52 protein-coding genes and 1 tRNA gene (1 of these 53 cut by a window edge) are annotated in these 56,944 nt (G+C 68.9%); 23 read left to right on the top strand and 30 right to left on the bottom strand.

Annotated elements, in window-relative coordinates:
* The 4 genes from ABLI39_RS11140 to radA form a co-directional block, all read right to left on the bottom strand.
* Positions 1-1,957, bottom strand: the 5' portion of a protein-coding gene (locus tag ABLI39_RS11140; protein WP_349413482.1) for a heavy metal translocating P-type ATPase. 143 nt of this gene lie to the left of the window's left edge; the window shows 1,957 of its 2,100 coding nt (coding positions 1-1,957); the start codon lies at positions 1,955-1,957; its stop codon lies off the left edge, out of view.
* Between the two features lie 123 nt (positions 1,958-2,080).
* A complete protein-coding gene (locus ABLI39_RS11135) occupies positions 2,081-3,562 on the bottom strand; it encodes a multicopper oxidase family protein (protein ID WP_349413481.1) in 1,482 nt (493 codons plus the stop codon).
* Entirely contained in the window at positions 3,562-3,861 is a 300-nt protein-coding gene (locus ABLI39_RS11130; protein WP_349413480.1) for an SHOCT domain-containing protein, read from the bottom strand. Before ABLI39_RS11130 ends, ABLI39_RS11135 begins: the two co-directional genes overlap by 1 nt.
* Before the next feature lie 101 nt (positions 3,862-3,962).
* Positions 3,963-5,336 carry a DNA repair protein RadA gene (gene radA, locus ABLI39_RS11125; protein ID WP_349413479.1) on the bottom strand — a complete coding sequence of 458 codons (1,374 nt, stop codon included), beginning with the start codon at positions 5,334-5,336 and terminating at the stop codon, positions 3,963-3,965.
* Between the two features lie 191 nt (positions 5,337-5,527).
* Between radA and ABLI39_RS11120 the strand changes: the two genes are divergently transcribed.
* Positions 5,528-6,295, top strand: coding sequence for a glycoside hydrolase family 25 domain-containing protein (locus ABLI39_RS11120; protein ID WP_349413478.1), 768 nt, complete (start codon positions 5,528-5,530; stop codon positions 6,293-6,295).
* Positions 6,296-6,393: 98 nt separating this feature from the next.
* On the opposite strand, the gene ABLI39_RS11115 is transcribed toward ABLI39_RS11120, so the two are convergent.
* On the bottom strand, positions 6,394-7,521 hold the full coding sequence (locus ABLI39_RS11115) for an FUSC family protein (RefSeq protein ID WP_349413477.1): 1,128 nt from the start codon (positions 7,519-7,521) through the stop codon (positions 6,394-6,396).
* Positions 7,522-7,780: 259 nt separating this feature from the next.
* On the opposite strand from ABLI39_RS11115, the gene pstS reads away from it, so the two are divergent.
* The 4 genes from pstS (at position 7,781) to pstB (ending at position 11,965) form a co-directional block, all read left to right on the top strand.
* A complete protein-coding gene (gene pstS / locus ABLI39_RS11110; protein ID WP_349413476.1) occupies positions 7,781-8,902 on the top strand; it encodes a phosphate ABC transporter substrate-binding protein PstS in 1,122 nt (373 codons plus the stop codon).
* 193 nt (positions 8,903-9,095) lie between these two features.
* The gene (gene pstC, locus ABLI39_RS11105) at positions 9,096-10,028 is read left to right on the top strand and encodes a phosphate ABC transporter permease subunit PstC (protein ID WP_349413475.1); all 933 of its coding nucleotides are present in this window, start codon (positions 9,096-9,098) and stop codon (positions 10,026-10,028) included.
* Positions 10,029-11,138, top strand: a complete 1,110-nt coding sequence (pstA, locus tag ABLI39_RS11100) for a phosphate ABC transporter permease PstA (RefSeq protein WP_349413474.1) — start codon at positions 10,029-10,031, stop codon at positions 11,136-11,138.
* A gap of 47 nt (positions 11,139-11,185) precedes the next feature.
* Positions 11,186-11,965: a phosphate ABC transporter ATP-binding protein PstB gene (gene pstB, locus ABLI39_RS11095; RefSeq protein WP_138767760.1), complete on the top strand. Its 780-nt coding sequence runs from the start codon at positions 11,186-11,188 to the stop codon at positions 11,963-11,965.
* Positions 11,966-12,043: 78 nt separating this feature from the next.
* Here the strand turns inward: pstB and ABLI39_RS11090 are convergent, their stop codons facing one another.
* The 3 genes from ABLI39_RS11090 to ABLI39_RS11080 all read right to left on the bottom strand — a co-directional run bounded on the left by ABLI39_RS11090 (position 12,044) and on the right by ABLI39_RS11080 (position 14,686).
* Positions 12,044-13,060 carry an inorganic phosphate transporter gene (locus ABLI39_RS11090; RefSeq protein WP_349413473.1) on the bottom strand — a complete coding sequence of 339 codons (1,017 nt, stop codon included), beginning with the start codon at positions 13,058-13,060 and terminating at the stop codon, positions 12,044-12,046.
* 1 nt (position 13,061) lies between these two features.
* Entirely contained in the window at positions 13,062-13,679 is a 618-nt protein-coding gene (locus ABLI39_RS11085) for a DUF47 domain-containing protein (RefSeq protein WP_138767758.1), read from the bottom strand.
* 350 nt (positions 13,680-14,029) lie between these two features.
* Complete coding sequence (locus ABLI39_RS11080; protein WP_349413472.1) at positions 14,030-14,686, bottom strand: hypothetical protein; 657 nt, start codon at positions 14,684-14,686, stop codon at positions 14,030-14,032.
* Positions 14,687-14,888: 202 nt separating this feature from the next.
* Between ABLI39_RS11080 and ABLI39_RS11075 the strand changes: the two genes are divergently transcribed.
* A tRNA-Lys gene (locus tag ABLI39_RS11075) sits at positions 14,889-14,961 on the top strand.
* A 103-nt stretch (positions 14,962-15,064) separates the two neighbouring features.
* On the opposite strand, the gene ABLI39_RS11070 is transcribed toward ABLI39_RS11075, so the two are convergent.
* Genes ABLI39_RS11070 through ABLI39_RS11055 form a run of 4 tightly spaced genes read right to left on the bottom strand, consistent with a single transcriptional unit; the run spans position 15,065 to position 22,710 of the window.
* Positions 15,065-15,919 carry a hypothetical protein gene (locus ABLI39_RS11070; RefSeq protein WP_349413471.1) on the bottom strand — a complete coding sequence of 285 codons (855 nt, stop codon included), beginning with the start codon at positions 15,917-15,919 and terminating at the stop codon, positions 15,065-15,067.
* Between the two features lie 44 nt (positions 15,920-15,963).
* Positions 15,964-19,095, bottom strand: coding sequence for an efflux RND transporter permease subunit (locus ABLI39_RS11065; RefSeq protein ID WP_349413470.1), 3,132 nt, complete (start codon positions 19,093-19,095; stop codon positions 15,964-15,966).
* Between the two features lies 1 nt (position 19,096).
* Positions 19,097-19,552: a hypothetical protein gene (locus tag ABLI39_RS11060; RefSeq protein WP_349413469.1), complete on the bottom strand. Its 456-nt coding sequence runs from the start codon at positions 19,550-19,552 to the stop codon at positions 19,097-19,099.
* Positions 19,549-22,710: an efflux RND transporter permease subunit gene (locus tag ABLI39_RS11055; RefSeq protein WP_349413468.1), complete on the bottom strand. Its 3,162-nt coding sequence runs from the start codon at positions 22,708-22,710 to the stop codon at positions 19,549-19,551. The genes ABLI39_RS11060 and ABLI39_RS11055 overlap by 4 nt, the downstream gene beginning before the upstream one ends.
* Positions 22,711-22,969: 259 nt before the next feature.
* Here ABLI39_RS11055 and ABLI39_RS11050 point away from each other — a divergent pair, with 259 nt between their 5' ends.
* From ABLI39_RS11050 to ABLI39_RS11040, 3 genes are all read left to right on the top strand, one after another.
* Positions 22,970-23,473: a MarR family winged helix-turn-helix transcriptional regulator gene (locus ABLI39_RS11050; RefSeq protein WP_349413467.1), complete on the top strand. Its 504-nt coding sequence runs from the start codon at positions 22,970-22,972 to the stop codon at positions 23,471-23,473.
* A 109-nt stretch (positions 23,474-23,582) separates the two neighbouring features.
* A complete protein-coding gene (locus ABLI39_RS11045; protein WP_349413466.1) occupies positions 23,583-23,885 on the top strand; it encodes a hypothetical protein in 303 nt (100 codons plus the stop codon).
* Positions 23,882-24,796 carry a serine/threonine-protein kinase gene (locus ABLI39_RS11040; protein WP_349413465.1) on the top strand — a complete coding sequence of 305 codons (915 nt, stop codon included), beginning with the start codon at positions 23,882-23,884 and terminating at the stop codon, positions 24,794-24,796. The genes ABLI39_RS11045 and ABLI39_RS11040 overlap by 4 nt, the downstream gene beginning before the upstream one ends.
* 128 nt (positions 24,797-24,924) lie before the next feature.
* On the opposite strand, the gene ABLI39_RS11035 is transcribed toward ABLI39_RS11040, so the two are convergent.
* Complete coding sequence (locus ABLI39_RS11035) at positions 24,925-27,933, bottom strand: alpha-amylase family glycosyl hydrolase (RefSeq protein WP_349413543.1); 3,009 nt, start codon at positions 27,931-27,933, stop codon at positions 24,925-24,927.
* Between the two features lie 294 nt (positions 27,934-28,227).
* On the opposite strand from ABLI39_RS11035, the gene ABLI39_RS11030 reads away from it, so the two are divergent.
* Positions 28,228-29,052, top strand: coding sequence for a putative protein N(5)-glutamine methyltransferase (locus ABLI39_RS11030; protein ID WP_349413464.1), 825 nt, complete (start codon positions 28,228-28,230; stop codon positions 29,050-29,052).
* Positions 29,053-29,073: 21 nt separating this feature from the next.
* On the opposite strand, the gene ABLI39_RS11025 is transcribed toward ABLI39_RS11030, so the two are convergent.
* The 5 genes from ABLI39_RS11025 to ABLI39_RS11005 form a co-directional block, all read right to left on the bottom strand.
* Positions 29,074-29,451 carry a hypothetical protein gene (locus ABLI39_RS11025; protein ID WP_349413463.1) on the bottom strand — a complete coding sequence of 126 codons (378 nt, stop codon included), beginning with the start codon at positions 29,449-29,451 and terminating at the stop codon, positions 29,074-29,076.
* A gap of 110 nt (positions 29,452-29,561) precedes the next feature.
* Positions 29,562-29,825, bottom strand: coding sequence for a GlsB/YeaQ/YmgE family stress response membrane protein (locus tag ABLI39_RS11020; protein WP_349413462.1), 264 nt, complete (start codon positions 29,823-29,825; stop codon positions 29,562-29,564).
* 206 nt (positions 29,826-30,031) lie between these two features.
* On the bottom strand, positions 30,032-31,003 hold the full coding sequence (locus tag ABLI39_RS11015) for an aldo/keto reductase (RefSeq protein ID WP_349413461.1): 972 nt from the start codon (positions 31,001-31,003) through the stop codon (positions 30,032-30,034).
* A 19-nt stretch (positions 31,004-31,022) separates the two neighbouring features.
* Positions 31,023-31,232: a dodecin gene (locus ABLI39_RS11010; RefSeq protein WP_011690139.1), complete on the bottom strand. Its 210-nt coding sequence runs from the start codon at positions 31,230-31,232 to the stop codon at positions 31,023-31,025.
* 95 nt (positions 31,233-31,327) lie between these two features.
* Positions 31,328-32,179, bottom strand: a complete 852-nt coding sequence (locus ABLI39_RS11005; RefSeq protein ID WP_502935223.1) for an SGNH/GDSL hydrolase family protein — start codon at positions 32,177-32,179, stop codon at positions 31,328-31,330.
* 161 nt (positions 32,180-32,340) lie between these two features.
* Here ABLI39_RS11005 and ABLI39_RS11000 point away from each other — a divergent pair, with 161 nt between their 5' ends.
* Positions 32,341-32,598: a metal-sensitive transcriptional regulator gene (locus tag ABLI39_RS11000; RefSeq protein ID WP_056736480.1), complete on the top strand. Its 258-nt coding sequence runs from the start codon at positions 32,341-32,343 to the stop codon at positions 32,596-32,598.
* A 26-nt stretch (positions 32,599-32,624) separates the two neighbouring features.
* On the opposite strand, the gene ABLI39_RS10995 is transcribed toward ABLI39_RS11000, so the two are convergent.
* Positions 32,625-33,335, bottom strand: coding sequence for a FadR/GntR family transcriptional regulator (locus ABLI39_RS10995; protein ID WP_349413460.1), 711 nt, complete (start codon positions 33,333-33,335; stop codon positions 32,625-32,627).
* Positions 33,336-33,480: 145 nt separating this feature from the next.
* On the opposite strand from ABLI39_RS10995, the gene ABLI39_RS10990 reads away from it, so the two are divergent.
* The 9 genes from ABLI39_RS10990 (at position 33,481) to ABLI39_RS10950 (ending at position 42,412) form a co-directional block, all read left to right on the top strand.
* Positions 33,481-35,067, top strand: coding sequence for a four-carbon acid sugar kinase family protein (locus tag ABLI39_RS10990; RefSeq protein ID WP_349413459.1), 1,587 nt, complete (start codon positions 33,481-33,483; stop codon positions 35,065-35,067).
* Between the two features lie 19 nt (positions 35,068-35,086).
* The gene (locus tag ABLI39_RS10985; RefSeq protein WP_502935222.1) at positions 35,087-35,992 is read left to right on the top strand and encodes an NAD(P)-dependent oxidoreductase; all 906 of its coding nucleotides are present in this window, start codon (positions 35,087-35,089) and stop codon (positions 35,990-35,992) included.
* Positions 35,993-36,108: 116 nt separating this feature from the next.
* Entirely contained in the window at positions 36,109-37,575 is a 1,467-nt protein-coding gene (locus ABLI39_RS10980; protein ID WP_349413457.1) for a GntP family transporter, read from the top strand.
* Positions 37,575-38,453 carry a class II fructose-bisphosphate aldolase gene (locus ABLI39_RS10975; protein WP_349413456.1) on the top strand — a complete coding sequence of 293 codons (879 nt, stop codon included), beginning with the start codon at positions 37,575-37,577 and terminating at the stop codon, positions 38,451-38,453. Before ABLI39_RS10980 ends, ABLI39_RS10975 begins: the two co-directional genes overlap by 1 nt.
* Positions 38,454-38,496: 43 nt before the next feature.
* Complete coding sequence (locus ABLI39_RS10970; RefSeq protein ID WP_349413455.1) at positions 38,497-38,901, top strand: DUF1304 domain-containing protein; 405 nt, start codon at positions 38,497-38,499, stop codon at positions 38,899-38,901.
* Positions 38,902-39,043: 142 nt separating this feature from the next.
* A complete protein-coding gene (locus ABLI39_RS10965) occupies positions 39,044-40,378 on the top strand; it encodes an acyltransferase family protein (RefSeq protein ID WP_349413454.1) in 1,335 nt (444 codons plus the stop codon).
* The gene (locus ABLI39_RS10960; protein ID WP_349413453.1) at positions 40,375-40,719 is read left to right on the top strand and encodes a GNAT family N-acetyltransferase; all 345 of its coding nucleotides are present in this window, start codon (positions 40,375-40,377) and stop codon (positions 40,717-40,719) included. The genes ABLI39_RS10965 and ABLI39_RS10960 overlap by 4 nt, the downstream gene beginning before the upstream one ends.
* 83 nt (positions 40,720-40,802) lie before the next feature.
* The gene (locus ABLI39_RS10955) at positions 40,803-41,591 is read left to right on the top strand and encodes a hypothetical protein (protein ID WP_349413452.1); all 789 of its coding nucleotides are present in this window, start codon (positions 40,803-40,805) and stop codon (positions 41,589-41,591) included.
* Between the two features lie 32 nt (positions 41,592-41,623).
* Positions 41,624-42,412 (top strand): SDR family NAD(P)-dependent oxidoreductase, encoded by a 789-nt coding sequence (locus ABLI39_RS10950; RefSeq protein ID WP_349413451.1) that lies wholly within the window; start codon positions 41,624-41,626, stop codon positions 42,410-42,412.
* A 19-nt stretch (positions 42,413-42,431) separates the two neighbouring features.
* On the opposite strand, the gene ABLI39_RS10945 is transcribed toward ABLI39_RS10950, so the two are convergent.
* The 3 genes from ABLI39_RS10945 to ABLI39_RS10935 all read right to left on the bottom strand — a co-directional run bounded on the left by ABLI39_RS10945 (position 42,432) and on the right by ABLI39_RS10935 (position 46,014).
* Complete coding sequence (locus ABLI39_RS10945; RefSeq protein ID WP_349413450.1) at positions 42,432-43,499, bottom strand: FUSC family protein; 1,068 nt, start codon at positions 43,497-43,499, stop codon at positions 42,432-42,434.
* Positions 43,500-43,653: 154 nt separating this feature from the next.
* Positions 43,654-45,243 carry an MFS transporter gene (locus ABLI39_RS10940; RefSeq protein WP_349413449.1) on the bottom strand — a complete coding sequence of 530 codons (1,590 nt, stop codon included), beginning with the start codon at positions 45,241-45,243 and terminating at the stop codon, positions 43,654-43,656.
* A 267-nt stretch (positions 45,244-45,510) separates the two neighbouring features.
* Positions 45,511-46,014 carry a GNAT family N-acetyltransferase gene (locus tag ABLI39_RS10935; protein WP_349413448.1) on the bottom strand — a complete coding sequence of 168 codons (504 nt, stop codon included), beginning with the start codon at positions 46,012-46,014 and terminating at the stop codon, positions 45,511-45,513.
* Positions 46,015-46,140: 126 nt separating this feature from the next.
* On the opposite strand from ABLI39_RS10935, the gene ABLI39_RS10930 reads away from it, so the two are divergent.
* Together ABLI39_RS10930 and ABLI39_RS10925 are read left to right on the top strand one after the other, a co-directional pair.
* Complete coding sequence (locus ABLI39_RS10930) at positions 46,141-46,368, top strand: hypothetical protein (protein WP_349413447.1); 228 nt, start codon at positions 46,141-46,143, stop codon at positions 46,366-46,368.
* A 72-nt stretch (positions 46,369-46,440) separates the two neighbouring features.
* Positions 46,441-46,698, top strand: a complete 258-nt coding sequence (locus ABLI39_RS10925) for a hypothetical protein (protein ID WP_349413446.1) — start codon at positions 46,441-46,443, stop codon at positions 46,696-46,698.
* Positions 46,699-46,727: 29 nt separating this feature from the next.
* On the opposite strand, the gene ABLI39_RS10920 is transcribed toward ABLI39_RS10925, so the two are convergent.
* Entirely contained in the window at positions 46,728-49,268 is a 2,541-nt protein-coding gene (locus ABLI39_RS10920; RefSeq protein ID WP_349413445.1) for an ATP-dependent DNA ligase, read from the bottom strand.
* A gap of 40 nt (positions 49,269-49,308) precedes the next feature.
* Between ABLI39_RS10920 and ku the strand changes: the two genes are divergently transcribed.
* Positions 49,309-50,427 (top strand): non-homologous end joining protein Ku, encoded by a 1,119-nt coding sequence (ku, locus tag ABLI39_RS10915; RefSeq protein ID WP_349413444.1) that lies wholly within the window; start codon positions 49,309-49,311, stop codon positions 50,425-50,427.
* A gap of 40 nt (positions 50,428-50,467) precedes the next feature.
* Here the strand turns inward: ku and ABLI39_RS10910 are convergent, their stop codons facing one another.
* The 7 genes from ABLI39_RS10910 to ABLI39_RS10880 form a co-directional block, all read right to left on the bottom strand.
* The gene (locus ABLI39_RS10910) at positions 50,468-50,755 is read right to left on the bottom strand and encodes a DUF7218 family protein (RefSeq protein WP_349413443.1); all 288 of its coding nucleotides are present in this window, start codon (positions 50,753-50,755) and stop codon (positions 50,468-50,470) included.
* Positions 50,756-50,757: 2 nt separating this feature from the next.
* Positions 50,758-51,261, bottom strand: coding sequence for an SRPBCC family protein (locus ABLI39_RS10905; protein ID WP_349413442.1), 504 nt, complete (start codon positions 51,259-51,261; stop codon positions 50,758-50,760).
* A gap of 402 nt (positions 51,262-51,663) precedes the next feature.
* Positions 51,664-51,942, bottom strand: a complete 279-nt coding sequence (locus ABLI39_RS10900; protein ID WP_056736454.1) for an HPr family phosphocarrier protein — start codon at positions 51,940-51,942, stop codon at positions 51,664-51,666.
* 45 nt (positions 51,943-51,987) lie between these two features.
* The gene (locus ABLI39_RS10895; RefSeq protein WP_349413441.1) at positions 51,988-54,051 is read right to left on the bottom strand and encodes a PTS fructose transporter subunit IIABC; all 2,064 of its coding nucleotides are present in this window, start codon (positions 54,049-54,051) and stop codon (positions 51,988-51,990) included.
* 2 nt (positions 54,052-54,053) lie between these two features.
* Positions 54,054-55,040 (bottom strand): 1-phosphofructokinase family hexose kinase, encoded by a 987-nt coding sequence (locus tag ABLI39_RS10890; RefSeq protein ID WP_349413440.1) that lies wholly within the window; start codon positions 55,038-55,040, stop codon positions 54,054-54,056.
* A complete protein-coding gene (locus ABLI39_RS10885; RefSeq protein ID WP_349413439.1) occupies positions 55,037-55,897 on the bottom strand; it encodes a DeoR/GlpR family DNA-binding transcription regulator in 861 nt (286 codons plus the stop codon). Before ABLI39_RS10885 ends, ABLI39_RS10890 begins: the two co-directional genes overlap by 4 nt.
* Before the next feature lie 561 nt (positions 55,898-56,458).
* Positions 56,459-56,722: a DUF6458 family protein gene (locus ABLI39_RS10880; protein WP_146336037.1), complete on the bottom strand. Its 264-nt coding sequence runs from the start codon at positions 56,720-56,722 to the stop codon at positions 56,459-56,461.
* Positions 56,723-56,944 lie beyond the last annotated feature (222 nt).

Genomic DNA, 56,944 nt, shown 5'->3' with positions numbered 1-56,944 from the left:
GCGGAACGGCGATGACGTTGTAGCCGGTGGCCCAGACCAGGTTCTGCCACATCTTCCGGTAGCTGGCCCGGGAAAGGTCCACCATGGACAGCACCGCCCGGGGATCGTTGCCGGCCAGGACCACCCCGGCAGACTCGACCGCCACGTCCGTCCCCCCGCCGATCGCGATCCCCACCTCGGCCCGGGCCAGCGCGGGGGAGTCGTTCACGCCGTCGCCCACCATGGCCACCTTCAGTCCGCGGCCTTGCAGTTCGGCGACCTTCTTGTCCTTGTCCGCCGGCAGCACCTCGGCGAAGACCTCGTCGATGTTCAGCTCCGCGGCGACGGCGCGGGCCACCTGCGCGGCGTCGCCGGTGATCATGGCGACCTTGATGCCGCGGTGCTGCAGGGCCGCGACGGCCTGCCGGGATTCCGGGCGCACGGCGTCCTCCAGGCTGACCGCGCCCAGCACCCGTCCGCCCTCGATCAGGTGCAGCACCGCGGCGCCGCGCTCGATCCAGGCGGCGGTGACGGCGGCGAGCTCCGGGGGTTCCGCGGCCCCCAGTTCCCGCAGCAGGGCCGGCCCGCCCACGTGGAGCTGCCTGCTTCCGATGCCGGCGCGGACGCCGCGGCCGGTCAGGGCGGTGAAATCGGTGGCTGCCGGAACGTCCAGTCCGCGCTCGCGGGCGGCGCTGACAATCGCGCGGGCCACGGGGTGCTCGCTGTCCGACTCCACCGCGGCGGCCAGGGCCAGGACATCATCCTGGCCGGTGCCCTCCGCGGCGGCCACGGCGCGGACCGCCGGGGCGCCTTTGGTGAGGGTTCCGGTTTTGTCGAAGAGCACGACGTCGACGGTGCGCATCCGTTCCAGTGCCATCCGGTTCTTGATCAGCACACCGGCCCGGGCAGCCCGCTCGGTGGAAATGGCAATCACCAGCGGGATGGCAAGGCCCAGGGCGTGCGGGCAGGCGATGACGAGCACCGTGACGGTGCGTTCAACGGCGTCGGCCACGCTGCCCAGCAGGGTCCAGGCGATGAAGGTCACGACGCCGGCTCCGGCGGCGAAGTAGAACAGGAAGGCCGCAGCCCGGTCGGCCAGGGCCTGGGCGCGCGAGGAGGACGCCTGGGCCTCGGCGACGAGGCGCTGGATCCCGGCCAGGGCGGTGTCCTCCCCGATCGCCGAGACCCGCACGCGGACGCTGTTGTCCGTCGCGATGGTCCCGGCGACCACGGGATCGCCGGGGGAGCGGAGGACGGTTTTGGATTCGCCGGTGATCATCGATTCGTCGAACTCCGCCTGGCCCTCCGTGATGGTGCCGTCCGCCGGCATCCGGCCGCCCGGGCGGACCAGGATCGCATCTCCCGGCAGGAGATCGGCGACGCTCACTGTCTCCGTGCCGCCGTCGGTCAGGCGCTCCGCTTCGTCGGGCAGCAGTGCCGCCAGCGCGTCCAGTGCCCCCTGGGCCGAGCCGAGGGCCCGCATCTCGATCCAGTGCCCCAGCAGCATGATCGCCACCAGGAGGGCCAGTTCCCACCAGAAATCGAGGTCGAATCCGCCGATGCCCAGGCTGGTTGCCCAGGATGCGAGGAAAGCGACCGTGATGGCCATGGCGATCAGGAGCATCATTCCTGGCTGGCGCGACTTCAGCTCGGCGAGGCCGCCCTTCAGGAAGGGCTGGCCGCCGTAGAGGAACACCACCGTGCCCAGAACCGGCGGAATCCACGCGGAACCGGGAAACTCGGGAGGCTGGTAGCCGAGCAGGTTCCCGAACATGGGGCTGAACAGCACCACCGGAACCGCCAGCGCGAGCGTCAGCCAGAACCTGTTCTTGAACATCGCGACGCTGTGCCCGGCATGCTGGCCGTGGCTGTGCACCACATGCTCATCGTCCGGGACGGACGGCGGGCCGTGGTGGGTGTGTCCGGCGCTGCCTCCGGGCTGCAGTTGGCTTGTTCGTCCGCTGTGCTGGTGTTCCATGGGTCCTGCCTCCCGGGAGGTTCCTTGCGTCCGGCTTCCCTCCAAACATACCCCCGGGGGGTATACTTGGCAAGAGTTGGCGCACGGCCGGTGAGCCTCTGTCGGCTGTTGGTCTGCGCGGCGTCAGCGCACCTCGATCACGCCCATCATGCCGAGGTCCTCATGGTCCAGGATGTGGCAGTGGTAGACGGAGCGGCCGGTGAAATCCCGGAACGCGATCCGCACGGTGACCCGTCCGTTGGCCGGCACATTGACCACATCCAGCAGCCCGGGTTCCACGGGCCGGCCGTTTATTGCGATGAGCTGCATCGGCCACACATGCAGGTGGAACGGGTGGTCCATCGGGCTGCGGTTGACGAGCGTCCACTCCTCGACCGTGCCGGCGGCCGCGGTGGTGTCCGTCCTGGACTCATCGAAGACCCGGCCGTTGATGGTGAAGCCCATCGTGCCCATGCCCGCACCCATCCCCATGCCGGTGCCGAGGACCAGTTGCCGGCGGGCGGCGACGACGGCGGAGCCCAGCTCCGGCGGTGCGGGCCCGGCGGGGAGGGCGGCGGCTGAGGCTGCGGCGGGGTCCCCGGCGACCAGCAGCGTGGCCAGGGCGCTGCCGGCCGGGTCCGCCGCGCCCTCCCCGCCCTCCGGCCGGGCCGGGCCCATGCCGCGTCCGGCCATCCCGGCAAGGCTTCCCCGGTTATAGGGCAGCGCCCGCAGCACCGATTCCCCGGCGGCGGCCGTGACGAGCAGCTCCGCCCGGTTCCCCGGCGCCAGCAGCACCTCCCGCACGTCCGACGGCGCCGGGAACCGCCCGGAGTCCATCCCCAGCAGCTGCAACTTCTGCCCGTCCAGCCGCAGCCGCAGGTAGCGGGCCACGCAGCAGTTGACGATCCGCCAGTGCTCCCGGTCCCCGGGGCGCGCCGTGAAACGGGGATTGGCCTGCCCGTTGACCAGGAGCAACGCGCCCTCACGCCCGGCCATCCGCTCCGGCTCCGCGGGCTCGGCCACGTCCCCGGCGCCGTCCAGGCTGGTGTCGGAGACCAGCAGGATGCGTTCGGCGCTCGCCGGGACCGGCTCGGCGTCCTCGACAATGATGGCCCCGAAGAGTCCGGCGAAGATCTGGGCCGCGACCTTGCCGTGGTGGTGCGGGTGATACCAGTACAGGCCCGGCGGGTGCGCGGCCGGGAGCTGGTACTCGTAGTCGAAACTGCTGCCCGGCTCCACGGTCACGAACACGTTGTCGCTGTTGCCCTGCGGTGAGACGTGCAGCCCGTGCAGGTGCAGGTTGGTCGCTTCGGCGAGCCTGTTCACCAGCTGGAGCCGGAGCACCTCGCCGGCCCGGAGCCGCAGGGTGGGGCCAGGGATGCCCCCGTTGTAGCCCAGGGCCCCGGCCTGCCGACCAGCAAGTAGCAAGCGCCCCGGGGCTGCCTCAAGGGTGGCGGCGAGGATACCGCCCGAGCTGCGGAGCGCCGCCGGCTGGCTTAGGTCCAGCCCGGTGACCGGCGACGGCCGGGAGTTGAGCGAAGACCACAGTCCCGCCCCGCCGGCAATGGTCGCGGAGGCTCCGAGCCCGCCCAGCAGCAGGGCCTTCCGGCGGCTGATCGGCGGCACTACGGGCCCTCGCCGAGTTCCTTTACCTGCTCGCGGTACTGCTCCGCCGTCAGCTCGCCCCTCGCGAAGCGCTCATCGAGGATCAGCCGGGCCGCACTCCGGCCGCCGGGAGTTCCGGGACCCCGTCCGGGACCTTGCGGCGGGCCGTAGGCCCCGGGGTGCCCCTGCCCGGGCAGGGCTCCGCGGCCGGGTCCGCCGAAGACCCGGATCGCGAGCAGCACGAGGACTGCGATTCCGACCAGGAGCAGCATGCCCCAGAGCCACATCCACCACAGGTTCTGCCCGTACCCCCACATCATGACCGGTCCCTTCGCCGCTGGTAGCTTCCGGCCCAATCGTGCGCCTGCAGGAAGCGGAACGCTAGGGTCCTAAGTCGCGCCCGGGGCGCCGGAACCGGCCGTCAGCTGATCAGCAGGCCCAGGGCTTCGGCCAGATGGCCCACCTCCCGGACCGAGAAGCCCGCCGGGACCGGGCCGGGGCCGTTGGGGCTCGCCGGGACCACGGCATGGGTGAACCCCAGCCGGTGGGCCTCCTGGATGCGCTGGTTGATCCCGGGCACCGGGCGGACCTCGCCGGCCAGGCCCACTTCGCCGAAAGCGATGAGCCGCTGGGGGAGCGGCTTTTTGGCTTTTGCCGAGGCGACGGCCAGGGCCACGGCGAGGTCGGTGGCAGGCTCGCTGAGCTTCACCCCGCCGACGGTCGCCACGTAGGAGTCGTCCTTGTTCAGCAGGCAGCCGGCCCGCTGCTGCAACACGGCCAGCAGCATCGCCACCCGGGAGCTGTCCAGGCCGCTGGTGGCCCGGCGCGGCTGCGCGTTGGCGCTCTCGGCCAGCAGCGACTGGACCTCGGCGAGCAGCGGCCGGCGGCCCTCCAGCGTCACGGTGATGCAGGTGCCGGAGACGGGATCCTTGGTGCGGGACACAAAAAGGCCGCTGGGGTCGGCCAGGCCCACAATGCCGTCCTCGTTCAGGTCGAAGCAACCGACGTCGTCGGTGGGCCCGTAGCGGTTCTTAACGGCCCGCAGCAGCCGCAGCCGGGAGTGCCGCTCGCCTTCGAACTGGCAGACCACGTCCACCAAGTGCTCGAGCAGCCGGGGGCCGGCGATGGAGCCGTCCTTGGTCACGTGCCCCACCAGCAGGGTGGTCATGTTGCGGCGCTTGGCCGCGGCAATCAGGGAGGCTGCAACTTCGCGGACCTGGGAGACCCCGCCGGCGCTGCCCTCGACGTCGGCGCTGCTCAGGGTCTGGACCGAGTCCACCACCAGCAGCCTGGGTTCGAGCTTTTCCACCTGGCCCAGTGCCTGGCCGAGGTCCGTTTCGGCGGACAGGTACAGCGATTCGGCGACGGCGTCGATCCGGTCCGCGCGCAGCTTCACCTGGGCAGCGGACTCCTCACCGGTGACGTAGAGGACGTCCTGGGCGGTGCGGGCGAACTTGGCGGCGACGTCCAGCAGCAGCGTGGACTTGCCCACGCCGGGCTCGCCGGCCAGCAGGATCACGGCGCCGGGCACCAGCCCGCCGCCGAGTACCCGGTCCAGCTCGTCCACCCCGGTGGGGAGGAACGCTGCCGTTGTGGCGTCGACCTCGGCGATCCTGCGGGCGGGCTCCAGGACGGTGGCCGCCGCCGTCGTCCGCGCCACCGCGGCGCCGGTTTCCTCCACGGTTCCCCATGCCTGGCATTCGCCGCAACGGCCCACCCACTTGGCCGTGGTCCAGCCGCATTCCGCGCACTTATAGCCCGTCGCCTTGGCGGCGCGGGTTGTCTTGGTTGCCATTGCTCAACCCTAACCGGGGGCGCTGACAATCCTGCCGGAGGCCGGCTACAGCGTGGGCGGCCTCGGCCGCGGGAGAGCCTTGACCGCGCACGCCTCGTCCGCCCATGCTGGGGTCCTGCCCCTGTAAGGCCCAAAGCGGAAGGCCGACGATGTCTGCTCGTACCCCAGCTGTTTTCCCAAGGCGTTTCCGGGTGGCCCTGGCCGCGGCCGCCGTCGCCCTGCTGACCGTTGCCGCCGTTCCCGCCCAGGCAGCCACGGCACCCGGACCCGGCAACGACGTGTCATGGCCGCAGTGCGGCAAAGCCCTGCCAAAAGGCCAGACCTTCGGCATCGTCGGCGTCAACAATGGCCTGGCCAACACCACAAACCCCTGCCTCGGCACAGAGCTGACCTGGGCCGGCACCTCGAAGGGAGGAACCGGCCAGCCGTTGGTCGCGCTGTACGTCAACACCGCGAATCCCGGGGCGTCCGGGTCGTGGTGGCCTGCCAGCAACACCTACGGCGGGACCCCCGTGGCGAATCCTTACGGGGAATGCAGCGCGGGCTCCTACGGAGCTGCCTGCTCCTATATGTACGGTTACGCGAAGGCATACGACGACGCCACCATCCGCGGTGTGAGCAACCCGGCGTCGTACCTCTGGTGGCTCGATGTGGAGACCGGCAACAGCTGGTCAAGCGAGACCCTGGCGAACCGTGCGGACCTCGAGGGCATGGCAGCCTACTTCGCCAGCATCGGCGCCCGCGCGGGCCTCTACTCGACCCGCAGTCAGTGGGACCAAATCGTCGGTGCGGTGCCGTCCGCCAGCAACCTCTACACACTGCCGAGCTGGCTCGCCGGCGCCCGGTCCCTCGCCGACGCCAAGCGCAACTGCGCGGACGCCGCCCTTACCGGCGGCGGAAAGGTCACGCTCACCCAATATGTTTCCGGCGGGTTCGACTACGACCACTCCTGCATTTAGCGCGGCCGGGTAGCTCAGCCGTGCCCGCGCCCGCGCGGCCGGGTAGCTCAGCCGTGCCCGCGCCCGCGCGTCCGGGAAGCCGGCCCGGTGGCCCGGTCCTAGAGGGCGGGCAGGACGTCCCGGGCCTCGTCCGGATCCATGCCCGCGGCCTCGAGCAGGTCCACCATGAGCGGGCGGAAAAGCATCACCACGGTTTCGCCCTCAAGCCGCTGCACGTCCAGCAGCCGCGGGTGCAGCCGGCCGGCCGTCTCGCTCAGTTCCACCCGGGCGGTGCGCAGATGGGCGCGCCGGGCGCCGTCCTGCACCTCCGCCAGGCCCAGCCCCAGTTCGTCGATCGCGGCCGCGGTCTCCTGCAGGACCTCGGCGATGTTCTCGGTCGCCTCGTCCGAGAGGGCGGCGTGGTTGATGGCGCTGGTCAGCCGGCGCGCGAAGACGCGGCTGTTGCGCAGCGCGAGGTCGATGAAGTCCACCGACTGTGCCAGCCGGTCCAGCTCCTCCCGGTGCCGTCGGTAGGCGGGGGCGAGGGTGGCGACCTCGCCGGACGCGCGGAGCGTCTGGCGCATCGCATCGACCAGGGGCTGGCAGTTGCGGCCGCGGATCAGCGCATGCCAGGCCTGGGTGGAGTCGCTGTGGGTCAGGGCCGAGGCGCACTCGCGCAGCACCTCGGCCAGTTCGTGCAGCAGTTTCTTGACGTCGTTGCGGGGTTCCCGGCGCGGATCCTTGGGAATCAGGAAGGTCACCAGCAGCGCGAACACGCCCCCGACCACCGCGTCGATGCTCCGGGTGAACGGACCTCCCGCCGGCGCCGGCAGCAGCACCACCAGCAGGGACTGCAGGCCGAGCTGTGTGGTGAAAATAGTTCCGCTGTCCAGGAAGCGGGCCAATAGAATCGAAAAAAGGAGCACGACGGCGGCCTGCCAGATCCCCGCGCCCAGCCAGTGCAACAGCAGGTCGCCCACTACGATGCCGATGGTGCAGCCCAGGCCCACCTCCACGACCCTTCGCAGCCGGGGATCTCGGGAGAAGCCCAGGGCGATCAGGGAGGAGGTGGCGGCGAACAGCGGCCCGGTGTGGCCCAGGACGTACTCGGCGAAGGCGTACGCCCCGACCGCGCAGGCCGTCATCTGGATCGCCGGCAGGAGCGATTTGCGGCTCCGGACAAACCCGGTGCGGACCCGCCCGCGCAGGAATCGTGCGCTTGCAGTGAGTCCGGTAGCGGGGGCCATGCCTACCAGTCTATTTGCAGTCCGCGGTGCCCGAGGCGCAGGCCGCAGCCCCTACGACTGTGACGCACACAACGCAACCTCAACCCGTCAGATGTCAGCGAATAGCCGGGATCCGTTAACCTGCCGTTCACTTTGGACCGCAATTCTCGTCACTTAGGGCACTTAGCTTCGGTAAAGGTACAAACCGTATCCACCGTCTTTTTGTTCGGACGTCTCCGGTCCGGCACGCATCTGAATAACCCTGGAAGGGGTACATCTAGTGAAGGCATCACGCTTCGGCCGCAACTCGGCCATCGCTGTCATCGCAGCCGGCGCTCTCGCGCTCACCGCTTGCGGCTCCGACAACGCCACCAACACCGCTCAGTCGGCCACGCCGTCCGCCGCGGCCGTCAAGGTCACCGGCACGCTGACCGGCATCGGTTCGTCCGCCCAGGGTGCGGCCATGGACGTGTGGAAGACCAACTTCGCCTCCGCCAACCAGGGTGCCAACGTGCAGTACTCCCCGGACGGCTCCGGCGCCGGCCGCAAGGCCATCATTGACGGCTCGGCCCAGTTTGCCGGCTCCGACGCCTACCTGAAGGACGAGGAGATGACCGCCGCGCAGGCCAAGTGCGGCCCCGACGGCGCGCTGAACATCCCGGTCTACATCTCCCCGATCGCAGTGGCCTTCAACCTGCCCGACCTCAAGGAGCTCAAGCTTGACGCTCCCACCGTCGCCAAGATCTTCCGCGGCGGAATCGCCAAGTGGAACGACCCGGCCATCGCCGCGCTCAACCCCGACGCCAAGCTGCCGGACCTCAAGGTCACCCCGGTGAACCGTTCGGATGACTCCGGCACCACGCAGAACTTCACGGACTACCTGGCCGCTGCCGCGTCCGACGTCTGGACCGACAAGTCCTCCGGCATCTGGCCCGCGTCCCTGAAGGGCGAGAACGCCAAGGGCACCTCCGGCGTCGTCAAGACGGTCACCGACACCCCCGGCGCCGTCACCTACGCCGATGACTCCGCTGTCAGTGGCAAGCTGGGCATCGCCCAGATCAAGGTCGGCGGTTCGTTCACCAAGATCTCCGCCGACGCCGCTGCCAAGGCTGTCGACGCCGGCAAGCCGGTCGAGGGCCGCAACGCCAACGACCTCTCCATCAAGCTGGACCGCAAGACCACGATCGAAGGTGCCTACCCGATCGTGCTGGTCTCCTTCCACGTCGTGTGCGCCACCTACGACACCAAGGCAACCGCAGACCTGGTCAAGGGCTTCGAAAGCTACGTAGTCTCCGACGCCGGCCAGAAGGCTGCCGCCGACGCCGCCAAGTCCGCGCCGCTGTCCAAGACCCTGCAGGACAAGGCGCTCAAGTCCATCGAATCCATCAAGGCCAAGTCCTAGGGTTCTCTTGCGCCGCAAGGCATAGTGGAAACACCAGCCTGACCCAGGTTCCCTGTTCCGAAACGACGGTCACTGACCGTCCGCCCGGGGCAGGGAACCTAGGCGTTTGTCCGAAGTACCCAAAGATTTACCGCCGTCGGCCCGGAGCGATCCGTGCAGCCGCCGGTGCAGATCGAAGCTGAAGGATCGTGAAGTGACCACCACCTCCCTGACCACGTCCCGGGGCGCAGGCCGCGCCGGAGACAAAGTCTTTTCCGCAGCCACCTTGGCCGCAGGGTGCCTGATCCTTGCCGTCCTCTTCGGCGTGGCACTCTTCCTCGTCATCCAGGCAATCCCCGCCCTCGTGGCCTCCCCGGACAAGATTCAGGGCGGCGCAGGCTTCTTCGCCTACATCTGGCCGATCGTCGTCGGCACCCTGATCGCCGCGGTGATTGCCCTCGTGATCGCGACCCCGGTCGCGATCGGCGTCGCACTCTTCATCTCGCACTTCGCCCCCCGCGGGCTGGCGTCCGGCCTTGGCTACGTGATCGACCTGCTGGCCGCCATCCCGTCCGTGGTCTACGGCGCCTGGGGTGCCGCGTTCCTGGCCAGGGAAATCTCACCGGCGTACAACTGGCTGGCCAACAACATGGGTTGGCTGCCCATCTTCCAGGGGCCCGCCTCGGCCACCGGCAAGACCATCCTCACCGCGGGCATTGTGCTGGCGGTCATGGTCCTGCCGATCATCACCTCGCTCTCACGCGAAATCTTCCTGCAGACCCCCAAGCTGCATGAGGAGGCCGCGCTTGCCCTCGGCGCCACCCGCTGGGAGATGATTCGGATGGCCGTGCTGCCGTTCGGCCGCCCGGGAATCGTCAGCGCCGTGATGCTGGGCCTGGGCCGCGCCCTCGGCGAAACCATGGCCGTCGCGCTCGTACTGTCCTCCGGCGCCCTCACGGCAAGCCTGATCCAGTCCGGCAACCAGACCATCGCCGCCGAAATTGCGCTGAACTTCCCCGAAGCCGGCGGCCTCAAGGTCAGCACGCTGATCGCCGCCGGCCTGGTGTTGTTCGTCATCACCCTCGGCGTGAACATGATCGCCCGGTGGATCATCACCCGGCACAAAGAATTCTCGGGAGCCAACTAAATGACCTCCACCATGACCCCGGTCCGCAAACGCTCGGCCCTGACCAAAGGCCAGCTGCCCAAGGCAGCGCCGTACATCGTCCTGGGCCTCGCGCTCGTCCTCGGCGCGGCCATCCTGGCCCTGGTCGGCTTCAACGCCTTCGGCTGGGGCATCGTTTCTGCCCTGCTCTTTGCCGTCGGCCTGGTCGGCTGGAGCGCCGTCGTGGAAGGCTCCCGCAAGGCCAAGGACAGGATGGCCACCTGCCTCGTGGTGGGCGCCTTCCTGATTGCCCTGCTGCCCCTGATCTCGGTGATCTGGACGGTGCTCGTCAAGGGCCTCCCGGGCCTGCTGGACCCCGGCTTCCTGGGCACTTCGATGAACGGCGTCACGGGTTCGTTCGACAACAAGAGCGTCGATGAAGGCGCGCCCGTGATGGGCGGCATCTACCATGCGCTGCTGGGCACCGTGCAGATCACCCTGCTCGCCACCGTCATCTCCGTCCCGGTGGGCCTGCTCACCGCGATCTACCTGGTCGAGTACGGCGAGGACCGTGCGCTGGCCCGTGCCATCACGTTTTTCGTCGACGTGATGACCGGCATCCCCTCGATCGTGGCCGGCCTGTTCGCCGCGGCGTTCTTCTTCGCCGTCGTCGGCCCCGGCACCAAGACCGGCGCGGTTGCCGCCGTCGCGCTCTCGGTGCTGATGATCCCGGTGGTGGTCCGCTCCAGCGAGGAAATGCTCAAAATCGTCCCGAACGAACTCCGCGAGGCCGCGTACGCCCTCGGCGTGCGCAAGTGGCGGACCATCCTCAAAGTGGTCATCCCGACGGCGATTTCCGGCATCGCCTCCGGCGTCACCCTCGCGATCGCCCGTGTGATCGGCGAGACCGCCCCGATCCTGGTCACCGCCGGCTTCGCCACGTCCATCAACAACAACGTGTTCGGCGGCTGGATGGCCTCGCTGCCCACCTTCATCTACACGCAGATCCTCAACCCGACCTCGCCGTCCAACCCGGGTCCCTCCGACCAGCGCGCCTGGGGCGCGGCCCTGGTCCTCATCATCCTCGTGATGCTGCTCAACCTGGCTGCCCGCCTGGTGGCCCGCATCTTCGCCCCGAAGGCCGGCCGCTAGGCCACCCGCCGGCACCCGGTCCCTACCTCCACAAGTGAAGGAACAGCATGTCTAAGCGCATCGACGTCAAAGACCTGAACGTCTACTACAGCAAATTCCTGGCCGTCGAGGACGTCAACATCAGCATCGACGCCAAGTCGGTCACCGCTTTCATCGGCCCCTCCGGCTGCGGCAAGTCCACCTTCCTGCGCACCCTGAACCGGATGCACGAAGTCATCCCGGGCGCCCGGGTGGAAGGCGAGGTGCTGCTCGACGGCGACAACCTCTACGGCCCCGGCGTGGACCCGGTGACGGTCCGTTCGCAGATCGGCATGGTCTTCCAGCGGCCCAACCCGTTCCCCACCATGTCCATCCGGGACAATGTGTTGGCCGGCGTGAAGCTGAACAACCAGAAGATCTCCAAGGGCGAGGCCGACTCCCTCGTGGAGCGCTCCCTGCGCGGCGCCAACCTCTGGAACGAGGTCAAGGACCGCCTGGCCAAGCCCGGGTCCGGACTCTCCGGCGGCCAGCAGCAGCGCCTCTGCATCGCCCGCGCCATCGCCGTGGAGCCGCAGGTGATCCTGATGGACGAGCCCTGCTCGGCCCTGGACCCGATCTCCACGCTCGCCATTGAGGACCTCATCAACGAGCTCAAGGACGAATACACCGTGGTGATCGTGACTCACAACATGCAGCAGGCCGCCCGCGTCTCGGACAAGACGGCGTTCTTCAACATCGCGGGCACGGGCAAGCCCGGGAAGCTGATCGAATATGGTGACACCCACACCATCTTCAGCAACCCCACCGTGAAGGCCACCGAGGACTACGTCTCCGGCCGCTTCGGATAGGCCCCGCCCACCCATCGAGTGCTCCACAAGTGCCGTTTTGGGCCCTCAAAAGGGCGCCTACGGAGCAGCCGGCGGGTGCTAGAACCCGGTGAGCGGGGACAGGGCGAGTTCCAGCACGAACGCCGCCGCCGCCGTCACCAGCGGCGTCAGGGCCCAGAAGGCTAGCACCCGGACCACCAGCCGCCGGTTCGTCCCCGCATAACCCTGGTTCGTGCCCGCCCCCAGCACGGCCGAGGTCACGGTGTGGGTGGTGGAAACCGGCCAATGCAGTCCGATGGCGCCCACCAGCAGGATGACGCTGCTGTAGAGCTGGGCTACGAACCCGCGCAGCGGATCGATCCGCACCAGCCGGTAGCCGATCGTGTAGGAGATCCGCCAGCCGCCCGCGAGCGTGCCCGCCGTCAGCATGGCGGCGGTCAGGAGCGCCACCCACGCGGGTGTGGAGCCGCCGTCGGGCAGTCCGGCGGCCAGCATCGCCAGGATGAGCACGGCGCTGGTGCGCTGGCCGTCCTGCAGGCCGTGCCCAAAGGCCACGGCGCCCGCGGCGATGGCCTGCGCCCGACGGGACCGGCTGTTCACCACATTCGGCGGGGTGTACCGGGCCGCCCAGGTGGCGGGCCAGACCAGCAGGTAGGCGCCCACGAAGGCGATGAGGGGGGAGATCAGCAGGGGCAGCACCACCTGGAACAGCAGCGACTGGTCCGCGCCGGCCACGGAGTTCCCGCCCACGGCCACGCTGGCGACGCCGGCGCCGGCCAGGCCGCCCACCAGGGCGTGCGTGGAGGAGGAGGGAATGCCGCGCCACCAGGTGTAGACGCCCCACAGCACGGCGCTGAGCAGCCCGGCAATCAGGATGGTCAGCCCGTTGGCCCCGGCCGGGAGGGCCACCCAGGTCCGGCTGACCGTCAGCGCCATCGCCGCGCTGAGGGCGGCGCCGATGAAGTTGAACATCCCGGCCAGCAGCACCGCGACGGTGGGGGTCAGGGCCCTGGTCCGGACCGCGAGGGCAACGGAGGACGAAGCGTCCCGGAAGCCGTTGAGGAAGGCGAAGGCCGCGGCGAAGAGGACCACCAGGGCAAAGAGGGCCAGGGACACCTCAGGATTCCTTGACGATGATGCTGCCCACCTGCGTGGCGATCCGCCGCATGTCCTTGGTGACTTCCACGAGCTGGTCCGCGATGTCGCGGTTGCGGGCGTACTGGGCCGACTTCATGTCCTTGAGCATGTCCGCCACCCAGACCCGGTGGGTGCGCTCGGCGCGCTTGGTGAGCCGCAGGACCTCGATCCAGTAATCCTCGAGGTCATCCAGGTTGTTCAGCTGGCGCATGGCGTCGACCGTGAGTTCGGCCTGCCGGCTGATGATTTCCAGCTGGTCCGCCGCGCGTTTGGGCAGCCGTTCCAGTTTGTAGAGGAAGACGAGGTCGGCGGCGGCGTCGAGCTTCTCCATTGCCTCGTTGAGGTAGCGGGAGAGCGCGTACATGTCCTCGCGGGGGAGCGGGTTCAGGAAGCTGGTCCGCATGTGGGTCAGGAGGGCAAAATGCAGTTCCGCGGACTTGGCTTCGTGGTCGTGCATGTCCTCCACGAGCCGCGAATGCTCGCTGGCGGGCGCGCCGAGGATCTCCGAAAGGGTCCCCGTGGCGAGGGCGATCTGGTGGGCCATCTGGGACAGCAGGTTCAGCCCTGCGGGCTCCTGGGGGAAAAGGCGCAGCTTCACGTGGGGTTACCGGTCTCCGGACGAGGCGTACACGGGCGTTGTCTGCCGGCCCTGGAACGTGACGATGACCCGCGCATGGGGATTACTTTACCGCCCGGGAATTAACGGCTGGAAACCGTCCGCCCGGCAGGGCATGAAAATGGTGCCGAACCGGATACGCCTCTCGGCGGTAGGCCGCTCTAGGCGGCTAATTGTTGAAGCCCGGGGGTTTCGCGGTTCGACACCGCCTTCAGTTTTCTACGTCGGCAGGCCCAAGTCAACATTGACAGCACGGGCCCGGCATGCGTATTGACAGTGCCTCCGGGCAGGGCTAAAAGGCCTGATTTGCGGGCCGCCGGCCGGCTTTGGAGTCAGTCCAGCTCGCCCAGCCGCCAGGCGTTGGCCGCGTGTTCGAGGTCCTCGGCGGTCTTGACCAGCAGGTGGGAATTGCGCGTGAGCTTGCTCGCATGGTTCTCGTTGCTGTGCTCCGCGCCGTCGGCAAGGGTGGCCTGGCCCAGCGCCACCACCCGGCAGAACGCCGCGGACCGCTCCAGCGCGACGTCGAACTCGCCGTCGAAGGCGCCGGAGAGGATGGCGTCCGCCATCGACTTCATTTCCTCGGCGCCGGGAGGCTCGGCCGCGCCCGCCACCACGTGGGATACCTGTGCGGTGTCCTTGCCCGCCTTGAAGTAGACGGAGATCCGTTCCGGGTCCCGGATCGTCGCCGCGCGGAGGGCGTAGAGCCGCCAGAGGGCGCCGGGCAGGGACCGCGCCGGGCTCTCCGCCCACATTTCGGCGATGGCGTCCAGACCCTGTTCGTCGGCAAGTTTGACCAGCCGTTTGGTGACCTTGGGGTCGTCGCTGTCCCGACCGCGCCGCACGAGCGCCTGTGCAGCGAGATGGGCTGCCTCGGAGACCCGCGCCGGGTCCGCCCCGCCGGCGAACGGTTCAAAATCGATCGGCGCGAAGGGCTTGGGCTTGTGGTGACGGTGCGGACCGGGGCTGCTGGCTCCTGCTTGCTCGCTCATGCCCCCACGCTACTCCTGTGCATTCCGGGAATCGAGCATGGTGTTCGGCCGCTGGACGAAGGCGCCGCAGCCTCCGACGACGGCGTGTCGGCCCGGGTGTCAAAGGCCGCCTGTGTCTGGGGTACAGTGTTAACGTCCAGAAATGGACTGGGCCGACGTGCCTGTCAACGGCGGATTTTCCGCCGGTTGAGGCTGTCGGCGGGGGCCTTTAGCTCAGTTGGTAGAGCATCGGACTTTTAATCCGTGGGTCGTGGGTTCGATCCCCACAGGGCCCACTCTTTTAGCGAAGAGTGGAAAAACCCCCGGATTCCTGGTGACAGGAAGCCGGGGGTTTTTGTGCGTCACGGGGTTTTGCGGCCCGCGGCCAGTCGCCGGGCGCTACCGTTCGACGGCCCTGGGGGTCTGGCCGTAGATGTCGGGGCTGACCTTGTAGCCGTGGCGGTCCTGCGCCTTCGCCCGGTCGTTGGCGCTGGCCAGCGCCTTGGCATCCAGCGTGACCGTCCTGTCCAGGTTGAGGACTTCCTGGCTGTCCCCGCCGGACGCGGTGACCTTGTAGCTTCCGACGCCGGCGCGGTAATACTTCTGCTGGTGGCCGACGGCCGCGCCGTCCAGCGGGTTGAACTCGTCGATCTTCAGCGTGGATCCGTTGCGGTCCACCACTCGGGCGCAGTCGAGGAAATCGATCGAGGGGGCCGAGGCCTGGGTGTAGGCGTCCGTTCCTTCCCTGGGGTGCGCCTGCATGGCGAAGCCTCCGTGCGCACCGTCCAGGCCCGAGATGAAGGTGTTGGGGGCGCCGGAGAACCGGCCGGCGTCGAACTCCTCCGGGTATTCACCGAGGAGCCATACGTCACCGTGCTTGGACTGGGCGAAGAAAGCCAGTTCCGACTCCGCCAGGATCCCGTCGGAGTAGTCCCGGTCCCACAGGACCACGGTCCAAACGCCGTCGATCTTCTTGGTCAGTCCGGTCACGATGGACACCACCCGGTGCTCGTGGGTTTCCGGGGTCCCCGAGCTGAGGTCCGTGACGGTGCCGGAGAATTCCGACCGTGTTCCCGGTTCCATCGGAAGCCATTTGTTGTCGATCGAGGGGTGCCCGGGGAAGTCCGCGGCGTTGAACTCAGGCAGCGATCCGGGGCCGCAGTCCGCCGTGCCGGCCGCGGCGGGGCCCGCGGCAAGGAACGACAGCGGGAGGGCGATGAGGCAAGTGAATGCGGCACGTTGAATACGAAACATCGGTCTGTCCTCTTCTTGGTGGTGATCGCCAGGAGCGTCGGGTGTTAGCCGGCAACCCCGGGCGTGGCGGCCAGGCGCTCCTTCTTCGATCTGGCGAAACGCAGATAGAGCGACGGCACAATAAACAGGTTGAGCAGCGTTGACGTGACCAGGCCGCCCAGGATGACGACGGCCATGGGGTGTTCGATTTCATGGCCCGGGACAGCGCCCATGACCACCAGTGGCACCAGGGCCAGCCCGGTGGCGAGCGTGGTCATGAGGATCGGCGAGAGCCGTTCCCCGGCCCCGCGCAGCACCAGGGCACGGCCGAACGCCTGTCCCTCGTGCTTTTCCAGGTGCTGGCAGTGGTTGATGAGCAAGATGCCGTTGCGAGCCGCGATCCCCATGACCGTGAGGAACCCGACCACCGAGCCCAGGGACAGGACCCCGCCGGAGATGTATGCGGCCATCACGCCGCCGACCAGGGCAAATGGCAGCGTCAACAGCGAAAGAAATGCCAGCCGCCAGCTGCGGAACGAGGTCTGCAGGAGCAGCAGGATCAGGGCGAGGGCCGCCACCGCAAAGATCATGAGGCGGTTCGTCGCGGCCTCGCGCTCGGTGAACTCACCCAGCAGCTGGACGCTGTAGCCAGCCGGCAGTTGGAGGGCGGCCAGCCGGTCCTGCACCTGGCCGACCACCACCCCCATGTCTGCGCCCTTGTCCAGGAATGATCCCACTTCCACCCGGCGGGACCCGTTGGTGCGGTCGATCTGGTTCGGCGTCGCCTGCAGTTTGACGGCGGCGACGTCGGCCAGCCGGACGCGCTGCCCGCTGGGGGTGTCGATCGGCAGATCCTCGATGCTGGTCACGCTGGCGCGGGTCGCCGGGGTGCTCCAGACCTGGACGTCGTAGGCCCGCCCGTCCCGGAAGACGTCGCCGACCTCTTCGCCGGCCACCAGTGTCGCCGCCGCCCGCCGTACGTCCCCGGGCTTGAGCCCGTACTTCTGCGCTGCGGCCAGGTCCACCGTGACCGCAATCTGCGGCACCTCGACCTCGAGCGACACATGGGCGTCGTCGGTGCCCGGAATGTCATCCAGGATCTTCTTGACCCGCTGGGCCTGTTCCCGCAGCACGTTCAGGTCGTCACCGAATACGCGGACCAGCACGGGTTCGCTGGCCCCGGTCAGGACCTCCTCGATCCGCTCCTTCAGATAGGTCTGGACGTCGCGGTGAAGTCCCGGGTAGCCGTCCACCACTTCCTGGACGGCGGCCAGGGTCTCGTCATAATTCGCGTGGCGGTCGATGCTGATCCAGTGCTCGCCGGCGTTGACCCCCACAATCTCGTCGGCAGCGAACGCCTGCCCAATATGGGTGCCGCAGTTCAGCACGCCCGGCACCTTGAGGAACTCTGCACAGCCGCGCTGCGAGATCCGGTACTCCTCCTCCGCCGAGGTTCCCGGCTGCGAGATCCAGTGCATCAGGAAGTCCCGTTCCTTGAACGTCGGAAACAGCGACGACCCCATCAGCGGGGTGATCGCCAGGCCCACGACGGCGAGGGCCGCGAAGCCCGCGTAGCCGAAACGGGGACGGTTCATGATCCGGGACAGCACGGCGTGGTAGCCGCGCTTGAGCACCCGCACCAGCGGCGGGTCCCGCTTCTCCAATTTTGCGTTGCCCAGCAGGATCAGGGCCAGGGCCGGCGTCACGGTCAGGGCGACCAGCATGGAGGCAAGGACCGCCAGGGTGTAGGTGATAGCCAGCGGCCGGAAGAAGACGCCGGTCAGTCCGTCCAGGAAGAAGATCGGCACGGCGGCGACCACAATGATCAGGGTCGCGTACACGATCGGACTTCGCATCTCGAGGGAGGCCTCCAGGACCACGGAGGCCGCCGGTTCGTCGCTGCCCCGGGCACGGTGCTGCCGCAGCCGTCTCATGATGTTTTCGACGTCGATGATCGCGTCGTCCACCACCACGCCGACGGCGATGACCAGGCCGGCCAGGACCATGGTGTTGATGGAACTGGCCGTGAAATAGAGCACCAGGGCCGCCGTGAGCAGCGAGAGCGGAATCGCGATCAGGCTGATCAGGGCCGTGCGCCATTGGAAGAGGAAGGCGCCGAGGATCAGGACGACGAGCAGGCAGCCCAGCAGCAGGGCGGTGCTGAGGTTGGAGATGGACTCCTCGACGAAGCTCGCCGGGCGGAAGATGGTGGTGTCGAAGCTGATCCCGCTCAACCCCGGCTGGAGCTCTTTCAGGGCTTCTTCCACGCCTTTGGTCACGTCCAGGGTGTTGCCCCACGGCAGTTTCTCGACGATCAGCATGAGCCCGTGCCCGTTGTTGATGACGGCATCCCCAATCAGCGGCTGGTGGTCCTCCACCACCTGGGCGACGTCGCCCAGATGCAGCGCCACACCGTCTTTCTCCCGGATGGTGACCTGGGCCAGGTCGGCCGGCGTCTGGATGGGCTGGACATGCCGGACCCCCATTCTCTGGGTCGGGCTGTCGATGAAGCCGCCCGTGCCGATGAACCGTCCCGGGGAGTACTTCAGCAGCCCGGCGTCGAGGGCGCCGGCGGTGACTTCCATGACCTGGTTCAGTGACACATTCTGGGCCTTGAGTTTGTCCGGTTCCACCTGGACCTGCAGCATCTGCAGGCGTTCGCCCCAGATGGCCACATTGGCTACGCCCGGGACGCGGAGCAGCCGCGCCCGGATGGTCCAGTAGGACAGCATGGACATCTCGATCAGGGACCGGTCCGCAGACGTCATCCCGATCTTCATAACCCGGCTGGTGGCGGACAGCGGTTGCAGCATCACCGGCGGGGCTGCCCAGGTGGGCAGGGCCGCCGTCACGGCCGCCATCCGCTCCGACACCAACTGGCGCGCGTTGAGCAGCTCCGTACCCTGATGGAAGATCAGCACGATCGAGGACAACTGCGGCACGGACTTGGACCGCACCTCGTCCAGGCCCGGCATGCCGCCCACCGCTGCCTCGATCGGGACGCTCACCAGCTGCTCGACTTCCTCCGCGGTCAGCCCCAGGCACGCGGTCTGGATTTCCACCCGGGGCGGCGCGAATTCGGGGAAGACGTCCACGGAGGCGGAGCCCAGCTGCAGTGAGCCGAGCAGCATCACCGCGCACGCGATGGCCACGACGATGGTCCTGAACCGCAGGCTGATGCCGATGAGCCAGCGCATGTCAGTGCGCCGTATCGAATTCGGCGCCGTACAGCTCCTCGGCTCCCGTGGTGACCACCACGGTGCCGGCCGCGGGCCCCTCGCTCAGCAGCGCGACGGCGCCGTTGACCCGCTCGACGGTGACCCCCTGGCGCACGTAGACGCGGGGCTCGGGATTGGTGTAGACCCAGGTCTTGCCGGTGCTGTCGTACAGGATGGCCCAGTAGGAGACGCTCAGCTTCTGCGTCTGCGGATCCACGGCCGTCACATCCGTCTTGAGGCCGACGCGCTCGACGGCGCGCTCGGTCAGGGTGATGCGGTGCAGGTCGGTGCCCGGAACCGCCGCGAGGACGGCAGGGTCGCCGTTGGACGGTGCGGCCTCCTCGATCTTGGCGCAGCCTGCGGCAGCCAGCGCCAGGACTGCGGCAAAGGCCAGGGCGGCGGACTTTCGGCCCCGGCGCGAAGCAGTCGGGTTCATGGCACATCCTGACTTCCGGGCCGGTCCAGGGGGCCCCTGCCGGTCCGGGGGCTTAGCGCTTCCATCGGCTGGAACCGAAGAAGCACAGCGGGCATAACGAACAGCATGAAGAGGGTCGTCGTCAGCAGCCCGCCCCAGATGATCACGGCGAGTGGCAGGATGATCTCCGTCCCGACGACGCCGCCCATCAGGACCAGCGGCAGCAGCGTTACCGCGGCCATCAAGGTGGTCATGAGGGTGGGTCCCATCCGTTCCCGCGCGCCCCGGAGCACCAGGTCGGGCCACGGGGCGGCGTTGTCCTTGGCCCGGAGGACCCGGACCGCTTCCAGCAGCAGGAGGGCGCCGCGGGCGGCGATCCCCAGGACGGCTGCGAAGGCGACGAGCGAGACCAGCGAATTGACCGAGCCTGAGGCCTGGGCAGCCAGCACTCCACCGGACAGGGACAGGATCAGGCCCAGGAAGATCATGCCGGCGAGCTTCCAGCCGCCGGCCGCCGTCTGCAGCAGCACCAGCACGCCGGCCGCCGCAATGGCGGCCAGGATCCACAGCCACTGGTAGTTGCCCTGCAACTGTGCGTACCGGGTCAGGACCTCGGCGTGGTAGGCGAGCGGGAACTGCATCTGCTGCAGTCTGGTGTTGATGTCCTGCTGCACGTCGGCGACGGAACGGCCCTGGATCTCGGCCTTCACGTCGATGCGCCGTGAGGTGTCTTCGTGCAGGATCGCGGCTTCGTTTCCCACCATCGTTACCTGGGCCACGTCGCCAAGGCGGACATGCCCGCCGTTGGGGGTGTCGATGATCAGATCGCGGACGCTGTCGAGGCTGTTCCGCGTTGACGGCGCCCCCTTCACGATCACCGAAAAGACCTTCTGCTGCTCGTAGAGGTTTCCAACTTCGATGCCCTGCAGCAGGGCCGCTGCCGCGCGTCGAACGTCACCGGGCACAATGCTGGCCTTCTGCGCAGCCGCGAGGTCCACCTTGACCTCCGCGATCGGCTGTTCCACGGGGGCGTCGATGTGGGGATTCACGACGCCGGCGGTGTGCTCCAGGATCTGCTGCACCTCTGCAGCCTTCTTCCGGAGGACCGCCGTGTCGAGGCCGAAGACCCGCACCCCGAAGCCGCTGTCGCCGGCCTCGCGGATCTGGTCGATGCGCTCCTGCGGATAGGTCGAAACTTTGCTGGTCAGGCCGGGGTACCCGGCGACGACCTGCCCGATGGCGGCCGCAGTGTCGCCGTAGGACGCGTCCGGATCCACGGTGATCCACAGCTCACCCGAGCTGACGTCACCGACCTGGTCCGAGGTGACCGCGCGGCCCACATGTCCGCCCACGTTCGCGACCCCCGGCAGGGCGCGCAGCTCGACGGCGGCCGCTTCGGTAATCCGGCTCATTTCCTGGTCCGAGGTGCCGGCCGCCGCGCTCCAGTGCACCACTAGGGTCCTGTCGGCCAGGACGGGCACCACGGGGCGGGACCCGGCCAGCTGCGGGGCCAGGGCAAGTCCGGCCAGCGCCACCACGGCGGAGGCCGCGAAGACCCACCGGGCCTTTGTGGTCACCCGGGATACGAGCCTGCCGTATCCGCCCTCAAGCCGAGCCAGGGCGGCGTGGTCGCGGCGCGGGGCGGAACCTGCCGACAGGTAGTACGCCAGCGCAGTCGTAACCGTGAGCGCCACGACTGTGGCGATCACGAGGGCCAACAGATAGTTCAGGACAAGCGGGCCGAACAGCGCCCCGTTCTCGCCTGCCACGAAGAACGCCGGCATGACGCCCAGCGCCATGATCAACAGCGAGTAGAGCAACGGTGTCCGGACCGAGCGCATAGCCTCCGGAATGAAGGCCACCCTCCACTCCTTGTCCCGCTCGTTGCCTCCCGGGTCTTTGACCCTCAGCCCAGCGAGGCCGTTGAGATCCTCGGCCACGTCACCGACGATGACGGCCAGCGCCAGGACCATCCCGGCCAGGACCATCGTGTTCATCCCGGTGCCGCGCGCGTACAGCAGCAGCGCGGCCGCGGACAGCGCGACCGGTATGGTGACCAGGCTGATGACGGCGGCGCGCCACGAGCGGAAGAACGCACCGAACATGGCCACGATCAGCACCAGCGTGATCAGCAACGCGATGCCCAGGCTGCCGATTTCCTCCTGGACGAAGTCCGCCTGCCGGTAGACGGTGGTGTCGATCTTGACGCCCGGCAAGCCGGGCTGGAGCGCCTTGAGGGCCTCATCCACGCCCTTCGTCACGGCCGCCGTGTTGGTCTCCGGGAACTTCTCGATGACCAGCAGCAGCTCGGCGTCCTTGCCCAGGAGGGCATCGCCAATCAGGGGCTGGTGGTCCGTTGCGACCGTGGCAACGTCCTTGAGCGTGAGGCTGCCGTTGGCTCCCTCAATGGGAATCCGGCCCAGGTCCTGCGGGGACGCGATGGGCAGGACATGCTGGACGCCGATCCGCTGGTGCCCCGTTTCGAAGAAGCCGCCCGTGCCCGGGGTGGAGGCCTCGAGGTAGCTCAGGGGCGAGACCCAGACGGAGTTGCCTGTGGTCTTGATGACCTCGTCCAGCGTCACGCCTTTGGCTGCCAGCTGTGCCGGGTCAACCAGGACCTGCAGCTGCTGGTCACGTTGGCCCCAGATGGCAACATTTGCGACGCCGGGCACGGCGAGCAGCCCGGGTTTCATGGTCCAGCGGGCGAGTACCGACATGTCGATGGCCGACATGTCGGTGGAGGTCAGCCGGATCATCATCACCCGGCTGGTCGAGGAGAGCGGCTGCATAAGGACGGGCGCCGCCGACACGTTCGGCAGGGCGCGCGCCTGGGTCAGCCGCTCCGAAACCAGCTGGCGCGCGCGGAACAAGTCTGTGCCCGGCTTGAAAACCATCTGGATCGAGGACAGGCCGGGCACCGACTTGGAGCGGATTGCCTCCACCCAGGCCACGCCGTTGAGCAGGTCGGCCTCCATCGGCGAGGTGACCAGCTGTTCGACTTCCGCCGCGGACAACCCTAGGGCCTCGGTCTGGATTTCGACCTGCGGCGGCGCAAATTCGGGGAACGTGTCCACGGCCATGCCGGGGAGTGTCGTCAGCCCAAAAGCGAGGATTCCCGCGGCCACGGCCAACACCAACAGCCGGAACTGGAGGACCAGGCGCAACACCGCTGTCATCATGGCCGGCACCGTCTGGCCGGGTTGCTGCGTCGGGTTGCTGCGGCGGGATTGACGCCCCGCACGCGTCCCTCGAATGAACTTAGAAACGGTTGCCTGTCCACGGCGCGGCTCCTTGTGCCACAGCGCCCCAGCGTCGTCTAGGGGAAATAATGGCCCTGACGCGAACCTTCGTCAATGGCCTCAGGCAACTTCCCTGTTGATGGAGACAGGCCCTATCATTCCAAGTCCATCTAGTAATAAGTCAGGCTAGGATTGAGGAATGAACTCGGACAGCGCCTCGCACTCAGGGTACTGGTACGGCCCGGACGATCGGCTTGATCCCCCGTCGGCCGTGCTGCACGCCCTGCGGAGCTACCGGGCTGCCGAGGTCGCCACCCGCCGTTCCACCCGGGACTCCATGGGCATGGGCGAGACGGACCTGCTGGCCTTGCGGTACCTGTTGCGTGCCCAGGCGACGGGGGAGCGGGTCGGGCCAAAAGACCTCAGCCGCACTTTGGGGATCACGACGGCGTCCACCACCTCGCTGATTGACCGGCTCGTCGAAAGCGGGCACGTCCGCCGCGAGCCGCACCCCACGGACCGGCGCTCCCTCGTGATCGTCCCCACCGCCGCCACCGACTCCGAGGTCCGCTCCACCCTCGGCGAGATGCACCGCCGGATGCTGGCCGTGGCCGAAGAGCTGAGCGCAGAGGAAAGCCGCATCATCGTCGGTTTCCTGCGCCGCATGACCGAGGCGCTCGACGGGCAGCCGGGACACCACTGAGCCCGTCCCGCACCGGGCGGCAAAGTATCACGGCATATTAACTAGCTAGTTCGACTAGTGATATGTATGCTTACTACTTGTGTCAGATAATCGTGTGCGTGGAGGAGTCGTGACTGAGTTGTTGACGATCACCGGAACCCCGGGAGCCGGTGCGGCCCCCTTTGCTGCGCCCCGGTCACCCGCAGAGCCAGGCGCCGCGGCGCCCTCGCTGCCCCTGAATACGGCAAGTCCGGCGCCCAGCCACTGCGGTACGCCGATGGAATGGACGGCGCCGGTGCTGGACGCCATGTCCGTCTACTCGTTCGACGCCGGCAACGGCTCCGCCGACCTTCCGCCCGTATGGCGCTGCTCCTGCGGGTTCCAGCTGGACGGCATCGTCCATACCTCCAACGCCCTGCTCGCACTCTCGTGACTGCGGCCCTAGCGACCGTGGCGGACCTTCCCGCCGCCGTGCCCGCCGCGGCCGGCCTCGACGCCAAGATCCTGCACCTTCCGGACGCCCCCGAAGGGCGCTTCCTGGTCCATGAACTCCTGGGCCGCGGGGCGACCGCCACCGTTTTCCGTGGCACGGACCTGTCCAACGACCGGCCGGTGGCCATCAAGGTGGCCGAGGGTCCGGGCGAGAAGGACGCGAGTCGGATCCATGCAGAGGCGGGGATCCTCGCCTCGCTGGACCACCCGGCCGTCATCCGGTTTATTGCCGCCGGAACCGTTCCCGGCGGCGACCAGTGGGCCGGCCGGCCGTTCCTGGTCGAGGAATTCGCCTTTGGCGGCAGCCTGGCCGAGCGGATCCGTGGCGGCGCCTGCCCGCCGGAGGAGGTGGCCGGCTGGGCCGCCGCCGCGCTGTCCGGGCTCGGGCACGTGCACGGGCGCGGACTCGTCCACCGCGACATCAAACCCGCGAATATCCTGCTCAGCGCGCTCCGGAGGTGTTCGGTACGAATCGCCGACTTCGGGATCGCCACGCCGGCAGGGACGGCCCCGGAGCCCGGCGACTCGTCGGGCACCGTGCATTACATGAGCCCGGAGCAGGCGGCCGGACAGCCCGTCCACCCTGCCACGGACATCTACGCGCTGGGACTGGTGCTGCTCGAATGCCTCACCGGCGTCAAGGCCTACCCCGGCACCCCGGTCGAGTCGCTGGTGGCCCGCACCCTGCGGGCGCCGGAGATCCCGGCCAGCCTCGGTGCCGGCTGGGTGTCCCTGCTGACCGCCATGACGGCGATGGATCCCGCGGCCCGTCCCTCGGCCGCCGCGGCCCAGAAGCTGGCAACCCGGCTCGCTTCCGCCCGGCCCGTCCCGCAGCTCCGCCTCGTCAGCTGAGGGCCGGCCGGAGGAGCCAAAGGTCCCCGGGCCCTGGTCTCCGACAGAGCGAAAGGCCGGCATGCACCCTGTGGTGCATGCCGGCCTTTCGCTGCGCTGGTGACTGAGCCCGTGCCTGGGCCGGCGCCTTAGCCGGCGCTGATCCGGTGGGTGAAGTGGTCGTACCGGACGGTGAGCGGCCCGCCGCCGTGCACCAGGGAGATGTTGGCGCCGCCCGGTTCCCCGCCCGCACCGTAGTTCTCGGTCCAGGACCGGTTGAGGGCGGCCTTGTAGGAGTAGGTGCCGGCCGGCAGGTCAGGGATGGTCAGCTTCCAGACGAGGTCCGCCGGGTCCAGCGTGAGCTGGGCCTGCGGGCAGTCCGGCATCCAGTCGCCCGGGCAGCCGAGCTCGGAGTCGAGGTCTCCGGCCACCGCAACCGCCGCCGGCTGCTGGGAGGCGTAGACGGCGCTGATCAGGTGGGTGCTGTGGTCGTAGCGGAAGGTCACGGCGCCGCCGGGGTGGTTCAGCACAATGTTGCTGCCGTTGGCCCCGCCGCCCGCGCCGTAGTTCTCGTCCCAGGAGCCGTTGATCGCGGCCTTGAACTCGTAGCTGCCGGCGGGCAGATCGGGAACGGTCAGCCGCCAGACCTTGTCCGCCGGGTCCAGCTTGAGGAAGGCCGCGGGGCAGGCCGGCTGCCAGTCTCCGGGGCAGCCCAGCTCCGAGTCGAGGTTGCCCGCCACCGTGACTGAGGAGGGCTGCGGGAGGTCCCCGGCGACCACGGTGCGGATGCCGCTGGCGACCTCGCCGGCGCCCGGCACGGTCATCAGGGCGCGGTAGCGCAGTTGGGTGCCGTCCGGCACCTGCAGCTTGGCCAGGTCGTCCACCGCGGTGTACGCGGGGGAGGAGCTGTCCTCGCCGAACGTCGACCATGGACCGCCGCTGATGCTGCGTTCAAACCGGAGCACGTAGTCGGCCTTGTCCGGGCTGGCGACGGCGCCGACCTCCACCTTTCCGCGGACGCTGCTGCCTTCCTTGGGGTTGACGATGCTGAGCGCCGGGGCCGGGACGGTGCCGCTGCGGGGCCGGCTTACGGCGGTGTGCGCGCCGTTGTCCAGCACGATTGCGCGGTACTCGACCGCCGAGCCGGCGCGAAGGGCGGAGACGTCGTGGAAGACCTGGTACGGCGCCGTGTCATCGGTGCCGATGGAGGCCCACTCGCCGCCGGCCGTGCGGGCCTGGAAGGTGACCTCGTAGAAGGAGCTGCCGTCGACGTCGGCGGCCACCCGGACGCGGCTGTTGTCCGGGGCCGCCGCTGCCGGTTCCTGCAGCACGACGGCGGGGGCCGCCTTGGACTGCGGGATCCGGCCCGCGGACTCGTAGACAACCGCGGACAGCGGCGGAACCGTCACCGTCAGCTTGCCGTCCGCAGCCGTCTTGACCTCGGCGCTCGCGTCGCCGTAGATCCGGGCGAAGGTGCGCTTGCCCACGAACGTGGGGACCGCGGCCGTCTGGGCCTGCGTGCTGTTGTTGATCGAGACCACGTATTCGCGCTGGTCCTTCGCGTCCGTGCGGGAGAAGGCGTAGATGCCGGGTCCGTCGGAGGCATAGCGGTTCTGGTGGGCGCCGTTGCGCAGGGCAGGGTGTTCGGAGGTCAGTGCCGCGAGCTTGCTGATCTCCTGGTACAGCGGGTGGGAGGGGTTGAAGTTGTCGGTCGCGTGGGTGGAGTCTGTGCCCAGCAGGTCATCGTCGAGGTAGTCCGGGACCTTGCTGGCAAACATGGTCTGCCGGGCGTCCTGGTCCCCGCCGGGGCCGGTGAAGCCCTGTTCGTCGCCGTAGTAGACCACCGGGTTGCCGCGCGAGAAGTACATCAGCTCGTGCGCCAGCCGGTCCCGGGCGACGCGTTCGGCGTCGTCCGCCTTCGGGTTGTCCGCGGTGATGAAGCTGCCGATCCTGCCCATGTCGTGGTTGCCCAGGAATGTGGGCAGCTCGTAGACGTTCGAATCGGCGTCCGTGTACCAGTCGTCGCCGTCGAAGAAGGTCGCCAGCTCCTTCGCGCCCTGGCCTCGGGAGGCGAAGTTGCGGGCAGCCTCCTGGAACGGGAAGTCCAGCACGGCCTGCATCTTGTTGCGGGTGGTGAACTGCGAGGTGAAGCTCTTGGAGGTGTCAAAGACCTCGCCGAACATAAAGAACTCGTCCTTGCCGTGTGCCTTGGCGTAGTCGAGCACGCGGGGGCCGAACTGCTGCCAGAACTCGTCGTTGACGTGCTTCATGGTGTCGATCCGGAAGCCGTCCACGCCGAAATCGCCGATCCACTTTTCGTAGATGCTGGCCATGCCGTCGACCACGGCGGGGTTTTCGGTGAAGAGGTCGTCCAGGCCGAAAAAGTCGCCGTAGGAGGAGTTTTCGCCCTCAAACGTCGTGTCCCCGCGGTTGTGGTAGAGCGTGGGGTCGTTGAGCCAGGCCGGGACCTTGAGGTTTTCGTCGCCGGGTGCGAGCTTCGGTGTGTACGGGAAAGAGGTGGCCGCATCCAGTTTCGGGAAGGTGGAGGTGCCGGCGTAGTCCCGGTCGTCGAACGGTTCGCCGGCGGCGGTGCGGTAGGGCGAGGCGTCCTTGGACTTGTAGGCCGTCCGGTCGCCTTCCTGGTAGCTGATCACGTCGGCGGTGTGGTTGGTGATGATGTCGAAATACACCTTCATGCCGCGGGCGTGTGCCTCGTCGATGAGCGTCTTCAGCTCGGCGTTGGTGCCCAGGTGCGGGTCGATCTGGGTGAAGTCGGTGACCCAGTAGCCGTGGTAGCCGGCGGACTGGTCCTTCGGCTGGACCGCCTTGTTCTTGAAGCTGGGGGTCAGCCAGATCGACGTGGTGCCCAGGCCCTGGATGTAGTCGATCTTCTCCCGCAGGCCCTTGAGGTCCCCGCCGTTGTAGAACCCCTTCTTTGTCGGATCGAAGCCGGAGACCATGGGGTCGGCGCCGAGGCCGCCGTCGTCGTTCGCGGTGCTGCCGTTGCTGAACCGGTCCGCCATCACGAAGTAGAACCGCTCGTCCGTGACCGGCCCGCGCAGCGCGTGCGACCCCGGCGGGGTGCCCGGATCGCCGGCCCCGGGGGTGGCATGGGCAGGGACGACGGCGACGACGACGGCGGCCAGCGCCGCTGCCAGGGCCGTGGCGGTGCGGGCGGCGTAGCGGGGCTGGGGGAGCCCTGGGCCGCCCCTGAAGCGGGGCGGCCGGGGCAGGCTGGAGCTGCGGGTGAACACGATGGAAACCTTCCGGGTGAGCGACGTTGCCTCGACGAAGGGTGGATGCGGGAGACCGGCTATTGAGAGCCAAGTCACAACTGTAAGCGCTTGCACATGGTTTTACCAGCAAGTTCACAGGGGTGTCTGGGTGCTCCTTGGATAGCATGGGGCTTCCAGGAGCTGCTGCCGGGACGCGCGGCGGAAAGGGTGTGATCCGTGCAGGCAGTTCCCGCGCAACGGACCGAGGTGGTCGGGCGGCTCCGCGCCGCCGGCTGTGTATTCGCCGAGGACGAGGCTGCCCTGCTTCTGGAGGCCGCGGCCACCGCGGCGGAGCTCGAGGCGCTTCTCCGGCGCCGGGTCTCCGGCCTGCCGCTGGAACACGTGCTGGGATGGGCGGAGTTTTGTGGTCTTCGCATCGCGGTGGGCCCCGCGGTGTTTGTGCCGCGCCGCCGCACCGGATACCTTGTCCGGCTGGCCGCGAGGCTCCTGCAGGCGCGCCCCGCGGGCGGGACCCCTGTTGTGGTGGATCTCTGCTGCGGCTCGGGCGCCGTGGGGGCGGCGCTGGCGGCCGCGGCCGGCCCGCTGGAGCTGCACGCCGCCGACGTCGACCCTGCCGCCGCGGCCTGCGCGCGGCGCAACCTGCAGCCGCTGGGCGCCGAGGTCCACGAGGGTGATCTCTACGATGCGCTGCCGGAGCGGCTGCGCGGGCGCGTGGATGTTCTGGCCGTCAATGCGCCCTATGTTCCCTCGGCGATGATCGGGACCATGCCGCCGGAGGCGCGGCTGTACGAACCGAGGGTCTCCCTGGACGGGGGTCCGGACGGGCTGGAGCTGCAGCGGCGGGTGGCCGCCGCGGCGCCGGATTGGCTGGCGCCGGGCGGCCACCTGCTGATCGAGACGAGCCGGCGCCAGGCGCCCCGGACCGTCGAGATCTTCGCCGGGAGCGGGCTCTCCGGCCGTGTGTTCAGTTCGCGAAAACTGGATGCCACCGTGGTGCTGGGCGGCGTTGCCGCCGGTGTGGCGGCCGGTGCCCCGCGGTGAGGGTTCCCGTTCCCGGGTGTGTCAGTGCTTCGCCGCGTCCACGTTGGTGGACGGGCCGGCCGGCGTGGCGCCGCCTTCGTCGGACCAGTCCTGTCCGGTCGTGTCGTTCAGGGCCGGATCAGAGACGACATCGGCGGGAACGTCCGCGGCGTCGTCCCGGCGGACGGCTGAACTGATGACGGTGCCCGCGCGGCGTGCGGCCTCCGTCAGCTGGCTGGACACCTCGGGTGCCTTTTCCTTGACCGCTTCGGTCGCGGCGGCCACTTTGTCCTGCACGGGCTTGCTCTCCCAGAGGCCTGCCGCCCTGGCTTTGAGTTTTTCGTAGGCCGCCCGCCCTGAACGGGATCCGAGGACGTAGCCTGCTGCGAGTCCGGTGCCGAAAAGAAGTTTGGCTTTCATGCTGTACTCCTGCTCTTGGTGCTCTGGAAGTCGTTTTCGAATACTGGCCCGGTGCCAAAAAACCGGCCCCGGGAAATGAATCCCGGGACCGGTTTTCCGGTCGCTCCGTTTTAGCGGTGCGAGCGCTTGGTGATCATGCCGTAGACCAGCAGTACGATGATCGAACCGCCGATCGCCAGCAGCCACGTCGTGAGCGAGAAGAATTCCTGCAGTCCGGTGCCGAAAAGTGCGCCGCCGATGAGGCCGCCCAGCAGAGCGCCCACGACGCCGAGGACGAGCGTGATAACCCATCCACCGCCCTGGTGGCCCGGCAGGATAGCCTTAGCGATTGCGCCGGCAATAAGACCCAGAATCAGAAATGCGAAAAAACCCATTTTTATCGGCCCTTCTCTTTCGTTGAGGAGACACCCGGGTTGCCGGGTGCGCTTCATCCTTCTGCCTAAATACTAATCATGCTTACTATCAAAATGCCACCCGGCGAGCGGAAAAGTTTCGTAAATCCCTGAGTTTACGGGGAAATTTGGCCCATCCGCTGGCCGGAACTGTTCGAAGGTCCGGCCCGGAAATGCTGCGGCGGCCCTTACCAGGCGTAGTCCTCCGGCGCGGTCCGCCGGCCGGGGAAGATCGTGTCCAGGCGCGTGAGGGCTTCGGCGTCGAGCTGCACCTGGAGCGCGCCCAGGGCGGCGCGTAGCTGTTCAATGGTGCGCGGGCCGACGATGGGTGCCGTCACGGCGGGCTGGTGCAGCAGCCAGGCCAGGGCCAGCTGCCCGGGTTCCTGGCCGAGTTCGTCCGCGAAGTCCTCGTAGCGGCGGATTTGGTTCCGGTGCTTTTTGAGGGCTTCGAGGGCGCGGCCCTGGGTCCGGCGGACGCCGGCGTCCTCCTTCTTGAGCACCCCGCCGAGCAGCCCGCCATGCAGCGGAGACCACGGCAGGATGCCCAGGCCGTAGTGCTGCGCGGCCGGCAGCACCTCGAGTTCGACGTCGCGTGTCAGCAGGTTGTAGATGGACTGTTCGCTGACCAGGCCGTAGGACTGACGGCGGGCCGCGGCCTCCTGGGCCTGGGCCAGGTGCCAGCCGGCGAAGTTGCTGCTGCCCGCGTACAGGATTTTGCCCTGCTGCACCGCCACATCCACCGCCTGCCAGATCTCTTCCCAGGGCGTGTTCCGGTCCACGTGATGGAACTGGTAGAGGTCGATGTGGTCGGTCTTCAGGCGTTGCAGGCTCGCGTCGAGGGCGCGGCGGATGTGCAGGGCGGAGAGCTTGGACTCGTTGGGGCGGTCCTCCATGGTGCCGTACACCTTGGTGGCGAGCACCGTCCGCTCCCGGCGCTCGCCGCCCTTGGCGAACCAGCGGCCCAGGATCTCCTCGGTCCAGCCCCGGTGCTTGGAGCCTCCGTAGACATTGGCCGTATCAAAGAAGTTGATGCCGGCGTCCAGGGCGGCATCCATGATCGCCTGCGCGGCCGTTTCCTCGGTCTGCGGCCCGAAGTTCATGGTGCCCAGGCAGAGGCGGGAGACCTTCAGGCCGGAGCGGCCCAGCTGGCGGTACTGCACGGGCGGTCCTCCCGGGACGTTAACGCTCCAGCCGGAACCCGAGCTTGATCGTCACCTGCCAGTCGGCCACCTGGCCGTTCTCGAGGTGCCCGCGGATCTCCTTGACCTCGAACCAGTCCAGGTTCCGGAGCGTCTTTGCGGCCTCGGCGATGCCGTTGCGCACGGCGGCGTCCACGCCTTCATTCGAGGTCCCGACAATTTCAGAAATGCTGTAAGTGTGATTAGACAACTTCGCTCCTCATGATCGCCATCGGTCTGCAGTCTCCGGCCGGGGCCGTCCCTGCAGATTAGCCGACAGATCCCGGCCGGACTAGGGGTGCGGGACTAGGGGTGGGCCGCATTGCCCGGCCAGCCGAAGACCGGGCCCGGTTCGGGCCGCTTCGGGGCGGGAGGTCCGTTGCCGGGTCGCGGCCGGACGCGCTGCATCATCCAGGGCAGCAGGTAGTGCGTGGCCCAGGCCAGGTCGCCGGCCCGGGTCTCCCGCCAGTTGCCGGCCGGCAGCGGCTTGGGCTGCAGCGGTTCCAGGCCGTGCGGGACGTGCAGCGTGTCCAGCACCATAGACGCGATCGTGTGGTGGCCGAGCGGGGAGAAGTGCAGGCGGTCCGGATCCCACATCCGGGGATCGCTCAACTGCCGCAGTGTCCACAGGTCGGCAATCACGCCCTGGTGCCGGGCGGCGATGGTCCGGATGTTCTCGTTGAAGACGGCCACCTTGCCCCGGATGTGGCCGAAGACCGGGGTGTCCCCCCAGTCGGGCCCGGTGAACAGCACAACCGTCGCCCCCGTGGCGGAGAGCGCCGCCACGGCCTCGTCCAGGCTGGCCGCCAGCCGGTCCGGGTCGCGCCGGTGGAAGACCAGGTCGTTGCCGCCCGCGGAGAGGGTGACGAGGTCCGGTTTCAGGGCAATCGCCGGGGCAAGCTGCTGGTCCACGATCTGCTGCAGCACGAGGCCGCTGATGGCCAGGTTGGCGTAGGCGAAATCCTGGCGCGCGGCGCTGAATTCCTCGGCGATCCGGTCGGCCCAGCCCCTCATGCCGCCGGGGTTCAGGGGCTCCGGATCGCCCAAGCCGGCGGTGAAGGAGTCACCCAGGGCGACGTAGCGTGTCCAGGGCCCGGAGCCGGTGGTGGGGGCACCTTTTCGGGCCTCTGTCGGATTGCTGAAGCTGGCCGCGTTCACAATCCCAGCAATACGCCGGAATGTGCGGCTCCGCTAGGTGCTTATGTCCCTAGAGCCTGTGATTTACGCGTCAGTCCGCCCCCGGCATACCACCCGGGGTATGCGGAATACCAAGGGGGGTATATCATGGAAATCAATCCAATTACTCCGGGAGGCCACCCATGGAACTCGATCCCAGTGACATGAAGTCCGTCATCAACCGTCTTCGCCGCGCCCAGGGCCAGCTCGCCGCGGTCACGCGCATGATCGAAGAGGGGCGGGACTGCAAGAGCGTCGTTACGCAGCTGGCCGCCGTCTCCAGTGCCCTGGACAAGGCCGGCTTCTCCATCATCGCCACCGGCCTGCAGCAGTGCATGCAGCAGGAGGATCCGAGCCTGGACCGGGCCGAACTCGAGAAGCTCTTCCTCTCGCTCGCCTGAGTCGCCCGCCGGCCAACGCCGGGGTCTCAGACCCGGGGTTCCGCCAGGACGTAGGTCTTGAGGTCATCGAGCGTCTGCTGCATGTGGGCGTCCATGGCCTCCCGCGCCCGCTGCGGATCGCGTGTGGACAGCGCCTCCACAATGCTGCGGTGATGGCCGATCGCGTGCGCCTGGATCTCGCGCACCTCCGAGGTCTGCGTCCGCCGCTTTTCCAGTACCCGGTGCAGCGGTGCGAACAGCACGGCCACAAAGACATTTTCCGACGCGCGCAGGATGAGGTCGTGAAAGGCCAGGTCGGCCGCGACGAACGCCGCGACGTCGTGCTTCTCGTGCGCCTCCCGCATAGCTTCCACCTGCCCGCGCAGGGTCGCAAGGTCGGACTCGCCCATCCGCCCCGCCGCCAGCTCGCAGGCGCCCGTTTCCAGCATCCGGCGCAGTTCGATCAACTGAACGGCGGCCGCGGCGTCGTTCTCGCCCTCGGAGGCCGCCCGAAGGACTGCCTCCAGTGAGGCCCAGCGGTTCAGCGGGTTCACAAAAGTTCCCCGGCCGCGCTCCACGCTCAGGATCTGCTGGGCTTCCAGGGTCTTCATCGCCTCGCGGACCGTCATGCGGCTCACGTCGTGGCGCGCGCTCAGCTCCAGCTCGCCGGGGACCGATGCCCCGGGCGGAAATTCGCCGGCAATGATGCGGTCCAGCAGCTCATCTGCCACCACGCCGACCAACGATTTCCTAGCCAATTTTCCCCATCCGCCGTAACCGAGTTGCCTGACTGACCAGTCTACTTGCGCGTTTTTGTGCCGTATGCCACACTAACATTCAAATGTTAGATGTCAGACATCTTACAAATCCACACCGCAGCAGAGTTCCCACAATGGAGTGCAAGTGCCCTTTGAAGCAGAGCCTTATGAAGCCGACGTGCTGGCCGCCTTCCCGGCCGAGGTCCAAATTCCCGCCCGGACCGTCGCCGACGCCCTCGCCGCCGCGGCCGGAGCGTCACCGCGCATCCTGGTGGTGCTCGACGACGACCCGACCGGAACGCAGTCCGTCGCGAACCTGCCGGTCCTGACCCGCTGGGATGTCGAGGACTTCAGCTGGGCGTTCGGCCACCGGATCGACGGCCGCCGTCCCGACGCCGTCTACGTGCTGACCAACACGCGGAGCCTGGACCCCGCGGAGGCGGCCGCCCGCAACGAGGAAGTGGTCCGCAACGCCCTGGCCGCGGCCGCCCTTGTGAGCGACGGCGCCGGGCCCAGCGGCGGCGCCGGTTCCAGCGGTGCCGGTTCACGCGCTGCCGGTTCCAGCGCTGTCGGTTCCAGGCTGCGCCTGGGGTTCGTCAGCCGCAGCGACTCCACCCTCCGCGGCCACTTCCCGCTGGAGCCGGACACCATCGCGGCCACCGTCGCCGCCGCCGGGGGCGAGGCGACCGACGGCGTCGTGATCGTCCCCGCCTTCCCCGACGCGGGGCGCGTGACCATCGGCGGCGTGCACTACATGCGCGGAACCGGCGCCGGCGCCGGCCGGCTCACCCCCGTGGCGGAGACGGAATTCGCCAGGGACGCGAGCTTCGGCTTCGCGAACTCCGAACTGGCCAAATACGTCGAAGAGAAGTCCAAGGGCCGCTTCCCCGCGGAATCGGTGATCGTCCTGGACCTGGACATCATCCGCGCCGCCGGCCCGGACGGTGATCCCCAGGTTTCGGCCAAGGCGATCGCCGACGCTCTCGACGCCGCCACCGACTCCACCCCGATCGTCGCCGACATCGTCACCGAAAACGACCTCCGTGCCCTCGCCCTGGGGCTGGAGGAAGCCGAACGGCGCGGCAAGAAACTGCTCTACCGGGTAGGCCCGCCGTTTGTCCGCGGCCGCATCGGCCAGGAGATCCGTGCCGAACTCAGCGCCGAGGAAGCCTACGCGGGCAACACACCCTCGGACGCCGGCGGCCTGATCGTGGTCGGCTCGCACGTCGGCGTCACCACCCGCCAGCTCAAAGCCCTGGTCGAACAGCACAGCGCCGCCCGCATCGTGGAAATCGACGTCGAAAAGCTCCTCGACGGCGACGCCGAGGGCTACCTGGACGAAATCGTCCGGACCGTGGTGGAGGCCCTGCACAGCGCCGACGTCATCCTGCACACCAGCCGGCTGCTCATCAAAACGGACGACGCCGCGGAGAGCCTCCGGATTGCCCGCACCGTATCGGCGGCCGTCGTCGCCGTGGTGAACCGGACGCTGAAGACGTTCCCGCCGCGCTTTGTCATCGCCAAGGGCGGCATCACCTCCTCGGACGTGGCCGCCCACGGCCTGGAAATCCGCCACGCGATCGTCCGCGGCCCCATGCTGCCGGGCATCGTCAGCCTGTGGGAGCCGGTGGACGGTCCCGCCAAGGGCATCCCGTACGTGGTCTTCGCCGGCAACGTCGGCGACGACGAGTCCCTGGCCCAGGTCACCCGCAAACTCAGCAACACCTTCTAGTCCCCGCACCCAGCTTTCAATGGAGAAGACCATGAACTACCAAGTCACCGTCCTCGGCCTCGGCGCCATGGGGCTGCCCATGGCCGCCCGCCTCGCCACCGCCCTGACCGTCCACGGCTTCGACATCGCCGAGCCGCGCCTCCGGCTCGCCGAGGACGCCGGGGTCCGCACCTTCGCGTCCGCCCGGGCAGCGGCGGAGGGCGCGGATGCGCTGCTGCTGGCCGTCCGCAACGGCGAGCAGCTGGACGATGTCCTCTTCGGCGAAACCGGCGTCGCCGCCGTGCTGAAGCCGGGCGCAGTCGTCATCCTCGGCAGCACCGTCGGCACCGAGGCGATTCCGGCCACCGTCGCCAGGCTCGCCGAGTACGGTGTCTGCCTCGTTGACGCCCCGCTCTCCGGCGGGCCCAAGCGCGCCGGCGAAGGCGACCTGCTGATCGTCGTCGGCGCCGAACCGCAGGCCCTGGAAGCGGCACGCCCGGTGCTGGAACTGCTCGCCTCGACCCTGACTGTCGTGGGGGACAAGCCCGGCGACGGACAGGCCCTCAAGACCGTCAACCAGCTGCTCTGCGGGATCCACATTGCCGCCGCGGCCGAGGCCATGGCCCTCGCGGACGCCCTCGGCCTGGACCAGGCCAAGACGCTCGCGGCCCTGGAAGCCGGCGCCGCGGGGTCCTTTATGCTCTCCAACCGCGGCCCCCGCATCCTCGAGGCCTACACGGAAAGCGGTGCGGAGGTCCTCAGCCGCCTGGACATCTTCGTCAAGGACATGGGCATCGTCGGCAAGGCCACCCGCGCCGCGGGTCTCGCCGCGCCGGTGGCGGCCGCCGCCGAACAGCTCTACCTGCTGGGCCAGGCCCAGGGGCTCGCCGCCTCGGACGACTCCGCTGTCATCAAGGTCCTCGCTCCCACCAGGCGCAACGCCTAAACCACCGCGCCACCCGGATTGCTCCGGAACCCCGTACCCGACGATGGCGGCGCCGTCCGCCGTCGTCGTCCAAATCCCGGTCACTGGCTAGAGTGACGTCAAAGGAGACACCCCGCATGAACCCCCTGCTCAATTCCCTGATGGTGCGCGCGGCCGACGCGCCCGTCATCAAGCCGGCCGTGGAGCTGGGAACTCCGCTGCTGCTGACCATCGCCGTGGCCGGCGTTGCGCTGCTGCTGCTGATGATCATCCGCTTCAAGGTCCAGGCCTTCGTGGCCCTGCTGACCGTCAGCATCCTGGTGGCCGTGGCCGCCCAGATCCCGCTCAAGGACGTCTTCACCGTCGTGGCCAACGGGGTCGGAAGCACCATGGGCAAGGTGGCCCTGCTGATCGCCCTCGGTGCGATCCTGGGACGGATGATCGAGGTCTCCGGCGGCGTGCAGTCGCTCGCGGACCAATTCACCGCCAAACTCGGCGCCCGCCGGGTGGCCGTGGCCCTCACCGCCGTCGGCTTCCTGGTCGCGATCCCGGTCTTCTTCGAAGTCGGCATCATCGTCCTGGTGCCGATCGTCTACGCCTTCGCCAAGATCGCCAACGTCCACCCGGTGAAGTTCGGCCTGCCCATGGCAGGCATCATGCTGGCCATCCACGTGGCCGTGCCCCCGCACCCGGGCATCGTGGCCGGCGCCGGCGTGCTCGGGGCCGACATCGGACTGATCGCCCTGATCTCGCTGGCGATCTGCGTGCCGCTCGGCTTCCTGTCCTACTTCGTGGCCTCGATCATGAACCGCAAGGACTACGAACTGCTGCCCTCCGTCAAGGCCCAGGTGGACGAGTTCGGCTCCGCCTCCCTGGTCCGCGTCGGCCATGACGGCCCGGGCAGCAAGGCCCTGGCCGCGCCCCGCCCCGCACTCATCATCACCCTCATCGCCACCCCGATCGTGCTGATCCTGCTCGGCACCGTGGGCACCCTGGTGATCGACAAAAACAGCTTCTGGTACGGCGTCGCGGCCTTCGTCGGCACCCCCGTCCTCGCCCTCCTGGTGGCCGTCGCGCTCTCCTTCTTCCTCCTCGCCGTCCGCCGCCAGTGGTCGCTGACGGAAACCGGCGAAATCTTCGAAGGGGCCCTGCCCCCGATCGCCTCCATCCTGCTGGTGGTCGCGGCAGGCGGCGTCTTTGGCGGGGTCCTGCAGGTCAGCGGCATCGGCAAGGCACTCTCCGAATCCCTCGACACCCTCGGTGTTCCGCTGCTGCTGCTGGGCTTCATCATCTCCCTGGCCCTCCGCGCCGCCCAGGGGTCGGCCACGGTCGCGATCGTCACCACGGCGGGCCTGCTTTCCTCCGCCGTGGCCGGCGGCGGCTACACCCCGGCCCAGATCGCCGTGATCGTCATCGCCATCGGCTTCGGCTCCCTGGGCCTCTCCCACGTGACCGACGCCGGCTTCTGGGTGGTTGTCCGGTACTACGGCCTGAGCGTGGCCGACGGCCTCAAGACCTGGACCGTTCTCACCACCGTGCTGGGTCTGGCCGGCTTCGCGCTGACGTTCGTGGCCTGGATCCTGGTGGGAGGCCTGAGCGTCTGATGCGAGCCCGTCTCGACTCCCTCGTCGGCGCCGCCCTGCAGCAGGGATCAGCCGTCCCGGCCTTCACCTGCTACGACTTCACGACGGCGCTCGCCGTCGTGGCGGCGGCGGAGGACGCCGGCCGCGGCGCCATCCTGCTGGTCTCGCCAAGCACCGCGGCCACGCCCGGCGGGCTGCGGCTGGTCGCCGCACTGCGCGGCCTGGCCGACGCCGCCGGCGTCCCGGTGGCCGTCCAGCTCGACCATGCCTCCGACCTCCGGGTGATTGCCGACGCCGCGGCCGCCGGGGCCGACTCGGTCCTGGTGGACGGATCGTCGCTCGACTACGAGGACAACATCGCCCTGGTGCGTGCCGCGCGCGCAGTCCTGGACGGCGCCGGCTTCGCGGGGGAGATCGTGATCGAGGCCGAGCTCGGCGGACTCGCCGGCGACGAGGACCGCGCCTTCGGAGCCGACGCCGCAGGCAGCGCACCGGCGACGGGGGCGGCCGGGCTCACCGACTCCGCGCAGGTGGAGGACTTTGTGGCCCGCACCGGCGCCCAGCTGCTGGCCGTGGCCGTGGGCAACGTCCACGGCCGGTACCAGGGCGAGCCCGAGTTGCGCTGGGACGTGCTGCAGGACATCGGGGTGCGGACCCGCATTCCGCTGGTGCTGCACGGCGCCTCGGGCATCCCCGCCGCGGAGCTCGTCAAGGCGGCCAGCATGAACGTGGGCAAGGTCAACTTCAACACGGAGCTGCGGACCGGTGTCCTGGAGACCCTCGAAACCCGCACCGCCACCCACCGGAAAGACGGCGAGAACCTTCAGGGACTGCTATCCGAGTGGGGCGCCGCGGCGGGGACCTTCGCGGCCACGGCGCTGGCCACCCTGGCCCGGTAGCTCCGGCACCAGTTCGGCAACGGCGGGAGGCTAGGATCGAGCCATGATCCTGGCCTCCCTCGTCTTTGCCCTGCTGGCAGCCCTGCTCCACGTCTACATCTTCACCCTGGAATCCTTCACCTGGACCCGGCCCGCCACCTGGCAGCGGTTCGGCCTGGCCTCGCAGGCGGACGCGGAGACAACCCGCCCGATGGCCTACAACCAGGGCTTCTACAACCTGTTCCTGGCCGTCGGTGCCCTGATCGGCGCCGGCTGCGTGGCTTTCGGCGGGGCGGGTACTTCCGCGGCCGTGGCGGGCTGGACACTTATCCTCAGCAGCTGCGGGTCTATGCTGCTGGCCGCGCTGGTGCTTGGCTTCAGCGGACGCAAGTACCTTAGGGCCACCGCCACCCAGGGCACCCTGCCGCTGCTCGCCGTGGTCCTGGGCCTCGCGGCCATCCGGGGCTAGCGGGCCCGGACCGCTCGATCCATCCCTGCCGGGCCGCCGGGACCGGCCGCCCTTACCCCGGTCCGCAGTCTGGGCCACAATGGTGCTGTGGACAGCGTAGGAGAGGTGTAACCCAGCGATGGCCGGCGGCGCCGGACAGCGGATGCCAGGGTTCCGGAGCACGGACGGCCCGGCAGTGCCCGTGCCGGAGCGTGACCTGGTCATCGACCTCACCCGGTTCTTCTGCCTTGCGCTGGTGGTCATCGGCCACACCCTGATGGTCAGCCCGGTCCTGCACCCGGACGGCACCGTGAGCTCCGAAAACACCCTCGGCAACCAGCGCTGGTTCGAACCCGTGGTCTGGGTGCTGCAGGTGATGCCGCTGTTCTTCGTCGCCGGCGGCATTACCGGCCTGCACTCCTGGCGGCGGCTGCGGGGCCTGGGCGGGAACGCCTTCGAGTTCGCCCAGGGCCGGCTGCTGCGGCTGATCCGGCCCGCCGCGGTCCTGCTGGTCGTGATGTTCACCGGCCTGTGGGCCGCCCGGCTCAGCGGCGTGGACCCCCAGGTGATCCAGCTGCTGGCCAGCGGCGCCGGCATGCCGCTGTGGTTCCTGGCCGCGTATTTGGCGGCGCAACTGAACCTCCCGTGGCTGGCCGCGCTCCATGCCCGGGCGCCTTGGCTGACCCTGGCCGTGCTCGTCTCACTGGTGGTGGCCGTGGACTGCCTCCGCGGGGCCCTGCCCCAGCTGGCTTACGCCAACATGGTGTTCCTGTGGTGCGCCGTGCAGCAGCTTGGCTTCCTCCTGGCCGACGGGACGCTGCGGAGCCTCGGCCCCGCCGGGCTCCTCGGCCTGGTGGCGGGCAGCAACCTGGTCCTCGGCCTGCTGGTGGTGCTGCGCCTGTACTCCGGGAATATGCTTGTGAACCTCAACCCGCCCAACCTCACCCTGTTTCTGCTGGCCGTCTCCCAGGCCTCGGCGCTCCAGTTGCTCCGGCCCCTGCTCGCCCGGCTGGCAGCCCTCGGCCCGGTCCAAACGCTGCTGGCCCGGGCGGGACGGCGTTCCATGACCGTCTACCTGTGGCACCTGCCGCTGCTCGCCGCGATGTCCGGTCTCTTGCTGTTGACGGATCTGCCCCAGCCCGCCGGGGGAACCGCCGCGTGGTGGTGGACCCGGCCGCTGGCGCTCCTGGGCGTCGTCATTCTGCTGCTGCCGGTGCTGGCGCTGTTCGGGCGGTTGGAGGAACGGCCGACGGCGCCGGGCAACGCCCATGCCCGGCCGGCCGCCGCCGTGGTGACGGCCGCCGTCGTCGTTTTCATCCCGGTCGCCGACGCTGCACTCAACGGGCTCACGGTGGGGCTCCTTGGCGGTGGGGCGACCTGCTTTGTGCTCGCCGTGCTGCTTCTGGGCCGGGTTCCGGCCCGCAGCCCCGGCGGAAGCGCCGGCGGATCCGGACTGCCATTGCCACGCCCGCCTTTAAGTGCCAATGTCGAACCATGACGGAGAACTCGGTAGACACTGAAGACACGTTCGCCCCGGACGTCTCCACCACCCGCAACGACGCCCTGCACCGCTACGAACTTCGCGTCGGCGGCAAGCTCGCCGTCCAGGTGCGCTATGTCGACCGGCCCGGGCATGTGGACTTCATCCACACCGAAACCGCCGAGGAATTCGCGGGCCAGGGGCTCGCCGGGGTGCTCGCGCACTTCGCCCTGGACGACGTCGTGGCATCGGGGAAACGAATCATTCCGCACTGCCCCTACATCTACCGCTATCTGCGCAAGCACGACGCCTACAATCAGTGCATCGATTGGCCGGAACAGGAACCCGCCGGGGCCTGACCGCTTGTGGCCCGCGCAACAACCTCGTATGGTTTAGCTTGAGTTATGCAGTTGGCTCAAGGACGCTTCATTTGGAGAACCCCGTGAACCACAAACTGCGTGTGCTTGTCCGTGTTGATGTCGATCCCGGACAGGTGACCCTAGAAGTCACCGGCTGCCTGAGCCAGGCAAACTACCCCGACCTGCTGCACATGATGCGGCGCGCCAACCGCTTAGCCGCCGGCGCGGACGTCATCATCGACCTGCACGGCGCCTCCCACCTCGATCCTGAGATCCTGCTCTACCTCCGGCAGCTCGCGGCGACCACGGACCCGGCCTCCGGCCCGGCCGCGCCCGGCGCCGCCGTCGCAGCAGCCGCCGCGACCGAAGGCTTCCGCCTTATCCTCCAGGAACCGGCAGAACTGCCGATCTGCCTGCTGCACGTCGGCACCGACGGCGAGGTCCTTGCCGACCTTGACGGTGAGATCACCGGCAGTGTCCACGGCCGGGTCAACGCCGGCATCGAGGCTCCAGTGGACCCGGCGGCGGCTCCTGCACCGGATGGACCGGATCTGATCGACGGGCTCGAACTCTCCGACTATTTCGAGGGCACCATGGATCCGGCCGCGACGGTGCAGGCACTCTCCGACGCCGCGCTGGGACAGCTGGCCGACGCCCTGTACCGCCACCTGGACACCCCCCGGCCTTCCTTCGGGGCGCACACCTGGTACGAGCTCGCCGCCGACGAGCTGCAGCAGCGCTACCAGGGGGCGGACGACGGTGCCGCGCCGGACATCGCGGACCTGACGGGCTCCGGACCGGCCATCGCCACGGACCGTGCCACGGACGGCCCGTCCGGAGGGGAACTGGCCGCAGGACCGGCCCTGGCCTGAACCAACTCATCCGGCGCCGCTAGGCTGTGGCTATGAACACACCCGCTCAAGGACCGTCCGCTACCGCCGCCACCGCCCTGATCACCGGAGCCACCGCAGGACTCGGGGCCGAGTTTGCCCGCCAGCTCGCGGAGCAGGGGCACAACGTGGTCCTGGTGGCGCGTGACGAGGCCCGGCTCCACGCCAGCGCAGCCGACCTGGAGAACCGCTACGGCGTTCGTGCGGAGGTGCTGGCCGCCGATCTGGCGGACGACGGCGGCGTGGCCGCCGTCGTCGAACGCCTCAGTGACCCGGCGCGGCCGGTGGAGATCCTGGTCAACAACGCGGGAATGGGGCTGCTGCGTTCCTTCGCGGACAATGACATTGCCGAGGAAAGGCAGCACCTCAGGCTGCACGTCCAGACGGCCATGGAACTAACCCACGCCGCACTGCAGGGGATGCTGCAGCGGCGCTCAGGCCGGGTCATCAACGTGGCATCCGTGGCGGCGTTCCTGCCGCGCGAAACGTACTCCGCCGCCAAGGCCTGGCTGCTCAGCTTCAGCCGCTGGGCCAACCTCGCGTACTCCGGGCGCGGGGTGAAAGTGACGGCCGTCTGCCCCGGCTTCACGCACACCGAATTCCACGACCGGATGGGCATGGACAAAACGGTGGCACCGCGCTGGATGTGGCTACAGGCCGACCAGGTGGTCCGAGAGGGCCTGGCGGACAACGAAAAGGGCAAAGCCGTCTCCATTCCCAGCAAACGCTACAAGATCCTCACCGCTGCGACGCGCGTGCTGCCGGCGCGGCTCGTGGCCGGGCCGCCCCGGCGCGCGAAGTAGGGGACGGCGGGCTACGCGCCTACCTGCCCGGAGCCGCTGCGGACGGGCGGCGGCGCCGGATGAGGAGCACGACGGCGATGCCGGTGCAGGCGCCGACCAGGGTCTCGACCGCCCGCTCCGCCACCAGGAGGTGCGGATCGGCGGGGAAGGCCAGCTGCGTCACCAGCAGGATGACGGGCGTGAACGACACCATCGCGAGGCCGTAGTGCCGGGCCATAAAGAGCTCGGTGGTGAACTGCAGGACGATCACCAGGACGGCCAGGACGGCCGTTTCGTGGCCGGGCAAAAGCCGCAGCGGCGACCCTGCCCAGGGGAACAGCACCGCGGCCACCACCACCAGGCCCAGCAGGGTGCCGACGATCCGGTGTAACCCGCGGTAGACGCTGCTGGGCAGGTCCGCCCCCGCCAGCGGAACGGCTGCCGCGGCCATCGCCCAATGCGGGTGGCCGCTGCCGCTCCCCACCCCGATGCTGCCGGCCGCGGCGACCGCTGCGAAGTACCGTGCCGCGTGGATCCAGGCAGCACGACGGCGGATGCCGCGCAGCGGCGGGACCTGCCGCTCCGCGCCGGGCTCCCACACGCGGCCGCGGACCCAGCCGCCAAAGCCGACCGCGATGGAGAAGGCAGCCGACCCGATGCCGACCAGCAGCGCTAGCGGCCATGGGCCCGGTGTGGGGATGGACGCGCACGCGCCGAGGGCCAGGATGCCGAAGAACGGCCCGTTGGGTTTCAACCCGGCCTTGTCCGCGAACAAGGATCCCGCGGCGGCCAGGACCGACTCCACGGCCACGAGCGTCCAGGAGTGGAGCTGCTGGACCGAGAGCAGGACGCCGACGCCTAGTCCGCCAAGCAGGACCAGGGCCGCCTGGAGCTGGTGCCTGAGCCGGAGCTGGTGGGGTTCGGACCGGCCGTACATTCCGGTCAGGGCGCCGAACACGGCGTAGACGATCAGCTCGGGCCGCCCGGCCGCGAGCAGTGCCAGTGAGGGCCCGGCCACGCTGACGGCAAGACGCAGCGCCGAGGCTCGGTCGCGGTTTGCCGGTCCAAGGCGGTGCAGCACGCGGACGTGTCCCAGCAGGGACTGCAATCGGGGCCTCCAGGGGTGCGGTGCGGAAGGGATGCGGACCCGCCAAAGGCCCGCCCCGCACGCTTCCCCAAGGGGAAACGGGCGCGACGGGCCTCTACGGGCGGGGCGCTTGGCTACGGGGTCCGTCCGGAGGGACGGGCCGGGCCAGTCCGGACTAAGCCGGGGCCGGAACCTTGCCGGCGTCGCCGTCGGTGGCCTCTGCCGGGGTGAGCGGCATGTCCATGTGCTCGAGGTCGATCAGCGGGTTCTCGTCCTGCGTCTCGACCAGTTCTCGGGCCTCGGCCTGGGTGTCCACGCTGGGCATTGAGCCCGGCAGCGGCATCTGGGCGGATTCCTTGAGGAAGTAGATCGCCACTGCGCCGATCGCCGAGGTGGCCATCAGGTAGTAGGCCGGCATCATGTCGTTGCCGGTGGCGTTGATCAGGGCCGCGACGATGAACGGGGTGGTGCCGCCGAAGATGGCAACCGAGAAGTTGTACGCGATGCCCATGGCGCCGTAGCGGCTGGCCGTCGGGAACTGGGCCGGCAGGGCCGAGGCCAAGTTGGCGACGTAAAACGTCACCGGGAAGGCGATGAGGCCAAGGCCCAGCAGGGTGGACCAGATCTCGCCGACGCCGATCAGCAGGAACGCCGGGGCGGCCAGGACGACGGTGCTCAGGGCACCGATCCACAGCACGGGGCGGCGGCCGATGCGGTCGGAGAGCTTGCCGGTCAGCGGGATGCAGAGGCTCATGATGACCAGCACGGGGATGGTCAGCAGCGTGCCGTGCACCTCGTCGTAGCCCTTGGACTCGGTCAGGTACGTCGGCATGTACGAGGTCAGGGCGTAGCCCGCGGTGTTGGCCGCGGCGACCAGGATCATGGCGACGATAATGGAGCGCCAGTAGGCCTTTACGATGCCGACCGGGCCCTTGGACGCGGCCGTGTCAGCGGCAGTGGCGTCCTTGGCGAGGTTCTCCTGCGCGTCCAGGGTGGCTTGGAACTGGGGGGATTCCTCGATCTTGCTCCGGAAGTACACGGCGATCAGGCCCAGCGGACCGGCCACGAGGAAGGGAATGCGCCAGCCCCACTGCTCCATGGTGTCCTGGCCCAGGGTCAGCTGCAGCACGGACACCAGGGCGGCACCGGCGGCGAAGCCAAGGTAGCTGCCCATGTCCAGGAAGCTGGCGAAGAAGCCGCGCCGTTTGTCCGGGGCGTATTCGCTCACGAAGGTGGTGGCACCGGCGTACTCGCCGCCGGTGGAGAAGCCCTGGATCACCTTGAACAGGACCAGCAGGACCGCGGCCCAGATGCCGATCTGCGCGTAGCCGGGCAGGAGGCCGACGGCGAACGTGCTGGCCGCCATGATCATCAGGGTGGCGGCGAGAACCTTCTGCCGGCCGATCTTGTCGCCAAGCCAGCCGAATACGACGCCGCCGAGCGGGCGGGCGATGAAGGTGGCGGCGAAGGTGCCGAGCAGGAAGAGGGTCTGGACGGACTTGTCCGCTTCCGGCAGGAACACCGGTCCCATGGTGGTGATCAGGTAGCCGAACACGCCGACGTCGTACCATTCCATGGTGTTTCCCACGATGGTGCCGCCGAGCGCTTTTTTAAGCATGGGCTGGTCGACCACGTTGACGTCGGACTCGCGGAGTCGACGGCGGCGCAGCCGTGGTTTCTTAGCGCCCCGGGGTGCGCCTTGGTTGGTTCCGCTGGCGTTCAAAACGCCGGCTGAAGAGTCGGTGGTGCTTCGGTCTTTGGGCATTTGGGCAACTCCTGTGGAGGTCATTTGCTTGCGACTTGTAGCTGCCCCGCTCCGGGCAGGCTTTCAATTTTACGCGATTTCCATGGCGTTTCCGATTTCGGTGCCGTATGATCAGCCGATTCCGGCGTCTGGGCGCCACTTCAGCGGCGCCCGCACGGGCGATCTGACCGCGCCGTTCTTGGGAAGTAGCCAGTTCGCTTATCTTTTTTGCAACTTTTTCGTTTTTGAGCCCGTCCAGGGGGCTTTTCGGGGCAGTGCGGGCCCCTTTTACCGGGGCGCCGCCGGCCGGGTCAGGCGTATTTCGGGCAGCTCGGACCACTCGGGCGGCAGCAGTTTGCGTTGCCCGTCGGGCACGAACCCGTGCTTGGCGTAGAAGCCCCGGGCGCGGGGGTTGTCTTCAAGCACCCACAGGTACGCGGGGGAGTCGCCGAGGGCGGCCGTCAGCAGCGCGGCGCCCAGCCCGGTACCGTAGGCCGGGGTCAGCGTGTAGAGGGAGTACAGCTCCAGGTCACGGGGCCGGTCCGCGTCCCGGCCCGGTCCGGCGTCGGCGAATCCAATGATGTCGCCGCCGGCGTCGACGGCGATGATCCGGGGTTCGGTGCTGTCCAGGTGCGGGCGGCGCCGTTCAATCCGGTCAAGGATGTTGGCGCGCCGGGCTGCGAAGAACGCCGCGGGCAGCTGGGAGGCGTAGCACTGCTCGTGCGCCAGGGTGTGCATCCGTACCAGCGCATCGGCGTCGTCGGCGGTGGCGTGGCGAAGCGTGTAATCCATGCGCCACAGCCTAACGTCGGTGCCGCTGCCGAACCCCTGTTCAAGCAGCGTGGCAACTGCCTATGGTGGACCCGTCGCCGGTTGCGTTGCCGGCGTCAATTCATGCCGAGCCGAGGAGAGCCTCCCATGACAGAGAACACCGGCAAGCAGGAGCAGCCCGGGACCCCCGGCGCGGAAGGACCCGGCGCCGCACCGAAACCGGAGCGCGGCGTGAAGTCCCGCCTGACCGACGCCCAGAAGGAAATGCTCGCCAGCAAATCCCGCGGCGCCGGACTGCCAAGCGTTGGACGCAGCCATAAGCCCACCCACGCCAGCGGCAAGCAGGGCCCCGCGCAGAAGAAAGTCCGCTGGTAGCACCTAGAGACTTCTCACCGGCGCCGACCTACGATTGTGGGACGCTTCATTTCATCGCAGAAAGGAAGAGCCATGGCGGATCATCACTCGAGGGAAGAGATCAAGCCTGAGGTTGCCAGCCACCTCGCGGAGTCCATGGACGAGGTTCCGGGCCCGGAGGGCAAACGTCCTCAGCCGCCGTCGCCGGCCGACGGCCACGAGTGGCCGGACGGCAGCGGGAAGCACCGTCATCCCAAGGACCGCGACGTCGTCCGAGGGCAACAGGCGCAGCAGGTGGCCGACGCGGCCATCCACCGCCAAAGCCGGCCGCAGATCCCGCACCACGACTAAGCACCATGAGGGCCCGTTACGGCGGGCCCTCAGTCATGTTCGGCGACGACGTCGGCTGGCGCCTTGTCCAGGCGCCAGCCCCGCCAGACCGGGTGGCGGAGCTTCCCGCTGGAGGTCCAGTCGCCGAAGGTGACCTCACCCACCAGCCTGGCCGAGACCCACCGGGCGTCGGCGGCGTCCTCCGCGGGGACCTCGCTGAAGGGGGATGTCTTGCGGGGGATGGCGTCCAGCTGCTGGCGCAGCTCCTGGAGTTCACGGGTGGAAAATCCGCTGCCCACCCGGCCCACGTAGCGCAGTGTCTTCCCGTCCGGGATGCCCAGCAGCAGCGAACCGACCGAGTCGCGGCGGCCGCCGTTGCCGGGCCGCCAGCCCCCCACCACCACCTCCTGGGTCTTCTCGAACTTCAGCTTCAGCCAGGACCGGCTCCGCTGCCCCACGTAGCGCCCGCCGGTGCGCTTGGCCATCACGCCCTCGAGTCCGAGCTCCTCGGCGCTTTCCAAGAGGTGCCCGACGTCGGCGTCGATCACCTCAGACAGCTCCACCGGGCAGGAATCTTCCTGGGGGCCGGACCGGAAGCCTGCCGCGGCGAACGCTTCGAGGCGTTTCCGCCGCTCCCGGAGCGGGCGGCGCCGGAGGTCCTCGCCGCCATCGGTGAGCAGGTCGAAGAGCATCAGGCGGACCGGGGTGGCGGCCCGCGCCTTCGCGACGTCGGCGGCTTTGCTGAGCTTCATCCGCCCCTGCAGCAGCCCGAAGTCGGGCCGGCCGGACGGGCCGACGGCGATGATCTCGCCGTCGGCGGCGAAGTCCTGCGGTGGCCAGCACGAGCGGTCGGTGAGCTCCGGGTAGCTGGCGGACATGTCATTGCCGTTGCGGCTGATCAGCCGGATCCGCTGCGAGTCACCCAGGACCAGGGCGCGGACGCCGTCCCATTTGAGCTCGAACTGCCAGTCCTTGTCCGCCAGGTCCGCGGGGGTTCCGGGGCTGGCCAGCATTGGTGCGAGCTGCGCTGGATCCGGGGCTGGATCCGGAGCCGGGGCGGCGCCGGCGGCAGGGGCGGTGCCGGACTGGGCCTTCGCCCCGGCAGGCGGAGCCTCTTTGGCCGTGGGTGTGTGCCCCGGCGGGTCCATGAGGTGGATGAGCCACTGGTCGTTGGCCTGGCCGGTGTGGATCAGCGCGAACCGCCGGGTCTCGCCCAAGCCGCCGCCCTCCTGCCCGGTGAGGGTCGCGATGACTTCCTTTCCGGCGATCCACTTCTCGCACTCGTAGGACCCGCGGTCCCAGATGCTGACGGAGCCGGCGCCGTACTGGCCCTTGGGGATGCTGCCCTCAAAGTCCGCGTAGTCCATCGGGTGGTCCTCGGTCTGGACCGCGAGATGGTTTTTGGCCTTGGTGGTGGGGACCCCTTTGGGCAGCGCCCAGGACACCAGCACGCCGTCGCGCTCGAGGCGGAAGTCGTAGTGCAGCCGGCTGGCGTGGTGCTCCTGGATGACGAAGCTTTCCCGGAGGGGACCGCCGTCGTTCCGGCTCCGGTGCTGGTCCGCCGTGAACGGCTCCGGCGTGGCTGCCGCGTCCCGTTTGGCGCGGTATTCCTCAAGCCGGGGGTCGGAGTCGCCGCCGTCGAGCTCCGCGGGGGTGTCGGCCTTGGCGCCCGCTCCGGCGCCGCCGTGATCGCCGTCGTGCGCGCCTCCGGAGATGACCGCGAACGGGTCCTTGCCGGCCTTCACCCGCTGCATCACCTCCCGGTAGTCCAGCTGGCGCAGGGAGGCCGAGGCGAGTTCGCGCCAGGTCCGGGGAGCCGCCACCGTGGGCCGCAGCCTGCCGCGCAGCGAGTAGGGCACGATCGTGGTCTTCGCGGCGCTGTTCTGGCTCCAGTCCACCAGCACCTTTCCGGTGCGCAGGATCTTTTTCATGTCGCTCACGGCCAGCTCCGGGTGGTCCGCCTCCAGGGCCCGGGCGAGTTCGTGCGCGAAGTCCGAGACCTGGTCCGAGCTTTGGGTGCCGTCCAGCGCGGCATAGAGATGGATGCCCTTGCTGCCGCTGGTCACGGGGACCGGCTCCAGGCCTACGTCCACCAGGATGCTGCGGGCGAGTTTGGCGACCTCGGCGCATTCGGCCAGGCCGGCGCCGTCGCCGGGGTCCAGGTCCAGCACCAGCCGGTCCGGCGGCAGGGCGTTGCCGTGCGGGTCCACCCGCCACTGCGGCACGTGGATTTCCAGGGCCGCGATCTGGGCCAGCCAGGTGAGCGTGGCCGGATCGTTGACCAGCGGGTACTGGATGGTGCGTTCCTTGTGGGTGATGGCGGCGCGCGGCACCCAGCCGGGCGTGGAGTGGTCCAGGTTCTTCTGGAAGAACATCTCGCCGGGGGCCTCGGCGGTCCCCACGCCGTGCACCCAGCGCTTCCGGGTGGCCGGACGGTTCGCGGCCGCCGGGATCAACACCGGCGCCACCGCGGCGTAGTAGGCCAGGACATCGGCTTTGGTGGTTCCGGTCTCCGGGTACATGACCTTGTCCAGGTTGGTCAGCACCAGTTCCCGGCCGTCGACCCTGACGCGTTCCTTGCCCTCAGCCAAAACACTTCACCTCCGTGCGGCTCTGGTGTTCACTTGAGCCATGAGAGCCATCTGGAAAGGCGCGATCGCGTTCGGCCTGGTCAACGTCCCGGTCAAGGTCTACAGCGCCACCGAGGACCACGACATCAGCCTGCACCAGGTCCACAACGCCGACGGCGGCCGGATCCGCTACCAGCGCCGGTGCGAGGTCTGCAGCGAGATCATCGACTACGAGGACATCGACAAGGCCTACGAGGAGGACGGCCGCACGGTGATCCTCAGCCGCGAGGAGCTCAAGTCCATCCCGGCGGAGAACAGCCACGAGATCGAGGTGGTGCAGTTTGTCCCCGCAGAGCAGCTCGACCCGATGACGTTCGAGAAGAGCTACTACCTCGAACCGGACGCCAAGTCGCCCAAGGCCTACGTGCTGCTGCGCCGGGCTTTGGAGGACACCGACCGGGTGGCTATTGTCCAGTTCGCGCTGCGGGAGAAGAGCCGGCTCGGGGCGCTCCGGATCCGCGGCGATGTGCTGGTGCTGCAGGGCCTGCTGTGGGCCGACGAGGTGCGCGAGGCGAGCTTCCCCGCGCTCGAGGCCAGCGTGCGGATCTCGGCGCAGGAACGGGAAATGTCTGCCGCCCTGGTGGACTCGATGGCGGCCGACTTCGAACCCGAGCAGTTCACGGACGACTACCAGATCCAGCTTCGGCAGCTGATCGAGGCCAAGCTCGAGCAGGGCGAATCGCTGGACACGGAGGCGACCTTCGGCGCTCCGGAGGCGGAAGCGGGAACCGGTGAGGTGATCGACCTGATGGAGGCGCTGAAGCGCAGCATCGAGCGCAAACGCGGTGCGGCGGCGGGCGGCGGCGCCGGGGCAGGCGGCGTCGCAGCCGGCGGTGACGGCGGGAGCAAGGCCAAAGCCGGCGGCGCCAGGGCGCCCCGGTCCGCGGCGGCACCCAAGGCAACGGTCAAGACCGCGGCGAGCACCTCGGCCAAACCCGCCGCCAAGGCTGCCTCCGGCGGTGCCGGGACGGCGGCCAAACCGGCCACGAAGGCCGCCGCCAAGACCACCACTGCCAAGACCGCAGCTGCGAAGAGCACTGCGTCCAAGTCCACCGCTGCGAAGAGCACTGCGTCCGCGTCCAAGGCACCTGCCGCCAAAACGGCGCGTAAGGGCGCCTGAGCCCGCACCGGTGTTGACCGGCGGCCCCGCCGTCATCGGCTCAGGAGTTCCGCAGAGCGGAGATCAGTTCGCTCTTTTTCTTGGCCGAGTAGCCCTTGAGGCCGATCTCCTTGGCCTTTTCCTTCAGTTGCGGGACGGTCCAGTCCTCGTAGTCGCCGGACTTGCCGCCCTTGCGGCCCACGGCGGACCGGCCCCGCTTGGCCGCGGCGTTGGAAATCCGGGCCGCCTTCTGCTTCGAGGCGCCGTCTTCCAGCAGCGCTTCGTAGAGTTCGGGGTCCTTGATGCTGGGACTCTCGGAACCCTGCGGCGCACCCTTCTTCGCTGGCATGGCTACCGCGGCCCGCCTGCGCCAGGGTCCGCAGGGTCGACGTCGTCGACCTCGCCGCGGTCAACGGAGGAGCGCCACTCACCGGTTTCGATGCCGCGGGACTCGATGAACTCCTTGAAGCGGCCCAAGTCCGCGCTGACCTGGCGGCTGTCCGCCCCGACGGCGGAACCGGCCTTCTCCACCACGCCTTCGGGCTCCCATTCAAGTTCGACGTTGACGCGGGCGCGTTCGGCGCCGAGGGGTTCAAAGGTGACGGTTCCGGCATTGCGGGGTTTGTCCGTGCTGACCCAGGCGATCTTGCGGTCAGGTTCCTGCTCGGTGATCTGGGCCAGATATTCGCGCCGCACCCCGGCGATGTCGGTGCGGAACTGGAGGGAAGTCTCGTCGATCTGCTCCACGGCCTCCACACCCTTCATAAACCTTGGGAAGGTCTCGAACTGGGTCCACTGGTTGTACGCGGTGGACACGGGGACGTCGACTTCGATGCTCTCCTGCACGCTTGCCATGCGGTGATCTCCTTCGGTCCGGGATACGTTGCCGCGGCGGTCCACGGTGGTGGTGCCGCGGTTCCCAAACTATCCACGCCGCACGGCGAAGACAAGCACTTACTAAGTTCCCTTATGAAATCTGTCCCGGGGTCGGCGCAACCACGGGGACATGCCCCGCCGGACATGCCCAGCGGGCGGGGCCGCCATTGGACATAGTGCCTATATGTCCATAGGCCGCAGCCGGGAATGAGCATGTCCCCTCGGATTGGCGATGAGGAATGGGCATGTCCCGCGCGGGCTGGTCGCGGGGAATGGGCAAGTCCCTCTGGGCTGAGCCACAAGCCCGGGCCTTAACGACGCGCGGCCGCCGTCCCGCCGCCCCTGGCAGGGGAGGAGGGCCGGCGGCCGCACGGGGTAGTGCTATTCGGCGTCGTGGTCCGTTTCGAGGATCTGGACCAGGCGCTCGAGGGCGGCGTCCGCGCCGTCGCCCTCGGCACGCAACACCACAACCTCGCCGTGAGAGGCGCCCAGGCTCATCAGGGACAGGATGCTGGCGGCGTCCATGGCCTCGTCCTCCGGTTCGCCGAGCCGGGCGATGGTGATTTCGAGATCGAACTCGCCTGCAGCCTCGGCAAAGATGGCGGCCGGGCGGGCGTGCAGCCCGACGCGGCTGGCAATGGTGGCGTTACGTTCGGTCATTGTTGCTCCTTGGATTCAGCTTGGGAAGGTTTCTTGCGGACCGGCTCAGACGGTTACGGGAACCGGTTCCACCGTATCAACGGTCTTCTTGACTGCCCAGCGCTTGAGCGCGATCACGGCGAGGGCGGTGACTACCGTGCCGACCGCGATGGCCACCACGAACATCAGGAAGTTGTCGATCGCGAAGAAGACGAACAGGCCGCCGTGCGGTGCCTTGGAACCGACGCCTGCCGCCATCGAGATGGCGCCCGTGACGGCTCCGCCCAGCATGCTCGCAGGGATGACGCGCAGCGGGTCGGCGGCGGCGAAGGGGATGGCGCCTTCGGAGATGAAGGACGCGCCCAGCAGCCAGGCTGCCTTGCCGTTTTCACGCTCGGCCAGACTGAAACGCTGCTTGTCCAGCACGGTCGAGGCGAGGGCCATGGCCAGCGGCGGAACCATGCCGGAGGCCATCACGGCGGCCATGATCTGCCACGGCGCCTGGTTGTCCATGCTCGCGGCGCCGAGGCCGGCGACGGCGAAGGCGTAAGCGACCTTGTTGACCGGGCCGCCGAGGTCGAAGCACATCATCAGGCCCAGGATCACGCCGAGGGCAATGGCGCTGGCACCGGTGAGGCCGGACAGCCAGCCGTTCAGGCCCTTGGTGATCGCGACGATCGGTCCGCCCAGGATCAGGAACATCAGTCCCGAGGCGACCAGGGAGGCCAGCAGCGGGATGATGACCACCGGCATCAGGCCGCGCAGCCAGCGCGCCACCTGGAGCCTGCCGATCATGTGCGCGACGTAGCCGGCGAGAAGACCGCCGACGATGCCGCCGAGAAAGCCGGCCCCCATAAAGCCGGCCACAGCGCCGGAGACGAAACCGGGTGCTATGCCGGGGCGGTCAGCGATCGCGTAGGCGATGTAGCCGGCCAGGGCCGGGACCAGGAAGCCCAGTGAAAGCGCGCCGATCTTGAACAGCACGGCCCCGATGTAGGCGCCGAGGGGGCCCCAGGCGTTGTCCGGGAACTCGGTGGGCAGGTTGAAGAGGCTGTTCTGCACCACGATCGTGTCCGCGTACTTCGTGATCAGATAGCCGCCCATGAGGAAGCCGAGGGCGATCAGCAGACCGCCGCCTGCCACGAACGGGATCATGTAGCTGACGCCGGTGAGCAGGGCCTTCTTGAGCTTCTGGCCGATGTGCTCGCCCTTCTCCTCGGCCTCGTGCTGGGCCTGTTCCTCGGCGCCGAAGTGCGGCACACGCCGGGCGTTGGGGTTGTCGGCCGCGGCGAGGGCCTCCTGGACCATCTTCTCCGGCTCGTCGATGCCGCGCTTGACCGGGGCGTTGATGACGGGCTTGCCGGCGAAGCGCTCCTTGCCGCGGACGTCGACGTCGACGGCGAAGATCACCGCGTCGGCGGCGGCGATCACGGCAGGGTCCAGGGCCTTCGCGCCGGAGGAGCCCTGGGTCTCCACCTGCAGGTCCACGCCAACTTCCTTGGCCGCGGCCACGAGCGAGTCGGCCGCCATGTAGGTGTGGGCGATGCCGGTGGGGCAGGCGGTGACGGCGACGAGGCGCTTAGCGCGTGGAGCCGTGGCGGATGCCCCGGCTCCGGCGGCTGCTCCGGCGGCCGGTGCTGCGGCGTCGGCCGGGACGTCGGCGGCGTGGCTGGCGGGCTTGTCCGCCAGTGCACCCTCGACCAGTTCCACGACTTCGGCCTGGGTGGCGGCGGCCCGCAGGGCGGCGGTGAAGTCCTTTTTGATCAGCGAGCGGGCCAGCTTGGAGAGCAGCTTAAGGTGGTCCTGGTCCGCGCCTTCGGGGGCCGCGATAAAGAAGATCAGGTCCGCGGGTCCGTCCTTGGCGCCGAAATCAACGGGCTGGGACAGCCGGGCCATGGCCAGCGTGGCCTCGGAGACCGCCGTCGAACGGCAGTGCGGGATAGCGATGCCGCCGGGCACGCCGGTGGCGGTTTTGGACTCACGGGCGAAGGCGTCGGCGAAAAGCCCCTCGACTTCGGTGGCGCGTCCGGTGGCCGCAACTCTGCCTGCCAGGTGCCGGATCACGTCCTCGGGCGTATTGCCCAGATTCTGGTCGAGCTCGACCAGTTCGGTAGTAATGAGCTGGGTCACTGTCAATCCTTCTTCAGGGCCGTGATGGTTACGGCGGCGGGGTTTGTTTGGTGCACTGCCGGGACGGTGGACCCGGGCAGGGAAGCGGCGGCGGCACCATGGGCCACCGCCTGACGCAGGCAATCGGCCGGGGCGGCGCCCTGGCTGGCGGCGAGCAGGTAGCCGGCAAGCGAGGAATCGCCGGCGCCGACCGTGCTGACCGCCTTGACCGGCGGGTGCGTGGCGAACCACGCGCCGTCGGCCGTCACAAGCACCGCACCCTTGGATCCAAGGGTTGCGAGCACGGCGCCCACTCCGGAACGGACGACGACGGCGGCGGCTGCCGCGGCAGCCTCCGGATCGGCTTCGAGTTCCTCGGCAGACATGTTGGTGGCGAAGCCGGCTGCGGCAGCCAGTTCCACCAGTTCCTCGGCATTGGGTTTAAGCAGGTCCGGCCTCCCCAGGGCATCCCCGGAGACCGCGGCGGCGAGCGGTTCGCCGGAGGAGTCGACGGCGACGAGGGGTGCCTCCGAGCCGTCGTGCAGGGAACGCAGCCGCCGGGTTACGGTGGCGTAAAAGTCGGCCGGAACTCCGGGCGGGAGCGATCCGGCCAGCACGACCCAACTGGCGCCGCGGGAAGAATCCAGCAGCAGCCCGATCAGGGCCTCCTGCTGCTCCGCATTCAGGACCGGGCCGGGCTCGTTGACCTTGGTGGTCACACCGCCCGGCTCGGTGAGGGCCACGTTGCTGCGCAGCGGCTCCCCGATGGGAAGGGCGGCGAAGGGCACGTCGTTCTCGCGCAGCCCGGCGAGGACCGGGTCGGCCTCGGCGCCGGGGAGCACCGCGACGGTCTTGAGCCCGGAGGCCACGAGGGCGCGCGAGACGTTGACACCCTTGCCGCCGGATTCCTGCCGGACCGAGATCGCGCGTTGGACCTCGCCGCGGAGCAGGGGCCCGGGCAGCGCCACGGTGCGGTCCAGGCTGGGGTTGGCCGTGAGGGTGACGATCATGCGACCACCACCTCCACTCCGGCGTCCGCGAGGGCCGCGGCGAGGTCCGGGCTGGGGTTCGTGTCAGTGATCACGGTGTCCAGATCTTTCAGGGAGGCGAACTGGACCAGCGTTTCCGCGTCCAGTTTGGAGGAATCAGCCAGCACCACAATGCGGCGCGCTGAATGGACGAAGGCGGCCTTGACGGCTGCTTCTTCAGGATCGGGAGTGCTCAGCCCGAAGGCCGCGGAAATGCCGTTGGTGCCGATGAACGCTATGTCGGGCCGGATCCGCCGGGCGGCTTCCACGGTGGACTGGCCGACGGCGGCCTGGGTCAGGCCGCGGACCTTACCGCCCAGCAGATGCAGCGCGATGCCGGGTTCGCCGGAGAGCTTCGCAGCGATGGGCAGCGCGTGGGTGATGACAACAAGCTCCGCTTCACCGGCGGCTGGCCCCGAAGGCCCGCCTGCTGCTGCGGGGCCCGCTCCGGCCTGGCCCGCGCCTGCCCCCGCGCCCGCCCCCGCGGTCCGGGCAGCGAGCATCTCGGCGAGGGCCTCGGTGGTCGAACCGGCGTCGATCAGGACGCTTCCGGCGCGGCCCTGGGGAATGAGGTCAAGGGCGGCCTTGGCGATCCGGGTCTTCTCACTCTGCCGCTGCACCGTGCGTTCGAGGATGCTTTCTTCCGTGGTGCTGAAGCGCTCCGGTGAGACCGCGCCGCCGTGGACCCGGCGGACACTGCCGGCGATCTCGAGGGCGGCCAGGTCGCGGCGGACGGTTTCGGTGGTGATGTTGAAACGCTCGGCGAGGTCGGTGACGCTGGCCCGGCCGCTGGCGGCGACGAGCTCCACGATCAGTTGCTGGCGTTCCTCGGCGAACACGTGCCCTCCATTGCGACGATAACTGCGGGTGCTGCGGCTTCCTCCTTCGGTGACCTCCGTCACATGAAGTGGAATTGATTGACTTTATCTTTGTTCATGTGGCTTTGTCAACGACAAAACAACACGAACGCAGAAGCGGTTTGCTGCTGCCATGGGGACATGCCCGTTGTGGAGGCCTCGCGACGGGCATGCCCATTCTTTGAGGGCCACGCCGGCGGACATGCCCGACCCGCGGCGTGGCCGACGGACATGCCCATTCTTTGAGGCCGACGTTGCTGAATATGCCCATTGCTCGGATCCGGGCTTGGGCATATACGGCATACGTCCATTGGTGGCGCCCGGGGATGGGCATGTCGGTTGGTTGGCGGGGCTGGGCATGTCCGTTGGTTGGTGGGAAACGGGGAAGCGGGGAAGCGGGGAAACGGGCCCGCCGGGTGGGCGGCGCTGCACGCTCCGCACGGGAATGCGGGCCGTTAAACAACGGACGCCGGGCAAGACCTTTACGGTCCGGCCCGGCGTCCGGGTTGGTTGCTGCGGCGCATCGCTGCGCCGGGGGAGTGCCTAGATGCCGGCGTCGCGGCTCTCGTTGCGGGTGATGGTCTCGCCCGTGTTGGGGTCGACGACGGAACGCGTTTCGCTGACCCGGCGGGTGCGGCTGCGGCCGGGGGAGGCCAGAATCAGGGATGCGACCAGCCCGATCACGCCGACCACCATAAGGATGTAGCCGATCATGGTCTGGTCGACGTTGGGGATCAGGCCGGGCGCGATGGCCCAGGCCAGGATGGCGCCGAGGGCGATAAGGAAGATGGAGGAACCGATTCTCATGACTTGCTCCTTGTTGTCCGGTGGGACCGATAGGTAATGCTAAGCATGCTGTCCAGCGTCACGCTACAGCCCGGTACCTGTCGTTTCAACGATTGTGGCCACGCGCCGCCGGAAAATTCGGTGTGTCGGGGCTAATTTCGCGGCGGTTTCGGGCGGGCGCGGCGGTTTCGGACGGGCGCGGCGCGGGCCCCCTCTCTGTCAGCCTGTTGTGAGACAGATTGT

The sequence above is a fragment of the Pseudarthrobacter sp. B907 genome, from assembly GCF_040137805.1.
Lineage (GTDB): Bacteria > Actinomycetota > Actinomycetes > Actinomycetales > Micrococcaceae > Arthrobacter.
This window is presented reverse-complemented; position numbering and strand designations above follow the sequence as displayed.

Coding starts and splice junctions, on each gene's coding strand:
- ABLI39_RS11130 (WP_349413480.1), bottom strand. CDS start 3,861: ATGATGTGGGGGTACGGGCAGAACCTGTGGTGGATGTGGCTCTGGGGC.
- radA (WP_349413479.1), bottom strand. CDS start 5,336: ATGGCAACCAAGACAACCCGCGCCGCCAAGGCGACGGGCTATAAGTGC.
- ABLI39_RS11115 (WP_349413477.1), bottom strand. CDS start 7,521: ATGGCCCCCGCTACCGGACTCACTGCAAGCGCACGATTCCTGCGCGGG.
- pstA (WP_349413474.1), top strand. CDS start 10,029: ATGACCTCCACCATGACCCCGGTCCGCAAACGCTCGGCCCTGACCAAA.
- pstB (WP_138767760.1), top strand. CDS start 11,186: ATGTCTAAGCGCATCGACGTCAAAGACCTGAACGTCTACTACAGCAAA.
- ABLI39_RS11080 (WP_349413472.1), bottom strand. CDS start 14,686: ATGAGCGAGCAAGCAGGAGCCAGCAGCCCCGGTCCGCACCGTCACCAC.
- ABLI39_RS11070 (WP_349413471.1), bottom strand. CDS start 15,919: ATGTTTCGTATTCAACGTGCCGCATTCACTTGCCTCATCGCCCTCCCG.
- ABLI39_RS11065 (WP_349413470.1), bottom strand. CDS start 19,095: ATGCGCTGGCTCATCGGCATCAGCCTGCGGTTCAGGACCATCGTCGTG.
- ABLI39_RS11060 (WP_349413469.1), bottom strand. CDS start 19,552: ATGAACCCGACTGCTTCGCGCCGGGGCCGAAAGTCCGCCGCCCTGGCC.
- ABLI39_RS11055 (WP_349413468.1), bottom strand. CDS start 22,710: ATGATGACAGCGGTGTTGCGCCTGGTCCTCCAGTTCCGGCTGTTGGTG.
- ABLI39_RS11050 (WP_349413467.1), top strand. CDS start 22,970: ATGAACTCGGACAGCGCCTCGCACTCAGGGTACTGGTACGGCCCGGAC.
- ABLI39_RS11025 (WP_349413463.1), bottom strand. CDS start 29,451: ATGAAAGCCAAACTTCTTTTCGGCACCGGACTCGCAGCAGGCTACGTC.
- ABLI39_RS11020 (WP_349413462.1), bottom strand. CDS start 29,825: ATGGGTTTTTTCGCATTTCTGATTCTGGGTCTTATTGCCGGCGCAATC.
- ABLI39_RS11000 (WP_056736480.1), top strand. CDS start 32,341: ATGGAACTCGATCCCAGTGACATGAAGTCCGTCATCAACCGTCTTCGC.
- ABLI39_RS10985 (WP_502935222.1), top strand. CDS start 35,087: ATGGAGAAGACCATGAACTACCAAGTCACCGTCCTCGGCCTCGGCGCC.
- ABLI39_RS10980 (WP_349413457.1), top strand. CDS start 36,109: ATGAACCCCCTGCTCAATTCCCTGATGGTGCGCGCGGCCGACGCGCCC.
- ABLI39_RS10975 (WP_349413456.1), top strand. CDS start 37,575: ATGCGAGCCCGTCTCGACTCCCTCGTCGGCGCCGCCCTGCAGCAGGGA.
- ABLI39_RS10970 (WP_349413455.1), top strand. CDS start 38,497: ATGATCCTGGCCTCCCTCGTCTTTGCCCTGCTGGCAGCCCTGCTCCAC.
- ABLI39_RS10965 (WP_349413454.1), top strand. CDS start 39,044: ATGCCAGGGTTCCGGAGCACGGACGGCCCGGCAGTGCCCGTGCCGGAG.
- ABLI39_RS10960 (WP_349413453.1), top strand. CDS start 40,375: ATGACGGAGAACTCGGTAGACACTGAAGACACGTTCGCCCCGGACGTC.
- ABLI39_RS10950 (WP_349413451.1), top strand. CDS start 41,624: ATGAACACACCCGCTCAAGGACCGTCCGCTACCGCCGCCACCGCCCTG.
- ABLI39_RS10940 (WP_349413449.1), bottom strand. CDS start 45,243: ATGCCCAAAGACCGAAGCACCACCGACTCTTCAGCCGGCGTTTTGAAC.
- ABLI39_RS10935 (WP_349413448.1), bottom strand. CDS start 46,014: ATGGATTACACGCTTCGCCACGCCACCGCCGACGACGCCGATGCGCTG.
- ABLI39_RS10930 (WP_349413447.1), top strand. CDS start 46,141: ATGACAGAGAACACCGGCAAGCAGGAGCAGCCCGGGACCCCCGGCGCG.
- ABLI39_RS10925 (WP_349413446.1), top strand. CDS start 46,441: ATGGCGGATCATCACTCGAGGGAAGAGATCAAGCCTGAGGTTGCCAGC.
- ku (WP_349413444.1), top strand. CDS start 49,309: ATGAGAGCCATCTGGAAAGGCGCGATCGCGTTCGGCCTGGTCAACGTC.
- ABLI39_RS10910 (WP_349413443.1), bottom strand. CDS start 50,755: ATGCCAGCGAAGAAGGGTGCGCCGCAGGGTTCCGAGAGTCCCAGCATC.
- ABLI39_RS10905 (WP_349413442.1), bottom strand. CDS start 51,261: ATGGCAAGCGTGCAGGAGAGCATCGAAGTCGACGTCCCCGTGTCCACC.
- ABLI39_RS10900 (WP_056736454.1), bottom strand. CDS start 51,942: ATGACCGAACGTAACGCCACCATTGCCAGCCGCGTCGGGCTGCACGCC.
- ABLI39_RS10890 (WP_349413440.1), bottom strand. CDS start 55,040: ATGATCGTCACCCTCACGGCCAACCCCAGCCTGGACCGCACCGTGGCG.
- ABLI39_RS10880 (WP_146336037.1), bottom strand. CDS start 56,722: ATGAGAATCGGTTCCTCCATCTTCCTTATCGCCCTCGGCGCCATCCTG.